Annotated in this window: 50 protein-coding genes and 3 pseudogenes (1 of these 53 cut by a window edge); 38 read left to right on the top strand and 15 right to left on the bottom strand. The window is 67.8% G+C overall.

Features of this window, described 5'->3' with window-relative positions; all coding sequences use genetic code 11:
• From MHA02_RS15425 to MHA02_RS15465, 9 genes and pseudogenes are all read left to right on the top strand, one after another.
• A pseudogene (locus MHA02_RS15425) lies at positions 1-636 on the top strand (DNA-3-methyladenine glycosylase 2); the annotation flags it as partial.
• A gap of 107 nt (positions 637-743) precedes the next feature.
• On the top strand, positions 744-1,826 hold the full coding sequence (ada, locus tag MHA02_RS15430) for a bifunctional DNA-binding transcriptional regulator/O6-methylguanine-DNA methyltransferase Ada (protein ID WP_147080203.1): 1,083 nt from the start codon (positions 744-746) through the stop codon (positions 1,824-1,826).
• Positions 1,827-1,989: 163 nt separating this feature from the next.
• Positions 1,990-2,946, top strand: coding sequence for an alpha/beta fold hydrolase (locus tag MHA02_RS15435; protein ID WP_147080205.1), 957 nt, complete (start codon positions 1,990-1,992; stop codon positions 2,944-2,946).
• A gap of 72 nt (positions 2,947-3,018) precedes the next feature.
• Positions 3,019-4,830 carry a thioredoxin domain-containing protein gene (locus MHA02_RS15440; RefSeq protein WP_147080207.1) on the top strand — a complete coding sequence of 604 codons (1,812 nt, stop codon included), beginning with the start codon at positions 3,019-3,021 and terminating at the stop codon, positions 4,828-4,830.
• 256 nt (positions 4,831-5,086) lie between these two features.
• Entirely contained in the window at positions 5,087-5,341 is a 255-nt protein-coding gene (gene bufA2 / locus MHA02_RS15445; protein WP_147080209.1) for a BufA2 family periplasmic bufferin-type metallophore, read from the top strand.
• 118 nt (positions 5,342-5,459) lie between these two features.
• Positions 5,460-6,401: an MNIO family bufferin maturase gene (gene bufB, locus MHA02_RS15450; RefSeq protein WP_238180122.1), complete on the top strand. Its 942-nt coding sequence runs from the start codon at positions 5,460-5,462 to the stop codon at positions 6,399-6,401.
• A complete protein-coding gene (locus MHA02_RS15455) occupies positions 6,398-7,183 on the top strand; it encodes an HvfC/BufC N-terminal domain-containing protein (protein ID WP_147080211.1) in 786 nt (261 codons plus the stop codon). Before bufB ends, MHA02_RS15455 begins: the two co-directional genes overlap by 4 nt.
• Positions 7,184-7,222: 39 nt before the next feature.
• The gene (locus MHA02_RS15460; RefSeq protein ID WP_238180123.1) at positions 7,223-8,203 is read left to right on the top strand and encodes a hypothetical protein; all 981 of its coding nucleotides are present in this window, start codon (positions 7,223-7,225) and stop codon (positions 8,201-8,203) included.
• Positions 8,204-8,494: 291 nt separating this feature from the next.
• The gene (locus MHA02_RS15465) at positions 8,495-8,902 is read left to right on the top strand and encodes a hypothetical protein (RefSeq protein WP_147080213.1); all 408 of its coding nucleotides are present in this window, start codon (positions 8,495-8,497) and stop codon (positions 8,900-8,902) included.
• A gap of 371 nt (positions 8,903-9,273) precedes the next feature.
• On the opposite strand, the gene MHA02_RS15470 is transcribed toward MHA02_RS15465, so the two are convergent.
• The gene (locus tag MHA02_RS15470) at positions 9,274-15,684 is read right to left on the bottom strand and encodes an apolipoprotein A-IV repeat region-like domain-containing protein (RefSeq protein WP_147080215.1); all 6,411 of its coding nucleotides are present in this window, start codon (positions 15,682-15,684) and stop codon (positions 9,274-9,276) included.
• Between the two features lie 289 nt (positions 15,685-15,973).
• Between MHA02_RS15470 and MHA02_RS15475 the strand changes: the two genes are divergently transcribed.
• Positions 15,974-16,306, top strand: coding sequence for an Hpt domain-containing protein (locus MHA02_RS15475; protein ID WP_238180124.1), 333 nt, complete (start codon positions 15,974-15,976; stop codon positions 16,304-16,306).
• Between the two features lie 162 nt (positions 16,307-16,468).
• Positions 16,469-16,789, top strand: coding sequence for a 2Fe-2S iron-sulfur cluster-binding protein (locus MHA02_RS15480; RefSeq protein ID WP_147080219.1), 321 nt, complete (start codon positions 16,469-16,471; stop codon positions 16,787-16,789).
• Here MHA02_RS15480 and MHA02_RS15485 read toward each other — a convergent pair.
• Together MHA02_RS15485 and MHA02_RS15490 are read right to left on the bottom strand one after the other, a co-directional pair.
• Positions 16,758-17,216 carry a bleomycin resistance protein gene (locus tag MHA02_RS15485; protein ID WP_147080221.1) on the bottom strand — a complete coding sequence of 153 codons (459 nt, stop codon included), beginning with the start codon at positions 17,214-17,216 and terminating at the stop codon, positions 16,758-16,760. The two genes, MHA02_RS15480 and MHA02_RS15485, sit on opposite strands and share 32 nt — an antisense overlap.
• Positions 17,213-18,388: a vWA domain-containing protein gene (locus MHA02_RS15490; protein WP_147080223.1), complete on the bottom strand. Its 1,176-nt coding sequence runs from the start codon at positions 18,386-18,388 to the stop codon at positions 17,213-17,215. The genes MHA02_RS15485 and MHA02_RS15490 overlap by 4 nt, the downstream gene beginning before the upstream one ends.
• A 269-nt stretch (positions 18,389-18,657) precedes the next feature.
• Between MHA02_RS15490 and MHA02_RS15495 the strand changes: the two genes are divergently transcribed.
• On the top strand, positions 18,658-19,065 hold the full coding sequence (locus tag MHA02_RS15495; protein WP_147080225.1) for a hypothetical protein: 408 nt from the start codon (positions 18,658-18,660) through the stop codon (positions 19,063-19,065).
• Positions 19,066-19,198: 133 nt separating this feature from the next.
• Here MHA02_RS15495 and MHA02_RS15500 read toward each other — a convergent pair whose 3' ends face one another.
• Positions 19,199-21,085: a cation:proton antiporter domain-containing protein gene (locus MHA02_RS15500; protein WP_147080227.1), complete on the bottom strand. Its 1,887-nt coding sequence runs from the start codon at positions 21,083-21,085 to the stop codon at positions 19,199-19,201.
• Between the two features lie 439 nt (positions 21,086-21,524).
• On the opposite strand from MHA02_RS15500, the gene MHA02_RS15505 reads away from it, so the two are divergent.
• From MHA02_RS15505 to MHA02_RS15515, 3 genes are all read left to right on the top strand, one after another.
• Complete coding sequence (locus tag MHA02_RS15505) at positions 21,525-22,757, top strand: ATPase (protein WP_147080229.1); 1,233 nt, start codon at positions 21,525-21,527, stop codon at positions 22,755-22,757.
• Positions 22,754-23,407 (top strand): hypothetical protein, encoded by a 654-nt coding sequence (locus MHA02_RS15510; protein WP_147080231.1) that lies wholly within the window; start codon positions 22,754-22,756, stop codon positions 23,405-23,407. Before MHA02_RS15505 ends, MHA02_RS15510 begins: the two co-directional genes overlap by 4 nt.
• Positions 23,408-23,477: 70 nt before the next feature.
• A complete protein-coding gene (locus tag MHA02_RS15515; protein ID WP_147080233.1) occupies positions 23,478-24,320 on the top strand; it encodes an AAA family ATPase in 843 nt (280 codons plus the stop codon).
• Between the two features lie 56 nt (positions 24,321-24,376).
• Here MHA02_RS15515 and MHA02_RS15520 read toward each other — a convergent pair whose 3' ends face one another.
• Together MHA02_RS15520 and MHA02_RS15525 are read right to left on the bottom strand one after the other, a co-directional pair.
• On the bottom strand, positions 24,377-24,718 hold the full coding sequence (locus tag MHA02_RS15520) for a hypothetical protein (protein ID WP_147080235.1): 342 nt from the start codon (positions 24,716-24,718) through the stop codon (positions 24,377-24,379).
• 43 nt (positions 24,719-24,761) lie between these two features.
• Positions 24,762-24,941, bottom strand: a complete 180-nt coding sequence (locus tag MHA02_RS15525) for a Ros/MucR family transcriptional regulator (protein WP_147080237.1) — start codon at positions 24,939-24,941, stop codon at positions 24,762-24,764.
• Between the two features lie 189 nt (positions 24,942-25,130).
• Here MHA02_RS15525 and MHA02_RS15530 point away from each other — a divergent pair, with 189 nt between their 5' ends.
• Positions 25,131-26,090, top strand: a complete 960-nt coding sequence (locus tag MHA02_RS15530; RefSeq protein WP_147080239.1) for a helix-turn-helix domain-containing protein — start codon at positions 25,131-25,133, stop codon at positions 26,088-26,090.
• Here MHA02_RS15530 and MHA02_RS15535 read toward each other — a convergent pair.
• Together MHA02_RS15535 and MHA02_RS15540 are read right to left on the bottom strand one after the other, a co-directional pair.
• Positions 26,036-26,482 (bottom strand): beta/alpha barrel domain-containing protein, encoded by a 447-nt coding sequence (locus MHA02_RS15535; protein ID WP_147080241.1) that lies wholly within the window; start codon positions 26,480-26,482, stop codon positions 26,036-26,038. The genes MHA02_RS15530 and MHA02_RS15535 overlap by 55 nt on opposite strands.
• The gene (locus MHA02_RS15540; protein WP_147080243.1) at positions 26,475-27,155 is read right to left on the bottom strand and encodes a CatB-related O-acetyltransferase; all 681 of its coding nucleotides are present in this window, start codon (positions 27,153-27,155) and stop codon (positions 26,475-26,477) included. Before MHA02_RS15540 ends, MHA02_RS15535 begins: the two co-directional genes overlap by 8 nt.
• Positions 27,156-27,262: 107 nt before the next feature.
• Here MHA02_RS15540 and MHA02_RS15545 point away from each other — a divergent pair, with 107 nt between their 5' ends.
• From MHA02_RS15545 to MHA02_RS15560, 4 genes are all read left to right on the top strand, one after another.
• A complete protein-coding gene (locus tag MHA02_RS15545; RefSeq protein ID WP_147080245.1) occupies positions 27,263-28,243 on the top strand; it encodes an aldo/keto reductase in 981 nt (326 codons plus the stop codon).
• Positions 28,240-28,773, top strand: coding sequence for a SixA phosphatase family protein (locus MHA02_RS15550; RefSeq protein WP_147080247.1), 534 nt, complete (start codon positions 28,240-28,242; stop codon positions 28,771-28,773). Before MHA02_RS15545 ends, MHA02_RS15550 begins: the two co-directional genes overlap by 4 nt.
• A gap of 393 nt (positions 28,774-29,166) precedes the next feature.
• The gene (locus tag MHA02_RS15555) at positions 29,167-31,332 is read left to right on the top strand and encodes a putative bifunctional diguanylate cyclase/phosphodiesterase (protein WP_147080249.1); all 2,166 of its coding nucleotides are present in this window, start codon (positions 29,167-29,169) and stop codon (positions 31,330-31,332) included.
• Between the two features lie 173 nt (positions 31,333-31,505).
• Positions 31,506-32,783: a serine/threonine-protein kinase gene (locus tag MHA02_RS15560; RefSeq protein WP_147080251.1), complete on the top strand. Its 1,278-nt coding sequence runs from the start codon at positions 31,506-31,508 to the stop codon at positions 32,781-32,783.
• A 170-nt stretch (positions 32,784-32,953) separates the two neighbouring features.
• On the opposite strand, the gene MHA02_RS15565 is transcribed toward MHA02_RS15560, so the two are convergent.
• Entirely contained in the window at positions 32,954-33,163 is a 210-nt protein-coding gene (locus tag MHA02_RS15565; protein ID WP_147080253.1) for a hypothetical protein, read from the bottom strand.
• 239 nt (positions 33,164-33,402) lie between these two features.
• Here MHA02_RS15565 and MHA02_RS15570 point away from each other — a divergent pair, with 239 nt between their 5' ends.
• The 3 genes from MHA02_RS15570 to aat are packed head-to-tail and all read left to right on the top strand — an operon-like array spanning position 33,403 to position 36,570.
• The gene (locus tag MHA02_RS15570; RefSeq protein ID WP_147080255.1) at positions 33,403-34,851 is read left to right on the top strand and encodes a YcjX family GTP-binding protein; all 1,449 of its coding nucleotides are present in this window, start codon (positions 33,403-33,405) and stop codon (positions 34,849-34,851) included.
• Positions 34,848-35,861, top strand: coding sequence for a YcjF family protein (locus tag MHA02_RS15575; protein ID WP_147080257.1), 1,014 nt, complete (start codon positions 34,848-34,850; stop codon positions 35,859-35,861). Before MHA02_RS15570 ends, MHA02_RS15575 begins: the two co-directional genes overlap by 4 nt.
• A 46-nt stretch (positions 35,862-35,907) precedes the next feature.
• Entirely contained in the window at positions 35,908-36,570 is a 663-nt protein-coding gene (gene aat / locus MHA02_RS15580) for a leucyl/phenylalanyl-tRNA--protein transferase (RefSeq protein WP_147080259.1), read from the top strand.
• 11 nt (positions 36,571-36,581) lie between these two features.
• Here the strand turns inward: aat and MHA02_RS15585 are convergent, their stop codons facing one another.
• Positions 36,582-37,181 carry a TetR/AcrR family transcriptional regulator gene (locus MHA02_RS15585; RefSeq protein WP_238180125.1) on the bottom strand — a complete coding sequence of 200 codons (600 nt, stop codon included), beginning with the start codon at positions 37,179-37,181 and terminating at the stop codon, positions 36,582-36,584.
• A 38-nt stretch (positions 37,182-37,219) separates the two neighbouring features.
• Between MHA02_RS15585 and MHA02_RS15590 the strand changes: the two genes are divergently transcribed.
• The gene (locus MHA02_RS15590; RefSeq protein WP_147080263.1) at positions 37,220-37,693 is read left to right on the top strand and encodes a DUF4188 domain-containing protein; all 474 of its coding nucleotides are present in this window, start codon (positions 37,220-37,222) and stop codon (positions 37,691-37,693) included.
• Between the two features lie 18 nt (positions 37,694-37,711).
• Here the strand turns inward: MHA02_RS15590 and MHA02_RS15595 are convergent, their stop codons facing one another.
• Both MHA02_RS15595 and MHA02_RS15600 read right to left on the bottom strand, forming a co-directional pair.
• A complete protein-coding gene (locus MHA02_RS15595; RefSeq protein WP_147080265.1) occupies positions 37,712-38,371 on the bottom strand; it encodes a DUF2155 domain-containing protein in 660 nt (219 codons plus the stop codon).
• 114 nt (positions 38,372-38,485) lie between these two features.
• Positions 38,486-38,902: an NADH:ubiquinone oxidoreductase subunit NDUFA12 gene (locus tag MHA02_RS15600; RefSeq protein ID WP_147080267.1), complete on the bottom strand. Its 417-nt coding sequence runs from the start codon at positions 38,900-38,902 to the stop codon at positions 38,486-38,488.
• 548 nt (positions 38,903-39,450) lie between these two features.
• Between MHA02_RS15600 and MHA02_RS15605 the strand changes: the two genes are divergently transcribed.
• From MHA02_RS15605 to MHA02_RS15625, 5 genes and pseudogenes are all read left to right on the top strand, one after another.
• Positions 39,451-43,206: a vitamin B12-dependent ribonucleotide reductase gene (locus tag MHA02_RS15605; RefSeq protein ID WP_147080269.1), complete on the top strand. Its 3,756-nt coding sequence runs from the start codon at positions 39,451-39,453 to the stop codon at positions 43,204-43,206.
• Positions 43,207-43,511: 305 nt separating this feature from the next.
• Positions 43,512-44,660: an anti-phage 6A-MBL system MBL-fold protein gene (gene mblB, locus MHA02_RS15610; protein WP_147080271.1), complete on the top strand. Its 1,149-nt coding sequence runs from the start codon at positions 43,512-43,514 to the stop codon at positions 44,658-44,660.
• Positions 44,661-44,663: 3 nt separating this feature from the next.
• Complete coding sequence (cap2-3, locus tag MHA02_RS15615) at positions 44,664-46,895, top strand: anti-phage 6A-MBL system cap2_3 protein (RefSeq protein WP_147080273.1); 2,232 nt, start codon at positions 44,664-44,666, stop codon at positions 46,893-46,895.
• Positions 46,896-46,957: 62 nt separating this feature from the next.
• Positions 46,958-47,593 (top strand): hypothetical protein, encoded by a 636-nt coding sequence (locus tag MHA02_RS15620; RefSeq protein WP_147080276.1) that lies wholly within the window; start codon positions 46,958-46,960, stop codon positions 47,591-47,593.
• A 259-nt stretch (positions 47,594-47,852) separates the two neighbouring features.
• Positions 47,853-48,122, top strand: a pseudogene (locus MHA02_RS15625) (SUV3 domain-containing protein); the annotation flags it as partial.
• A gap of 521 nt (positions 48,123-48,643) precedes the next feature.
• Here MHA02_RS15625 and MHA02_RS15630 read toward each other — a convergent pair.
• Entirely contained in the window at positions 48,644-49,207 is a 564-nt protein-coding gene (locus tag MHA02_RS15630; RefSeq protein ID WP_170249298.1) for a TetR/AcrR family transcriptional regulator, read from the bottom strand.
• Positions 49,208-49,313: 106 nt separating this feature from the next.
• Between MHA02_RS15630 and MHA02_RS15635 the strand changes: the two genes are divergently transcribed.
• From MHA02_RS15635 to MHA02_RS15660, 7 genes and pseudogenes are all read left to right on the top strand, one after another.
• Positions 49,314-49,928, top strand: a complete 615-nt coding sequence (locus MHA02_RS15635; RefSeq protein WP_147080291.1) for a cysteine hydrolase family protein — start codon at positions 49,314-49,316, stop codon at positions 49,926-49,928.
• 3 nt (positions 49,929-49,931) lie between these two features.
• Positions 49,932-50,549, top strand: coding sequence for a cysteine hydrolase family protein (locus MHA02_RS15640; RefSeq protein WP_147080292.1), 618 nt, complete (start codon positions 49,932-49,934; stop codon positions 50,547-50,549).
• Positions 50,550-50,560: 11 nt separating this feature from the next.
• A complete protein-coding gene (locus MHA02_RS15645) occupies positions 50,561-50,959 on the top strand; it encodes an alcohol dehydrogenase catalytic domain-containing protein (protein WP_210245077.1) in 399 nt (132 codons plus the stop codon).
• Positions 50,960-51,112: 153 nt separating this feature from the next.
• Positions 51,113-51,604, top strand: a pseudogene (locus MHA02_RS22455) (IS1 family transposase); the annotation flags it as partial.
• A gap of 5 nt (positions 51,605-51,609) precedes the next feature.
• The gene (locus MHA02_RS15650) at positions 51,610-51,906 is read left to right on the top strand and encodes a DUF6894 family protein (RefSeq protein ID WP_147080294.1); all 297 of its coding nucleotides are present in this window, start codon (positions 51,610-51,612) and stop codon (positions 51,904-51,906) included.
• Positions 51,907-52,367: 461 nt separating this feature from the next.
• A complete protein-coding gene (locus MHA02_RS15655; RefSeq protein WP_147080296.1) occupies positions 52,368-52,637 on the top strand; it encodes an MDR/zinc-dependent alcohol dehydrogenase-like family protein in 270 nt (89 codons plus the stop codon).
• 231 nt (positions 52,638-52,868) lie between these two features.
• Positions 52,869-53,075, top strand: a complete 207-nt coding sequence (locus MHA02_RS15660; protein WP_147080298.1) for a hypothetical protein — start codon at positions 52,869-52,871, stop codon at positions 53,073-53,075.
• Positions 53,076-53,674: 599 nt separating this feature from the next.
• Here the strand turns inward: MHA02_RS15660 and MHA02_RS15665 are convergent.
• Entirely contained in the window at positions 53,675-54,676 is a 1,002-nt protein-coding gene (locus MHA02_RS15665; RefSeq protein WP_147080300.1) for an NADP-dependent oxidoreductase, read from the bottom strand.
• Between the two features lie 55 nt (positions 54,677-54,731).
• Positions 54,732-55,559: an oxidoreductase gene (locus MHA02_RS15670; RefSeq protein ID WP_147080303.1), complete on the bottom strand. Its 828-nt coding sequence runs from the start codon at positions 55,557-55,559 to the stop codon at positions 54,732-54,734.
• Between the two features lie 169 nt (positions 55,560-55,728).
• On the opposite strand from MHA02_RS15670, the gene MHA02_RS15675 reads away from it, so the two are divergent.
• Positions 55,729-56,196: a MarR family winged helix-turn-helix transcriptional regulator gene (locus tag MHA02_RS15675; RefSeq protein ID WP_238180126.1), complete on the top strand. Its 468-nt coding sequence runs from the start codon at positions 55,729-55,731 to the stop codon at positions 56,194-56,196.
• A gap of 5 nt (positions 56,197-56,201) precedes the next feature.
• Positions 56,202-56,575: the beginning of an MFS transporter gene (locus MHA02_RS15680; RefSeq protein WP_147080307.1), read on the top strand. 925 nt of this gene lie beyond the right edge of the window; only the first 374 of its 1,299 coding nucleotides appear in the window; its start codon is at positions 56,202-56,204; its stop codon lies beyond the right edge, outside the window.

Genomic DNA, 56,575 nt, shown 5'->3' on the forward strand with positions numbered 1-56,575 from the left:
GGGCGACTCCGAGCCGACCCGGTCATCGCCCGCCTCGTCGCGGCGCGGCCGGGGCTGCGCGTGCCGGGCGCCTGGGATGGGTTCGAGCTCGCCGTACGCGGTATCCTCGGCCAGCAGGTCTCGGTGACAGCGGCAACCCGGCTCGCGGGCAAGTTGGTGGCGGCCTTCGGCGCGCCGCTGACGGGGCAAGGGGCGGGCCTCACCCACGTCTTTCCCTCGCCCGAGGCCCTGGTCGAGGCCGATATCTCGCTCGTCCTGAACATGCCGCGCGCCCGCGGCGCGGCGATCCGGGCTGTGGCCGCGGCCGTGATGGCCGAGCCCGATCTTTTCGGAGCGGGTCAGGGGCTGGAGGCGGCCGTCGCCCGTTTGAAGGCCTTGCCCGGCATCGGCGACTGGACGGCGCATTACATCGCGATGCGGGCGCTCCGAGAGCCGGACGCCCTGCCCGCCGGCGATATCGGCCTGATGCGCGCCCTCGATACCGGCTCGGGCCGCCCCACGCCGCGGGACTTGCACGCGCGCGCCGAGGCGTGGCGGCCGTTCCGGGCTTATGCTGCGATGCATCTCTGGGCGAGCGATGCCGAGACGGAAGCCGCGAAGATCGCAGCTAAGCTCGCGACGCGGTTCGATCGATGAGCGGCCATCGTCCGACAAAATTGCCGAGCAAGAGCCGGGATGCCGGGGAAGGGGACCTCGGTCAGGGTGTGGTCATCGTAGCCGACGCCGACAAGGAGACCCGAGCCATGCAGATCCGGGCCGTCGAACGCCCGCGAAACCGCGCTGCCGACACGAGCGACGAAGCGCGCTGGGCCGCCTTCAGCGCGGCCGACAAGACCGCCGACGGCAGCTTCGTCACGGCGGTGAAGACCACGGGCATCTATTGCCGCCCGAGTTGCCCGGCCAAGCGCGCCAAGCGCGAGAACGTCCGGTTCTACGCCACCTGTGCGGAAGCGGAATCCGCAGGATTCCGACCGTGCAAGCGCTGCCGGCCGGACGCAGCCTCGCGCGACGAGGTCCAGGCGGAGGCCGTGGCGCGTGCCTGCCGGCTGATCGAGGAGGCCGAGACGCCGCCCGCCCTCGATGCGCTCGCACAAGCGGCCGGCATGAGCCCCTACCACTTCCACCGCACCTTCCGGCGGATCACCGGCGTGACGCCGAAGGCCTATGCCGGGGCTCATCGCGCTGGCCGCGTCGCCACCGGCCTGCGCGCTGCGCGCACCGTCACGGAAGCCGTGTACGATGCCGGCTACAACGCCGCGAGCCGGTTCTATGCCGAGGCGGGCGAGCGGCTCGGGATGAGTCCGACGACCTATCGCCAGGGCGGGGAGGGCACCGCGATCCGCTTCGCCATCGGGGAATGCTCGCTGGGGTCGATCCTGGTCGCCGCAACGGCGAAAGGCGTCTGTTCCATCATGATGGACGACGACCCGGACGCGCTGGTGCGCGCGCTGCAGGACCGCTTCCCCAAGGCCGAGCTGACCGGCGGCGATGCCGGCTTCGAGACGCTCGTGGCGCAGGTGGTCGGGATGGCCGACGCGCCCGGCCGCAGCGTCGCGCTGCCCCTCGACATCCACGGCACGGCCTTCCAGCAGAAGGTCTGGGAGGCCCTGAAACGCATTCCGGCCGGCACGACCGCGACCTACACGGAAGTTGCCCGCGCCATCGGCGAGCCGAATGCGGTACGGGCCGTGGCGCGGGCCTGCGGGGCGAATCCGGTGGCGCTGGCGATTCCCTGCCATCGGGTGGTGCGCTCGGACGGCTCGCTCTCGGGCTATCGCTGGGGCGTCGCGCGCAAGCGCAGCCTGATCGAACGGGAGCGGGGCTGACGCCGGTATCCTGCCGGACATCGCGCAATCCTCGTCCAGACGAACGCCGCATCCGCAGCCGCGTGCGCGACCCGACGACGGTCATCCTTCACCATGCTGCGTGACGGGCTTGCGCCGGGGAGGGGCCGACGCGATCGTTCCGTCAAACGAAGAGGAGCCGATCATGCGAAGCCTTGCCGCACTCCGCCCCCTCGCCCTGGCCGCCGTCGTCGCATTCGCGCCCCCCGATGCCGGGCACGCCGCTCCCGCGCCGCAGCCGACCGCCTATCGCAGCGTGACGGTCGACGGCCTCTCGATCTTCTACCGCGAAGCGGGGCCAAGGGATGCGCCGACGCTCCTTCTCCTCCACGGCTTCCCCTCGTCCTCGCGGATGTGGGAGCCGCTGCTGTCGCGGCTGTCGGACCGTTATCACCTCGTCGCACCGGACTATCCGGGCTTCGGTCACAGCGATGCGCCGGAGTCCGAGCGCTTCGCCTACACCTTCGACCATCTCGCAGAGATCACGGACCGGCTCACCCAGGCGCTTGGCCTCGCGCGCTATGCACTGGTCGTGCAGGATTACGGCGGCCCGGTCGGCTTCCGCCTCGCGCTGGCGCATCCCGAGCGCGTCACGGCGCTGGTGGTGCAGAACGCTGTGGCGCACGAGGACGGCCTCGGCCCACTCTGGGAGCCGCGGCGCGCCTATTGGGCCGACCGGTCGGCCCATGAAGCGGCGTTGCGCGAAAACCTGCTCTCGCTCGCGGCGACGCGACAGCGCCATGTCGGCACCAGCCCGCACCCTGAGCGCTACGACCCCGATCTCTGGACCGACGAGTTCGCGCATCTGAGCCGGCCCGGGCAGATGCCGATCCAGAGCGACCTCTTCTACGATTACCGCACCAACGTGGCGTCGTACCCGCGCTGGCAGGCTTGGCTGCGCGAGTGGCAGCCGCCGACGCTCGTCGTCTGGGGCCGCTACGATCCCTCCTTCGCGGTGGCCGGCGCCGCGGCCTACGCCCGCGACGTGGCGGCGGCGGAGATCCACCTCGTCGAGGCCGGACATTTCGCCCTGGACGAGGCGCCGGATCAGGTCGCCACGCTGATGCGGGGCTTTCTGGACCGAACCCTCGGCGGGCGCTGAGGCGTCGGCTGTAACTTTTGTCGCACCCCGCCCGTACCGGCCTCAGGGCTCGAATGGACAGGGACGGACGTCATGAGACGGCTTCGGATCGCGGTGTTGCTCGCCGGCGCGCTCATCGGCAGCCCGGTTTTCGCGGAGCCGATCAGCTGGCAGGGCTGGCGGCAGGATCTGTTCGCCCGCGCCAAGGCTGAGAACAAACTCGTGATCCTCGATCTCGAAGCGGTCTGGTGCCACTGGTGCCACGTGATGGAGCAGAAGACCTACGGCGACGCCGCGGTCTCGGAGCTCATCGCCCAAAAATACATCGCGGTGCGGGCCGACCAGGATGCCAATCCCGATCTCTCGAGCCGCTATGGCGACTGGGGCTGGCCGGCGACCATCGTGTTCGCGCCCGACGGCACAGAGATCGCCAAGCTGCGCGGCTTCGTCGAGCCGGAACGGATGGCGGCTTTGCTGAACGCGGCGGTCGAGGACCCGACGCCGGGACCGTCCGTGGCCGAGGCGCTGAAAGTCGTCCCGGCCGAGACGCATACGCTCGGCAAGGAGCAGCTCGGCGCGCTGAACGAAAGCTACGCCGATGCCTGGGACGCGGAGAATGCCGGCTGGGGCCAGCCGCTGAAATACATCGACGCCGACAGCCTCGATCTTGCCGTGGCCCGCGCCGAGGCAGGGGACACGAAGGCCGAGCGGCAGGCCCGGCGTACCCTCGACAAGGCGCTGGTGCTGATCGATCCGGTCTGGGGCGGAGTCTACCAGTACTCGGACAAGCCCGACTGGTCCGCGCCGCACTACGAAAAAATCATGTCGTTCCAGGCGCAGTACCTGCGCCAGTACAGCCAGGCCTATGCCCGATGGCACGACCCGCGATACCGTTCCGCCGCGAATAGGATCGCAGGCTATCTCACGACGTTTCTGAAGAGCCCCGAGGGCGCCTTCTACGTCAGCCAGGACGCGGATCTCAGCCACGATGTCGACGGGCACGTCTATTACGCCCTCGACGATGCCGGCCGCCGGGCGAAGGGCCTGCCGAAGATCGACACGCACATATACGCCCGCGAGAACGGCTGGGCGATCAGCGGCCTGACAGCCTACGCGAATGCGGCGAGCGATCCGGAGGCGCTGAAGGCGGCCGAGACCGCCGCGCGCTGGGTGCAGGCGAACCGTGCAGTGCCCGGCGGCGGCTTTCGCCACGGCGCAGACGATCGCGGCGGGCCGTTCCTCGGCGACACCCTCGCCATGGCGCAGGCTTTTCTCGATCTCTACGCGGCGACGGGCGACCGGACCTGGCTGGCGTCCGCCGAGGGGGCAGGGGCTTTCATCGCCAAAACGTTCGAGGACGAGGACGGCGGCTTCACCAGCGCGGCACAAGCCGAGGGCGACAGCGGCGCGCTCGCCAAACCCGCGAAGTCCCTCGACGACCAGATCGCGGCGGCGCGCGTCCTCAACCTGCTGGCGCAGTACACCGGCAAGCCGGGCGACCGCGATCTCGCGCTCCACGCCATGCGCTACGTCGCCGGCGCCCTGCCCGAGATCGAGCGGCCGCTCGCCGGCGCGCTGCTGGCCGACCGGGAACTGAGCGCGGCTCCGACCCACATGACCGTGGTCGGCCCGAAATCCGATCCGGCCGCGCGCGAACTGTTCGCCGCCGCGCGCGCTCTGCCGGCGAGCTACAAGCGCCTCGACTGGTGGGACAGGAGCGAGGGCCGGCTGCCGAACCCCGATGTCGACTATCCCGAGATCGACCAGCCGGCGGCCTTCGCTTGCAGTGGCCATCTCTGCTCGCTGCCGACATTCACCGCAGCGGATCTGAAGGCGACGGTCGCTCAGATGGACGCGATGAGCCTCGCGGATTCGGCCAAGCGTCGGACGGACCCGGCGCGCTGATCCGACGCTGGGGCATGGCGTCGCGAATATTTTCGTCGCCCGCGTAACTTTTCGGAGGCGCGTCTCGTACAGCCTCGGGAACAGGTAGGAGAAACCCACCGGCGCCCCTCGGAGATCGCAGCCGCGATGTCCGGAGCGCCGGGTCTCCGGACCGGTTCGATCGATCGTGCTGCAGGGCCGGAAAGCGACGCCGCCAGAGGGGGCTGGGCTTTTCCGCGAAAGACGGCACGCCAACGAACGCGAGAGGATGCCTTCCATGAAGATGACCGCCAAGTCCGGTGTCGCCACCGCCGCCGCCACGATGTTCCTCGCCGGTGTCGCGATGACCCCCGTCGCCTATGCGAAATCCGCCAAGGGTCATTGCCAGGGCGCGAACGCCTGCAAGGGCCAGGGCGCCTGCAAGACCGCTCAGAATGCCTGCAAGGGCCAGAACGCCTGCAAGGGCCAGGGCTTCACGATGTCGTCCAAGTCCGCTTGCGGCAAGGCCGGCGGCGAGTTCTCGAAGGGCTGATCACCTCTCTTCGGAATGGGCCCGGCGGCGATCGCCGGGCCCTTTTCGTTTCAAGGACCGGGCTTGACGAAAGGGGCAGCGCCTCCGAGCCTCGCGTCCACACGACAGGGTCATCGCCATGATGCTGAACGAATGGACGACCGTCGTTGACGGCGAGGCGCGATCCGTTTCCGAGGACCGGCCCGGCCGGAGACCGGCCGCCAAGAAGCCCGATTTCCTCGGCTTCGGCCTGGGGCTGCGTGCCCAGCACTACACCGACATCCTCGACGGCGATCCGCCGATCGACTGGTTCGAGGTGATCAGCGAAAACTACATGATCCCGGGCGGGCGCCCGCTGCAGATCCTCGACCGGATCCGCGCGCGCTATCCCGTCGTGATGCACGGCGTCTCGCTCTCGATCGCCTCCACCGCGCCGCCGGACTACGACTACCTGAAGGAGCTCAAGGCGCTGGCGCAGCGCGTCGAGCCGAAATGGATCTCCGACCACCTCTGCTGGACCGGCGTCCACGGCAAGAACCTGCATGACCTGCTGCCGATCCCCTACACGCAGGAATCCCTCGACCACGTCGCGAGCCGGGTCCACCTCGTGCAGGACTACCTCTGCCGGGCGCTGACGCTCGAGAACGTCTCGACCTACGTGCAATTCTCGAATTCCGAGATGACCGAGTGGGAGTTCATCTCCGAGCTCTCCCGCCGCACCGGCTGCTGGCTGCTGTTCGACGTCAACAACGTCTACGTCTCGGCCTTCAACCACGGCTACGATCCCTACACCTTCCTGGAAGGCATCCCGCAGGATCGCGTCGTGCAGTTCCACATGGCCGGCCACAGCCACATGGGCACGCACATCATCGACACGCACGACCAGCCGGTCTGCGACGACGTCTGGGATCTCTACCGGGCGGCGCTGAAGCGCTTCGGCCCGGTCTCGACCATCATCGAGCGCGACGACAACATCCCGCCGCTCGCCGAACTCCTCGTCGAGATGGAGCAGACCCGCAGCGCCGCCCGCGAGATCCTGGGGGATGCCGCGATCCCGCGCACGCAGCGGGCCAACGGATGAGCGGCTTCGCGCAGCAGCAGGCCGACTTCCAGCGCGCGATCCTGGAGGGCGACGCGGGCGTGCTCGCCGAGATCCTGGACAGCACGAAGGAGCGGCGCGACGTACTGTTCTCGGTCTACCGACACGCCTACGGCGCGCGCCTCGTCGAGGTGATGCGCAACGAGAACCCGCTGCTCCACGCCTATCTCGGCGACGACGGCTTCGACGAGATGGCCCGCGCCTACATCGCCGCGCGGCCCTCCCGGCATCCGAACCTGCGCTGGTTCTGCCAGGGGCTGCCGGAGTTCCTGGCCGCCACCGAGCCCTATCGCGACTATCGGGCCGTAGGCGAGGTCTCGGGCATCGAGACCGCTTTGTCCGACGCCTTCGATGCCCCGGATGGGGCGGTGCTGACGCTGACCGATTTCGGCGAGGTCGCGCCGGATTCCTTCAAGGATCTCGTCTTTCAGCCCCATCCGAGCGCGCGCCGCCTCGACCTGAAGACCAACGCCTTCGCGATCTGGGACGCGCTCAAGGAGGAAACGACTCCGCCCGAGGTCGAGACCCCGGCTGAGCCGGAACGCTTGATCGTCTGGCGCGAGGACCTCACCGCGATGATCCGCCCGATGTCCGCGGAAGAGGCGATGATGTGGGACGAGGCCTGCTCTGCGGTGCCCTTCGGCGTGCTCTGCGAGATGGCGGCGACCTACGACGATCCCGACAACGCGGCCGGGCGGGCGGCGGGCTATCTGCAGGGATGGGTGAGTACGGGCATGTTGGGCGGCTTCACGATCGGCGGTTGAGTTCACGCGACGGTCGCCGGCACATCCGAAGGGCAGGCGATGGTCCAGCTCAAGCCGACCCGGAGTGCTTTCCTGCTCGGCGGGGCTGCCGCACTGGTCGCCGTCTCGTCGAAGGCCGGGCGCGGTGCCGGCTCCGAATTCCTCGCCGGCGAAGGCATGCCCTATGCCGCCTTCGACCGGTTGCCCAGGACCGATATCGTCGTCGAGGGTGGCACCATCCACGTCGGATTCGCGCCGGGTGCGCTCGCGCTGCCACGCGCCGAGATCTTCGACTGGGTCCGCCGCTCGGCCACGGCCGTGACCACTTACTACGGGCGCTTTCCGGTTCGGTCGCTGCGGCTGCTGATCGTGCCCGTCGGCGGTCCAGGCGTGCAGGGCGGCACGACCTGGGGCTATCGCGGCGCGGCGATCCGGATACTCGTCGGAGCCGAGGCGGATACGGCCGACCTGAGCCGCGACTGGATGATGGTGCACGAGATGGTGCACACCGCGCTGCCCGACATGGACCAGCGCTCGAACTGGTTGTCCGAAGGCCTCGCCGTCTACGTCGAGCCGGTCGCGCGGGTCCAGGCCGGCGACCTCTCGCCCCAGACGATCTGGGCCGACATGGTCCGCGACATGCCGCAGGGCCTTCCCGGCCGCGGCGATGCCGGGCTCAAGGGTACGCAGCGCTGGGGTCGCATCTACTGGGGCGGTGCCGTCTTCTGCCTGATAGCCGATGTCGGAATCCGCAAGGCCACGGGCAATCGCCTTGGCCTGCGGGACGCCATGCGCGGCGTTCTCACGGCGGGCGGCAGCCACGAGGTCGACTGGCCGATCCGCCGCATCCTGGCGACGGCCGACAGGTCCGTGGGCGTCGGCGTGCTCTCGGACCTCTATGCCGACATGGGGCTCCGCCCGACCGCTCCGGACCTGGCCGCGTTGTGGCGCGACCTCGGGATCGTCGCGACGCGCGGCGGCATCCGCTTCGACGACGCGGCTACCCTCGCCCCGATCCGATCCGCCATCACGGCGCCATAGCCCATTTGCGCGCCGAACCCAGGCCACACCGATTCGCGCCGGACGCCAATCGAGCCAGCGGCGTCCCCGGGAATGGTCGCTCGGTTCCAGCGAGACGTGGTCATTAAAGATCCGTATCCAAGATTGATTCAACCCTCAATCAAAGCTCTTTCTCAAATTTGAACGAAACTGAGGCTACTGTTTTCGGTTCACGGCCTCAAGCAATCAACTTTTGAAGAACTGACAATGAACTCTTGCGTGGATATCGACTTGATCCATATGAGACCTAAGACCGAGGCAGGAGACGGAGTCATGCCCCATCTCGACATCGATTCATCGCAGAGCTTGCCTGAGCCGGTCGTCGTCTGGCTCGATCCATCACGTCCGGAATTCGGCACGACGATCATCTCCACAGTTCCCGATGGGCTGGCGGCGCTGAACCGGCACGGCATCGACGACGCGCGGCACGGCCCCCATGCCCAGTTGTGGCAGGATGCGGCCGTCGCGCTGTCCTCGGCGAAGCTCGAACCGAGCCCCTGCAACCTGCGGCTCGCCTTCGACACCATGTTGCGGCTCGTGAAGCGTGTGGCCCCTGTCCCAACCCGTATCCGCGTGCTCTCGGCGCCCCGTGGCCTGCGTGAGCGCGTGCAGGGTCTGCTGGCACCATCCAGCCTGGGTTTCGCGGCTCAACGGCCCGAGGGCGCAAGCCGGGCCGATTGACGGTTGCCGGACCCAAGCGGTCGGGCACTTCTCGTGAAGTCAGCGTCGGCGGACCGGGACTTGCTGCTTCCGGTCCATGCGTTCGGGTGGCGCAGCCACGCCTTGGACGCCTGCAGCGCAGCGGAAGGTGATCCGGTCCCGGCCAGAAGCACCGCGTCCGCGTCGCGATCCGAGCACCGCAATCGTCGGAGCGCCTCGGGACGCCAGCCGGGGCTCGAGTCCGCCTCCGCTGGCGTCCCACCCGTCCGGAGGTCGGTGCGGAGAACACTGTAGGCATCACCGGGCGAGGCATGAAACCGGCGGCGCATCGAGCGCGCCGCCGGTTCGATGTGGGGGAACGGCGGACCGGCCTCCCCTCGGATGCCGTCCGCTCAGATCCCGTCGAACCGCCCGCTGGCATGGGCCAGCATCGTGTAGACCTTGCCCGTCTCGGAGGTCAGGTAGGCGTCGGCGCGCTTGCTGTCGCGGTCGTTCTTCGTGACCTCGCCGAGGAGCCGTTCGAACTCGCCGACGTAGCGGTCGACCGTGCGGCGGAACTCGCCGTCGCTGCCGTAGCGCTGCTTCAGGTCCTGGAAGGTCTCGCGGCCTTGAGCCGTGTAGAGCCGGCCGTCGAACAGGTTCGGGTCGCCCCGGCGGTAGCGGTTCCACAGGTCCACCGCCGCCTGATGGTCGACCATCTTGGCGATGTCGGTGGAAATGCCGTCGAGCGTCGTGCGGCTGGCCGTGGAGGCGGCCGGCGTCGCGGCAACGGTGCCGCTGGCGGGGGCAGGGGCGTCGCCCTCGTCGTCGTCGAGGGAAGCGCGGGTCAGCAGGTCGGAGAGCCAGCCGCGGTTGCCGCCGGCGCGGGGCGCGGTCTGGCTCGGCCGGGAAGCCGACTGGACGAGCTGCGCGGTCCCCGATGACGGCGCCGGGCGCGAGGCGGTCTGTGCCGGTGCCTGCGGTGCCCCCTTGAAGGCGCTCGGAGCCGGGGAGGGCGCGGACTGCGGTGCCGCTTGAGCGGGCGCCCTCGCCGGCTCGGCGACGGACCCGCCGCGGCCGGATTCGGCCACGCGGCGCTGTTCGATGGCCTGGGGCTGCACAACGTCGGCCCCGCGGTTGGAGCGCGAGACGAGGCTGGCGAGGGCGTTGAGCGCCTCGATCTGCTCGGAGACGACCCGGCGCATCTCGCTGGTCTGATCCTGCGTCTCGCGCGGGATCTCCAGCACGCCGCGCTGGATCTCGGCGCGGGTGGCATCGAGCTCGCGGCGGATCTCGGCGGCCATCGCGTTCATCGCGGTGACCGATTCTCCGAAGCCGGCGGAGGCGGCGGTGAGCGCTTCCGTCATTTGGCTCGAGGCCGAAGCGATCGTCGCCTTGACGGCGGCGACCGTGCGCTCGCTCTGCTCGTCGGCACCCGAGCGCAGGCGCTCGAAATCGCCTGTGACGCTGCTGCCGGCGGTGATGGCGGCCTGCGACAGGCCTTCGCCGATCTCCTTGGCCCGCGCCTCGGCGGCGCGCAACGTGTCCCCGACGCTGGCCGAGAACCGGGCCGACTGCGCCTCGAGCGCCTGCGAGCGCTCCTCGATCCGGGCGAGCACGCCCTCGACGTCGCCCTGGCGACCTTTCAGGGTTTCGGCGAGGCGACTCTCGATCGTCTCGATCGAACCGGCGGCACCGGTCAGGCTCGCGACATGGGTCTGGGTCTGCTCGCCGAGGCTGCGGCTGCGGGCATCGAGCGAGGCGGCGAGCGCCGCCGCCTCTGTAAGGACGCCCTGCGAGACCTCGCGCAAGGCCACCACCTGGGTCGAGACGCCCTCGGTGGCGCGGCTCGCCTCGCCGACGATCTGGCCGATCGCCGCCTGGATCTGCTCGACACGGCCGGCAAGGCCATGCTCGATCGCGTCAAGATTGCCCGTCGCGCCGGAGACCAGATCACGCATGGCGGTGTTGGCACCCTCGATGCGGCCGAGCACGCCGCCGAGGTTGCGACCGAGCAGCTCGTTGGCCTGGGCGAGGGAGGCGGTGGAGCGCGTCGTGCCCTCCTCGATTGCAGTCCGCAGCGCCTCGGCCGAGGCGCCGGTGCGGGCGACGAATTCGTCGGCGCGTTCGCGTAGCGCCTCGACCAGCGGGGTGCCGTGTTCTGCGAGAGCACGCTCGATCTGCGCGCCGCGCTCGGACAAGGCGGTGGCGACCGCGGCGGCCGGACCATCGACGGTCTGGCGCAGGCGATCGGTATGGCTGGCGATGCCCTCAATGACGGCGCGGCCGCGGCCGTCGATGGCCTCGACGACGGAGGCGGTCCCGTCCGCGAGGGTGCGAGCGACGGATTCGGCGCTGCCGTCGAGGCGTCGGGCGAGATCCTCGACCTGGGCCTCGATGAGTCCGGCGGCGGCCTCGGTGCGCTGGCGCATGGTGTCGGCGACGGCGGCGTTGCGGCTGTCGAGGAGCGCGGCGACGGCCTCGTTGCGCTGGTCGAGCACGCGGGCGAGCGCGCTGGCATGGGCCTCGGCCAGCGCCGCCTGCTTGTTCACGCGCTCGTCCATCGCCGCGATGGTACGGGCGGTGCGCTCGTCGACGAGGCCGGCGAAGGCGTCGTGGCGCTCGTCGAAGGCGTCGGCGAGGGCGTCGGCGCGCGAGGCGACCAGCGTGGCGAAAGTCTTCATCCGGCTGTCGATCCGGCTGGTGAAGTCCTGGCTGCGGTCGTCGAAAGCCTGGGTGATGCCGGCGCCTTGCGTCTCGACGAGACTGCCGAGCGCGCGCAGGCGCTCGTCGAACAATGCGGCGATGCCGTGCGAACGCTGGTCGACTTGCTGGGTCAGCGCGCTCACGCGGTTCTCGAAGACGCCGTCGAGTTGGCCGAGGCGGTCGTCGAACATCGCAGCCAGCGCGTTGGTGCGGGTCTCCATCGCGCCGGTGGTGTGGCCGAGACCGGCTTCGACGACCGACAGGAACTCGCGGGCCTTGTCGGCAAGGCCTTCGTGCAGCGGCCGGATCCGGCTGTCGAAGCCTTCGCCGAGGGCGCTCGCATGGGTGTCGAGCAGCCCGCGGACCTCGCCGGCATGGCTGTCGAGCACGGATTGGATGCCGCGGACGCGCTCGTCGACGCTGGCGCGGAAGCGGTCCGTGCCGGTGTCGAGCTGGCCGCGGATCGTTCCGGTGCCTTCCTCGACCACGCGGCGCAGATCCTGGGTGCGGGTGTCGAGGAGGTCGCGGATCTCGTGGGTGCGGGTCGCGACGGCCTCGCCGAGGCGTCCGGCGCCGTCGCCGACCAGCCGGTCCGCCTCCTCGACGATGGTGCGCAGGCTCGACAGGATGGTCTGGCTGCGTTGGTCGAGGGCCTGCGTGAGGGAGTCGCCGCCGCCGTCGAACAGGCGCGCGATCTCGGAGACGCGACCATCGAGCGAGCCGACGACGCGGTTGCCGCGCTCGTCGATGGTCGAGACCATCGCCGCGGTGCGCTCGTCGAAGAGCTGATTGAAGGCGTCGGTGCGCTCGTCGAAGGCACGGCGGATCGCGTCGGCATGGCTGGCGAGGGCCTGACTGGTGCCACCGCTGCGGGTCTCGACGAAGGCGACGATCTCGCGGGTGCGGCTCGACAGGTCGTCGGCGGCGGCGCGCAGGCGCGCCTCGATCAGGCGGACGGCGTCGACCGCCTGGGCGTCGAGGGTCTCGTCGAGGGCGCGGGCGCGCTCCTCCAGCGTGGTGCCGACGGCGTCGAGGCGGCTGAGCACGCCGGTGTCGAAGCGGTTGGCGCTCTCGTCGAGACGGGCGACGAGGTCGGTGGTCTGCTGGGTGAAGCGGGCACCGAGATCGCCCGCGCGGGCGCCCAGCGTTTCGTCGATGGCGCGGGCGCGCTCCTCGAGCGTGGCGCCGACGGCGGTGAGGCGGTTCAGCACGCCGCTGTCGATGCGGCCGGCGCTCTCGTCGAGGCGGGCGACGAGGTCGGAGGTCTGGCGCTCGATGCGCGCGCCGATCTCGCCGGCGCGGGCCGCGAGCGTCTCATCGAGGACCTGCGTGCGGGCGCCGAGCTGTGTGTCGATGCTCCCGACGAGGCCGGCGATGGTGGCGCGAATCTCCTCGGAACGCTGCGCCGAGCGCTCCTCGAGCTGGCCGAGATGGGCGTCTACGGCCTCGCGCGCCTCGCGGGTGCGCTCGGCGATGCGGTCGGCCATCGACTGGCCCTGCACGGTGATGATCCGGTCCATCTGTTCGAGATGACCACCCACGGTGCCGGTGAGCGCATGGGTATCGCGCGAAATCTTCTCCGCGAGGATGTCACCCCGGGCGATGGTCTCCTGCAGGGCGGCGAAGCGGTTGTTGAGGACGTCGTCGACGGCCCGGGCGCGGCTGTCGGCGGTCTCGGCGAAGGCGGTGCCGGTCCGGGTCAGCACGTCGTTGATGCGCGCCGCCTGGGTCGTCATCGCGAGCACGATCTCGTGTCCGGCCGAGGCGAGGCGGTTCTGTGCGTCGTCGGTATGGGTCGAGAGCAGCCCGGTGAGGCTGTCGCCGTGCTGGCCGAAGCGCGACTCCAGCTCGCCCATGCGGGCGCCCAGCGCCTCGCCGATCCCTGCCGAGGCGAAGGCGAGGGCACCGGTGGCCTCTTCGGCGCGGGCCTGGAGCCCGTCACCGAGGCGGGCGATGGCGGCTTCGACGGCCTGGAGAGAAGCGTCCGTGCGCGTGCCGATTTCGCCAGCGAAGCCCTCGGAGGAGGACCGGAAGCGCTCCAAGATCTGGGCGGTGCGGGCCTCGACATGGCCGGCCGAGTCGTCGGCCGCCTGGCGCAGGCCTTGGGATGCTTCCTCGAAGCGCAGGGTGGCCGAGGCCAGGCGCTGCACGACGGTGCCGCCCGCGCTGTCGGCCGTGTCGCGGAAGCGGGCGACGGCATCGCCGGCATGGCTCTCGAAGGTGGTACCGATCCGGGAGAGGGCCGTCTCGACCTCTGCGACGGCCTCGCGGCCGCGCTGCGCCATCAGGCCGGAGACGCGCTCGGCCGACGCGTCGAGCCCGGTTGCGAGGTCGTTGCCGTGAACGGTGACGGTCTCGTGCAGGCGGTGAGCGGCCGCCTCGATCCGGCCGGCGAGTTCCGCGCCGCGCTCGCCGACGCTGCCGGCGATGTGCTCGGCCGAGGCGGTGAGCTCGTCGCGCACGCTGCCGGCGCGGGCCGTGAAGGCCTCGACCACGCCGCTGGCGGTGAGGGCCAGCGCAGCCTGCGCGTCGCGGCCGCGGGCGTCTATGGTATCGGAGACGCCGGCGCCGGCCGCCTCGATCTCGTTGCGCAAAGCCGCGCTGCGGGCGGCGATGTCGTCGGTGAGCGAGACGCCGGCCGCGGTGAAGTCGCGGCGGAAGGCGTCGCCCGTGTCGGCGAAACGCGCGGTGATCTCGGAACCGGTCGCGGCGAAGCGCTCGGACAGTTCGCCGCCGCGGGCGAGGAAGGCCGCTTCCAGCTCCTGCGCCGAGCGCTCGAAGCTCTCGCGGACCTCGCCGCCCTGGCGGCCGAGCATGGTGACGACGCCCGAACCGGTCTCCTGGAGGGCGCGCGCGACCGTGCCGGCATGGTCGGACAGGCTCGCGGTCAGCGTGCCGCTCGCCGCCTCGAAGGCGCGGGCGACCTCGTTGGCGCGGGTCTCGAACGTGCGGGTCATGGTGTCGCCGGACTCGGCGATGCCGGCCCGCACGCTTTCGTTGGTGGCGAGCAGGCGCTGGATCAGCTCGTCGCCGCGGGTCGAGACCAGCCCGACCACGCGCTCGCCGGCCTCGCCCAGCGCGCCGGTGATGGCCTCGCCGCGGCTCTCCAGGGCACCGGTGACGCGGTCGCCCGCGCCGGTGACGGCGTTGACGATGCGCTCGGCGGCGCCCTCGAGCTCCTGGCTGAGGTTCTGGTGCGAACCGGTGATGGCGCCGCGCACGCGCTCCGCGTTGGCGACGATGGATTCACGCTGTGCGACGAGCTCGTCGACGAGGGTACGGATGCGGATCTCGTTGTCGGAATAAGCCCGTTCCAGGGTGGCGATCTCGCCGCGCACCAGGGTCTCCAACTCGCCGGCACGGGCCAGCGCCCGCTCGACGCCGTCGCCGACGGCGGCGACCTCACGGCGCACCGTCTGGGACATGGTCAGCACGGCATCCGTCGAGAACGACTCGGGCTCCGCCAGCCGGATCGCGACCTCGCCGACCGCGCGGGCGACGAGACGCATCTCCTGGGCGCGGACCGCGAGCATCGCAGTGATCAGGAAGAGCAGGATCGGGCCGGCGAGCGCCGTCGCGCCGACGGCGGCCTGCAGGGCGGTCAGTGCCGTGATGTAGCTCTTGAGGTCTCCGCCGGACTGGTTCCAGGCGAGTGCGATCAGGCCGTTCAGCCACAGGAACGAGAAGATGGCCGCGAAGACGTAGGGCTTGCGGGAAGGGCGGACGCGCAGCGTCTGCTGCAGCACACCGATGCTCTGGCGGTCGTCGTTCGCCACGAGCGAGCGGTCGGGCGGCAGCAACCCGCCCTCGCGCCGGGAACGGCCCCGCTCCGCCTGCGGCAGCCCGTTTCCGAAATCGAGGGGCGGGGGAGCCAGCCGCCCGCTCGGGTCGTTCAACGGATCGTTGTCGCCGACATCGGGCATGCGCGGCTCGACACGATCGTTGGCCGGACGCTCGGTGGCGTCCCCGAAGGACAGCCCCATCGGCGGCTCGGCGAAGGAGCCCTTCGCCCGGCCCTCGGATGACAGATCGAGATTCGACATGTCCAGGGCCAAGGCCTGCTCGATCGCGGAGAGGGCGGCCTCCGCCGGATCCTTGAGCTTCTTTTCCGTGGCCATGAAACGCCTCGTTACACGCGGCCTCCGCATCGGGACGAGCCCGGGCGGAGACGGATTTACCCGTTCGTCCTCGAAGTTTAGTCCCCGCTGCGGGTGCCGGATACCCGAGCATGGCGGGAGCGGACAAAAACCTTAACGGAATGGTTACCAAGCCGGCGGAACCACTCGGACAGGCAGCTTATGTCATGGCGCTCCAACGCTTAAACGGTGCGGCGCAGCCGAACCTCGGCTGTGGACAGATCGACCCGAAATCATAACGCGATCCGGAAAACGGAGTCGGGAGACGGACTTGGCCGACGAAACGCTTATCGATCGAGCCCATCTCGAGGCCCAGACAGGCGGCGACGACGATTTCGCAAATGAGCTTCTCGGCCTGTTCTCGGAGCAGTGCCGGCGCCTGATGCCGGGCCTCGAGAACGTGTCGCTGTCGGCAACCGAGCGTGCCGATCTCGCCCATACGCTGAAGGGTTCGGCGCTCGGCGTCGGTACGACGCGGATCGCGAGCCGCGCGTCGGAGGCGGAGGACGCGCTGCGGGCCGGGAGCCCGGCTGTGCCCGATCTCGTCCAAGCGCTGGCGCTCGCGGTCGACGAGACGCTCGCGGTCCTCGCCGGGCAGGGCTAACGCTCTGGCGGATCAGGCGGCCCTCTGCGCTGCGGCGTAGGCGCCCGAAGGCGGTCGGTACCCGCCGTCTGCGCTTGCATTCCGGCCCGCGCCCCGCCAACAAGCGGCGCGAAGGCTATTTGGAACGCGCCCCGGCGCATCGGCACCATCGCGGAGCAAGGCATGCCCAAGATCACCTACGTCGATCACGCAGGCACGGCCCGCACGATCGACGGTCAGGTCGGATCGACCGTGATGGAGACCGCGATCCGCAACAACGTGCCCGGCATCGACGCCGAGTGCGGCGGCGCCTGCGCCTGCGCGACCTGCCACGTCTATGTCGACGACGCCTGGATGGAGGCCGTCGGCCCGTCCGAGCCGATGGAGCAGGACATGCTCGACTTCGCCACGGACGTCCGCTCGACGTCCCGCCTGTCCTGCCAGATCCGGATCAAGCCCGAACTCGACGGCCTCACGGTGACGACGCCGGCGCGGCAGGGCTGAGGGGGCGCCGGCCGAGAGCCTCGGCGAAGCGCAGCAGGTAGCCGTCCTGGTCCTGCACGAGGCACTGCCTCAGGCCCGTCTCTTGATCGCCGACCCGGTACCAAGCCTCGTGGGCCGGGCGAAACAGCGGCCAGCCGGCTGCACCGAGCCGCGCCAGGATCGGATCGAGCGCCGCCACCGCGATCTGCAGATTGATGCCACGGCCGAAGGGACGCTCCAGCGGCGCGGTCTCCCAATTGCCGTTGACGAGGTTGAGCATCACCTGCGCGCCCTCCCGTTCGAGATAGGCGAAGCCCGCCTCAGGCCGGGCATAAGCGACGCGGAAGCCGATCCGGTCGCGCCAGAAGGACAAGCTCGCGTCGAGATCGGTGACGTCGAGTTCCGGCACCAGCGCGCTGAAGCCGCCCTCTGGCAGACGATCGCTCATTTCAGCAGCGACCGCGTCGCCGCGTCGATCCCACCAAGCGTCAGCGGAAACATCCGCTCCGAAAAAATACGCCGCATCATGCCGATCGACTGCGTGTAGGCCCAGTGCGCCTCGGGAACCGGGTTGAGCCAGGCGGCCTTCGGGAAGTGATCGAGCACGCGGTTCATCCAGACCTGTCCCGGCTCCTCGTTCCAATGCTCCACCGAGCCGCCGGCCATGGCGATCTCGTAGGGGCTCATGGAGGCGTCGCCGACGAAGACCACGCGGTAATCCGAGCCATAGGTGCGGATCACGTCGATCAGGGGCGTGCGCTCCTCGTGGCGGCGGCGGTTCTCGGTCCAGACCGACTCGTAGGGGCAGTTGTGAAAGTAGAAGTGAGCGAAGTGCTTGAATTCGCTGCGGCAGGCCGAAAACAGCTCCTCGGCGAGCTCCACGTGCCAATCCATGGAGCCGCCGACGTCGAGAAACAGCAGCACCTTCACGGCGTTGCGCCGCTCAGGGCGCAGCCGCACGTCGATATAGCCCTGCCGCGCGCTCTCGCGGATGGTGGAGTCGAGATCGAGTTCTTCCACCGCGCCCGTGCGGGCAAAACGGCGTAGCCGGCGCAGCGCGATCCGCATGGTGCGCGTGCCGAGCTCGACGCCGTCGTCGAGATCCCGAAACTCGCGCTTGTCCCAGACCTTCACCGCGCGAAAATTGCGGTTGCCGTCCTGGCCGATGCGGATGCCCTCGGGGTTGTAGCCGTAGGCGCCGAAGGGGGAGGTGCCCCCCGTGCCGATCCATTTCGAGCCGCCCTGGTGGCGCTCCTTCTGTTCGGCGAGGCGCTGCTTCAGGGTCTCGAACAGCTTGTCCCAGCCGAGCGCCTTCAGCTCGGCCTTCTCGTCGTCGGTGAGATACTTCTCGGCGAGTTTGCGCAGCCATTCCTCGGGGATGGCTGCGGGCTCCATCGCCTCGCCCACCGTCTCGACGCCCTTGAAGACCTCGCCGAAGACCCGGTCGAAGCGGTCGAGGTTGCGCTCGTCCTTCACCAGGGCGGTTCGCGCCAGCAGATAGAACTCTTCCACCTGCTTCTCCGCGAGGTCGCGGTCGAGCGCGTCGATGAGTGTCAGGTGCTCGCGCAGCGTGACCGGGACCTTGGCCGCGCGCAGGGCGGTGAAGAGATTGAGCAGCATTGCGGACGACACCACCCGAGGCTGCCGCCGGGGTCAAGCCCGGGCCGTCCGGTCACGCCGGCGTTAGGGAAGCGCCAGCAATTCTCGTGACTTGGCTAAGAATCTCGCAAGCGTGGCAGCGCTCCACCCACTCACCTGTGGAAAGAATCTGATTCCGGTGGATATGTCGAGGCTGCGGCTTTGGAGAGTCATCGACTCCGTCACGAAGCTGACAATCAAGTCAATGCACTAAGTCCAGCGTACCCGGACTTGTCGGCCGGATGGTTGTGATGACTGTCGTCTTGCGTTCCTTGAGCGACTTCAAACGGTTTCTACGGAAGCCGGGCGCCACGATTCAGATCGTGCACAACACCCTCATCGAGCGGCAACCGCCGCAATTCCGCGAAGCCTATCGGCGCAAGGGGCTCTACGAGCCGCGCACCGTGCGGGCCATGTCGAAGAAGGCGGCGGTGTTTGACGTGAAGGGCCACGAGGAGACGGTCTGGCTCTACTGGGACAAGGGCACCCGCAAGTGGCGCTTCCACGGTGACACCGTCGCCGTGCCGATCAACGCTGCGATGGGCGCGCCGGACGAGGTGGTCTACCGCTGCAGCCTGGCGGATGAGCCGCCCAGCTCCCGCCCGCCGCCTCCGTTGATGAACGACGACGACGAGCGCGACGCGGACCGGGACGATTGAAGCGGTTCGAGCGTTACGGATCTGCCATCACCCACGCCCGTCATGCCGAGGTGCTCGCGTGAGCGAGCCTCGAAGCATGAGGATCGTGGTGATTGCCACGTGACGTTGCGACTTGGACCGGTGATCGTCCCGATCAGGCCGATTTGCCGAGCGCCGCCTTGGTCTTCTCGTCCTTCGCGGCGTCCGCCGCTTTCACGTCCACGGTCTTGCCGATCGTGCGGCGGGCACGGAAGACCGGACGGGTCTCCGCCTCTTTGCGCTTGAGCATGGTGCGGAATTCATCGCGGCGCTCGTGGATCGAGGCGATGACGAGGCCCATCGGCACGCCGACATCCACGAGCACCGCCTCCGACAGCTGCAGCGAGGCCTCTATCGTCTCCGGCACGGCGTCGTCGACGCCCATCTCGTAGAGTTCGGTCGCGTGGCGGGCGTCGCGGGCGCGGGCGACGATGGTGAGATCGGCCCGCTCGGCACGGGCTGCCTGCACCACGGCCTCCACGCGGCTCGGCGTGTCGAGCGTTACGACGAGGGCGCGCGCCGTGGCGATGTCGCAGCGGCGCAGCAGCTCGGTGTTCGAGGAGTCTCCGAAATAGACCGGGTTGCCGAGGCGGCGTTGTTCGCCGACCCGGACAGGATCGGAATCGAGGGCGATGAACGGGATCTTGTGGCGCTTCAGCATCTCGCCGACGAGGCGGCCGACGCGGCCGTAGCCCGCGATGATGACGCGATCCTGCTGCGCGTCCGGCGGCGGCTCGGCCCGAGCCCGACCGAGATTGGTCCCGGTCGTGCGCCGGCCGATCCGCCGGGCCAGGAGCGCCAAAGGCGGGATCGCTACCATGGTCACGGTGGTGACGACGAGGGCGGTCTGGCCGAGGCCATCCGGCACGAGGCCGCCGGCAATGGCGCCGCCGAGCAGCACGAAGGCGAACTCGCCGCCGGGGCCGAGCAGCAAGGCCGCCTCGAAGGCTACCGCCTTCGGCAGCCGCATGATGCGAGCGGCGATCAGGATCACCGCGCCCTTCACCACGAGCAGCGCGATGGCGAGGCCGAGAATCAGCACCGGCGCCGCGACGAGCTGAGCCGGATCGAGGCTCATGCCCACCGAGACGAAGAACACACCGAGAAGCAGGCCCTTGAACGGATCGATCGTCGCCTCGATCGCGCGGCGATACTCGGTCTCGGCGAGCAGCAGGCCGGCGACGAATGCGCCGAGCGTCATCGACAGGCCACTCGCCGCCGCCGTCAGCGATGTCGCGGCGATGACGAGGAGGCAGGCCGCCATGAACAGCTCGGGGGACTTGGTCCGCGCTACGAGCTGGAACAGCGGGCGCAACGCCAGCCGGCCGGCGATGACGATGACGACGATCGCCACCGCCGCCTGACCCAACGCCAGGGCGAGCGCGCTGCCGACATTGCCGCCGTCGTTGCGGCCGAGCACCGCGATGGCGAACAGGACCGGGGCGACGGCCAGATCCTGAAACAGCAGCACCGCGAAGCTGGTGCGGCCGGACGGCGTGTTGAGGCGCTTCTGCTCGGCGAGCACCGGAAGCACCACGGCGGTGGACGAGAGCGCAAGCCCGATCCCGACGACGATGGAGGCAGCCGCCGGCTGGCCCGTGACGGCGAGGAGGCCGCCGATCGCGGTGGCCGAGGCGATCACCTGGATCGAACCGAGACCGAAGACGAGCCGGCGCAGGACGCGCAGGCGCTCCCAAGACAGCTCGACGCCGATCATGAACATCAAGAAGATCACGCCGAACTCGGCGAGATGCGAGATCTCGGCGCGGTTGCCGATGGTGACCGGCCCGAGCCAGGGATACGCTTCGGCGAGCCGCCCCAGGCCGAAGGGGCCGAGCAGCGCACCCGCGCCGATGAAGCCGAGCACCGGGCTGATCCGCAGGCGATGAAACAGCGGCACCACCACACCCGCCGTCACCAGGAAGATGATCGCTTCCTTGTAGGCGCCGAGATGCTCGGCCGTTGCGGCGACCTGTGCACCGCCTGCGATCGGATCGGTCATCGGCGCGCTTGCCCAGCCTTCTCTGCGAGGGTCGACCGTCCGCAAGCAGGACGGCCACCCCAGCATCATGGAGGTGCAAGCCTCGACGGGGCAACCGGAATTCGGCCGCGGACGGATTTTTCGCCGATATGGCCGGGACCAAGCTCGGCCGGTGTGCCGCAGCACACATCGAGCCTGCCTCGCCTGTCGAACGGCGGCACACGCGCCGGTAGCGGCCTGATGCATGAAAGCCACCATCCACCGGTTCGTTCGCGCATGGCGCACACGGCACAACTTCGGCACAATGCCCGCATAACCAGCGTGTTAACGAACCCTTAAGGTCGCGCTTGGTGCACCTCACAAAACTCCCGATCGCCGGGAGTTCTCCTTCTGGCCGTGACGGCCCAGCGGGAGTTTCGTGAGAAACACCCAGGCGCCCTTTCGAGCCCGAGTTGACCGCATGCTCACCCTCCGCAAGCAGCCTCCGAACCGGGACGTCCTACGCGAACGGCGCGAATGGGCCCTGGATTCGCAGCGCTGGAAGCAGGCGCGCGACGTGGAGCGCGGCTACAAGATCAAGTGGGGCTATGTCGGGATCGCGTATCTCGTCGAGTTCATGGTCATCGGCGCCTCGCTCGCCGGCGCGTGGCTGTTCGCGGATTATTACAGCGATGGTGACAACCGCGCCTTCCACTTCATGCTGCTGGCCCCGCTGGTCTACGCCGCGGTAGAGCTCTGCCGTGTGCCGCTGGGCATCCTGGCCCGCACGCAGCGCTCCTGGTTCATCAAGGGGCTCGCGATCCTCGGCATCGTCTTCGCCGCCGGCGTGACCACCAAGTCCGTGTCGCAGCTCGGCGAGATGATGTTCCACCCCCGCCTGATGGATGCGGCCAAGGCGAAGACCGCCATGAAGGACGCACAGAACGACCGCGCCTCCATCGACACCCGCATCGCCGCCGCCGATGCCCGCGTGGCGCAGTACACGAACGAACTGGAGCAGATCGAGCGGCGTGGAGCCGAGAACTCCTCACAGCTCGCCGGCCTGCCGGCCCAGCGCTGCGAACGCATCTCCGGCACCAACAGCAGGGGCAAGGCCTATTCGAACCTGAAGTGCGTCGCCGATCCCCGCGTCGCCACGCTGAACGCCGCCGTCTCCAAGGCCGGCGCCGACCGCGGCGCCGTGATCAAGGATCTGGAAGCGGCCCGTCAGGCGCGCGCCGGAATCGACCGGGCCGCCGCCGACCGCAAGGTCGCCGACACCGAGCAGGCCTATCGCAACGCGGTCAACCGCTCGCAGCTGCACAGCTTCACCGCGATGGTCTACGGCGTCGACCCGATCGAGGTGACCGACGCGCAGGTGCACGCCTTCCTGCGCATCTTCGTATTCGTGCCGGCGCTCTGTGCCGCCTTCGCCTCGACCATCCTGGCGCTCTCGGCGGTCTCGGTGCGCCGGACCTTCATGGACGAAGACGATCTCGGCGCCGACGTCTCGGCGGAGGCGACGCCCTACCTGCTGGCCTCGATCACCGAAGCCCTGCGGGAGGAGCAGCAGCTCAGCAATCCGCGGCCGATGGTGCCGCCGACGGTCGCGGCGTCGGGCTCCATCATCCCGATCGACCGGCAGGCCGCGAGCCGCCAGCCGCCCCTCGTCCAGTCGAACCTGCCGGCCTCCAGCACGGGAGCCACCGCATGAGCATCCATACGTCGGGTACCCAGGAAAACCTCGTCCTCGCCCAGAACGTCAACGGCCGGCTGCGGGCGGAATCCCGAATCATCTTCGCCCGCGCCTTCATGCAGCGGGCGATCGGGGCGGGGATCTTCGTGGCGCTGGCCGGCGTGGGCATCGGCGCGGCGTCGTACGGCTGGGCCTACATGAACCAGTTCGACTCGGCGGCGGAGCGGATCGCAGCGGCGATGCAGACGGCGCTCTCCGACGTGACGCTCAAGACCAAGGGCGAGGTCACGCTCACCGACAACACCCTGAAGCTCGAAGGCCTCCCCGCGCAGCGCGAGCCCGCGGTGCCGACGCCGACCAAGGCCCAGCTCGGCGCGGATTCGTCTCCAAGCTCGAAGGCGCCGGTGAACACCACCTTCACGGTGTTCAAGCAGGTGCCCTACATGGACGGCCAGATCGTGACCGGCTGGAACTTCAAGCCGGCCGAGGAGAAGCCCTACCAGCAGTATTGCTACTTCTCGCGCCGCACGAACGAGGCGAAGGGGCAGGTCGAGATCAAGATCGACGTCGCCATGGACGGCAAGATCCTGCCGCAGCCGCAGAAATCGGACGTGAACCTCGCGATCCTGGGCACGAACTGCGTGTGGCACGACGGGAAGTCGCTTTAGCGTCTGATCCTTGCGGGGGAGGGGCCGGCCGCGTAGTCCCCCGGCAAGCCCCTGCAACGCGAAGGCCCCGATGCGCTTTACCGGAACCGACTCCTACGTCGCGACCTCGGACCTCACCACCGCCGTCAACGCCGCGATCGTGCTGGAGCGACCGCTGCTGGTGAAGGGCGAGCCCGGCACCGGCAAGACGGTGCTGGCCGAGGAGATCGCCCGGGGCCTCGGCGCGCCGCTGCTGACCTGGAACATCAAGTCGACCACCAAGGCGCAGCAGGGCCTGTACGAATATGATGCCGTCTCGCGGCTTCGGGACTCGCAGCTCGGCGATCCGCGCGTCTCGGACATCGCCAACTACATTCGCCGCGGCAAGCTCTGGCAGGCATTCACCGCGCCCGAGCGGCCGGTTCTGCTGATCGACGAGGTCGACAAGGCCGACATCGAGTTTCCGAACGACCTCCTGACCGAACTCGATCGCATGGAGTTCCATGTCTACGAGACCGGCGAGACGGTGAAGGCGGCGCAACGCCCGATCGTGATCATCACCTCGAACAACGAGAAGGAGCTGCCGGACGCCTTCCTGCGCCGCTGCTTCTTCCACTACATCCGCTTCCCCGACGCCGAGACCCTGAAGGCCATCGTCGACGTCCACTATCCCGGCATCAAGCACCGCCTCGTCGAGGAGGCCCTGCGGGTGTTCCTCGAGACCCGCGAGGTGCCGGGCCTCAAGAAGAAGCCCTCGACCTCCGAGTTGCTCGATTGGCTCAAGCTGCTGGTCTCGGAAGACGTGGCACCGGAGACGCTTCGTGAGCAGGATGGACGCAAGCTGATCCCACCACTGCATGGCGCGCTCCTGAAGAACGAGCAGGACGTGAGCCTGTTCGAGAAGCTCGCCTTCTTGACGCGGCGGAAGGGATGAGGCCGGAAGCCGCACGAACTCAGCGGGACCCCCGGCGGACGGCGCGCTTTGCTGTTTCAGCCGACGCCACGGGCACGCACGAAGGATAGGCAGGCTTCACGCTCGGCCAGTTCGAAGACACGGTCGAACAGCGCCTGCATCTCGGCCGCCTGCCATTCGCGGTCCGGGTTCTTCGTGGCCGGGGCGGGAAGCGTGCGGGAACGGTACTCCTCCGCAGCTCCAGGCTCTCGTTCTGCCATGTCGTCGCCGACGCGGGCTGTCGGCTCCGACCACGAACCAGGCGCCGCATTGGCCAGAAACGCTTCGGCGGGGATGCCGAGTGCGTCGGCGATGCGCTGTACGATCCGGAGGGCCCTGTCGTTCTCCGATCGGCCGGGCCGGTGATCCTCCGAGGTCAAGCGTCCCACCCGCAGCGTGCAATCGAGGAGCGGTGCATGACGCTCACCAGGAGATCCGGCGCGATCGAGCCGGCGATCCGCGCAGGCGGGCATCCGTGTATTCTGCCGTATCGGCCACCATCGGATGAGCACCTGCCAGTGCGGAATGTACGTGCAAGATAAGGGCGGACAGCTCGCGCGCCGTTATCGCGTTGTGCAAGACATAGGCGCGGGTGATCGCCACGGTGAGCGCGATCCGATTTTGTGGGCGGCGGCTTGGTCTCGGCATGGTAAGGCTGCACATGTTGCTGCCGCAGCGGCGCGGCATCCGACGTCGCCTAAAGTATAGCTCCGAGCCCGCTTCCTGCTTGACTGGACACGCGCGATCGCTTGACTGCGAGCGCGAAGTCAAGAATCGGATCTGTGAAGAGCGATGAGAACACTGTTCTCAACCGAGAATATTCACGCGAAAAACAAGTTTCGCCGCTGGAGCGAGGTGGTCTTCGACCGGATCGTACCCGTCGAGCAATCGGCGTTGGGGGAAATTCCCTTCGACGGGAAGATCGAAACCGCCGATGTCGGCTCCCTGCTGATCTCGCGCGTATCGCAGAGCGCGCTGCGGACCGAGGCGACACCGGCGACCATCCGCCGGCACCACAAGCACGACACACTGACCGTGACGATCAAGCTCGCCGGTGTCTCGACCACGGCGCAGGACGGCCGGGACTCCGTGCAGCGCCGGGGCGATATCGTCGTGATCGATCGCCGGCCGACCGTGCTCTCGTCCAGCGCCGGCAGCCGGTCCTACCTCCTGGAGGTGCCGCGCGCCCGCCTCGAAAGCGCGCTGGGCTGCGCGCGCTCCTATGCGGCGCTGACGATCGGATCGGAGCTCGCCAGCGCGTCTCTGGTCAGGACCTTCTTCGAGGAACTGGTCCGCGTCCAGGACCGCCTCGCTCCCGACAGCGCCGATCGCATGGCTTCGGTCGGCATCGACCTCCTGGTGGCCAGCATCGCGGACCGCCTGGCCCGCGACGTGCCGAAACCCCTGTACGGCACCGTCGTCGTGCAGCGGGCCAAGGCTCACATCCAGGCGCATCTCGGCGATCCGATGCTCGATCCCGGTGCGCTGGCCGCTGCCCTCGGCGTGTCGCTGCGTCGTCTGCAGGCGCTGTTCCAGGAGCGCGGCCAGTGCGTGTCCGACTGGATCTGGCGGTGCCGGCTCGAACGTGCCGCCCTGTGGCTCGCGGAACCCGGCCGCAGCCACATGTCGATCGGCGAACTCGCCTATGGCTGCGGCTTCGTCAGCCAGGCGCATTTCGCGCGCCGGTTCAGGGATCGCTATGGGATGACGCCGAGCGACCACAGGCGCCGCGCCTTCGGCAGCCCGCCATAGCCTCCGCGCGCTAACCCCGTCCTGCCGGCACAGATCTCCGCCACCTGCCCCAGCAGATCGAGCGCTTCCGCCTTCGAGCGCCGGAAAGCGTTGTGCCCGATCGTCGATCCGGACCCACCGCCGGTCTGGATCGCACGGCTGTCGTCGAGGAAGGGCGCATCCTCGGCCGCCCCGCCACCGGAAACGATCGAGATGCGGCGCCCGTCGAAGGCGCATTGCAGCACGTGCTTCGGCCGCGCGCTGCCGCTCGGCACGCCGGCCTTCTCGTAGACCTTTCGCGCAGCGCCCCGCTCGATGTGATCGGTGGGCAGCTTCATCTCGATGGTGCGCGCACCGAACTCGGCCGCGAGGGGCGAACCCGCGCGCGGGAACCAAGCTCCGGCGTCACCCATGCGAGGCAACCCAGTTCGAACCGGTGCGCGCCACGGCCTCCAGCGCATCCACGTCGCCACCGCTGATCGCGGGCAGCGCATGGGTGATGCGTTCGGGCTCCCAGTCCCACCAAGCGATCGCCTGCATCCGCGCGGCCTCAGTCTCGCTCAAACGCCGACGGACGATCCGGGCCGGGTTGCCGGCGACGATCGCATAGGGCGGCACGTCCTGGGCCACGACGGCGAGCGTACCGATCACGGCGCCGTCGCCGATGGTCACGCCCGGCATCACCGTGGCGCCCATGCCGAACCAGACGTCGTTGCCGACGACCGTGTCGCCGCGATTCGGAAAATCCAGCTCGCCGGGAAAGCATCCGGTCCAGCCGCCGCCGAAGATCGGGAACGGATAGGTCGAGGGGCCGCTCATGCGGTGGTTGCCGCCGTTCATCAGGAAGCGTGTACCGGCGGCGATGGCGCAGAAGCGCCCGATCACCAGCCGGTCGCCGAGAAATGGGAAGTGGTAGAGGATGTTGTCGAGGAAGGCGTTCGGCCCGGCCGGGTCGTCGTAATAGGTGTAGGCGCCGACCGAGACGGTATCGGGCAGGGCGAGATTCTTGACGAAGGTCACCCGGCGATGACCGGAGAGCGGATGCAGAAGATCCGGATCGGGGCCGAAGCGCGGATCGTGCGGCATGGCGTCCTCATTCGCAGAGGTCAGGGGCGCCCCGATGTGGGAGGGCTTTCCGGCCGCTCTATGTCGTGACGCGAAACGGCACCCCGGAAACCCGGAGCACGCGCACCATGAAAACCAGAAAGCTCGGCCGCACGGGCCTCGACGTCTCGGCGCTCTGCCTCGGGTGCATGACCTATGGCATCCCCGAGCGCGGCCCCCATTCCTGGACGTTGCGCGAGGCGGACAGCCGGCCGCTCCTGAAGAGGGCGCTCGATCTCGGCTTCAACTTCTTCGACACGGCCAACTATTATTCCGACGGCACCAGCGAAGAGATCGTCGGCCGGGCGCTCAAGGACCTTGCGGTGCGCGACGAGATCGTGATCGCCACCAAGGTGTTCTATCCGCTGAAGGACCGGCCCAATGCCGGCGGCCTCTCGCGCAAGGCGATCTTTTCCGCGATCGACGCCTCGCTGAAGCGCCTCGGCACCGATTGCGTCGATCTCTACCAGATCCACCGCTGGGACCCCGCCACGCCAATCGAAGTGACGCTGGAGGCGCTGCACGACGTCGTGAAGGCGGGCAAGGCCCGGTATATCGGCGCCTCCTCGATGTTCGCCTGGCAGTTTTCGAAGGCGCTCTACACCGCCGATCTCAACGGCTGGACGCGCTTTTCGACCATGCAGGACCACTACAACCTGCTCCACCGCGAGGAGGAGCGCGAGATGCTGCCGCTCTGCGCCGACCAGGGCATCGCCGTGCTGCCCTGGAGCCCGCTCGCCCGCGGGCGGCTGACGCGGGACTGGGACGCAGGCTCCCCCCGGCAGGAGACGGACGCCGTCGGCAAGGGCCTCTACGACGCCACCGCGGAGGCCGACCGCCGCGTGGTCGAGGCCGTGGCGAAGGTGGCGGCGGAGCGCGGCGTCCCGCGCGCGCAGGTGGCGCTCGCCTGGGTCTTGTCGAAGCCGGTCGTCACCGCGCCGATCGTCGGCGCCTCGAAGCCGCAGCATCTCGACGACGCGGTGGCGGCCCTCGACCTGCGCCTCACGGACGACGAGATCGCCGCGCTCGAAGCGCCTTACGTCCCGCACGCCCCCGTCGGTTTCTCGTGACTCCCTCCCGCCGCCTCATCCTGCTGCGCCACGCCAAATCCGCTTGGCCCGCGGGCGTTGCCGACATCGACCGCCCGCTCAATGCCCGCGGCCGCGCCGCCGCGCCGCGCATGGGGGCCTATCTCGCGGCGGAGGGGCTTCTGCCCGACCACGTGATGGTCTCGCCGGCCCGGCGCACGGCGGAAACCTGGGACTTGGTGCGCGGCGCGCTTCCGGCGATCGAGGCCGAGACCGTGCCGATGATCTACGAAGCCTCCCCCAGCCGTATCCTCGACGCCGTACGCTCCGCGCCCGATGCCGCCCGCAACCTCCTGGTGATCGGACACAATCCGGGCTTCCAGGACCTCGCGCTGCTTCTCGCCCGCAGCGGCGACGCGACCGCGCGCCAAAGCCTCCGGGAGAAATTTCCGACGGCCGGGCTCGCGGTGATCGATCTCCCGGTCGCGGGCTGGAGCGGTGTCGGCCGGGGAGGGGGGCGGCTGGAGCGCTACGTGACGCCGCGGATGTTGGCGGAGGCCGGCGAGCGCTGACAGTCCGGCGTCCGCCGCTGGGGTGAAGGAGCCATGGCGCGCTCTCCAGCGACAGCGCGCATCGGTCGAGTACACGACAAACATCGATGTGCGACCGAGGCGCAACTCACAAACTTTACTCGCGCCGGGCATGGAGAGCGAGCCCGATCAATCATTACGAGTATAGTTGGCCAAAGATCGTTCATTGTGTCGATCTAACATTTGGTGATATGCATATCGTGCCTAGAAACAGTCAATCGATCCGGCTCGCATGCGCAACCTAAGGTGATTTTTGCTTGCTCCATAGTAACCGATGACTTTCTGTCGCACGACGAACGCTGTGACTTTGAGGATGTCGTTAGGAATGACTGCTATCGGTGCTTCGTAGAGTCCGCCGCAAACAGGGCCGAGAATATGCCTCCTTCCACCGGCGAGACACGAAGGCTGGCCGCGCTGGTCAGAACCGGCCTGCTCGCCGCAGCCGCGGACGAGACCTTCCTGAGCCTGGTCAGCGCCGCATCCGGCGCCTTCGGGATGCCGATCGCGACGATCTCGCTGGTCGGCCGGGACGACCAGACCTACTTCGCGAAGGTCGGAATCGGTGCCGAGGCGACGGAGCGGAGCATCTCGTTCTGCTCGCAAACCATCGCATGCGACGCGCCCCTGGTGGTTCTCGACGCGGGTCGCGATCCACGCTGGCGCGACAATCCTCTCGTGCGGGGCGAGCCGCATATCCGCTTCTATGCCGGCGTGCCCCTGTACATCGAAGGCCAGGCGATCGGTACCTTCTGCGTCATCGACACCGTCCCACACGCCGGCTTCACCGAGCTCCAGCGCCAGATGCTGCAGCGTTACGCGACGATCGCCGGCGAAATGCTGGAGCTGCGCAGCCTGAAGGCGGGCGCCGACAGGGAGCGCGCCCGCTTCAAGCGCCTGAGCGAGGCTTGCCCGGACGGGATGACGATCGCCGACGGGGATGGGCACGTGCTGCATTGGAACGGCGCGGCCGAGCGGCTGCTCGGCTACACGGCCGAGGAAGCCCGGCATCTGCGGATCACAGACCTGCTTCCCGAGGGCGATCGGGCAGCCGCGGGATTCCGGGCATGGATCGACGTGGTTCTGGGGGAGGTTCGGGAAATCGACCTCGTGAACCGGAGCGGGGTCGTGCGACACATGGAAATCTCCGTGTCCCGCTGGCGCGAAGATGAGGAGACGTTTCACGGTATGGTCCTGCGCGACACCTCGGGGCGCCGGGAGAAGGAGCAGGCGCTTCACCGGCTCGCCCATTGCGACGGGCTGACCGGGCTGCCGAACCGGGCCGCGATGCGCGCGCAGCTAGGGGCGGCGATGCGGGGCGGCGCCGTAGGGGTGCTGCTCGTCGACCTCGACGGCTTCAAAGACGTGAACGACACGATCGGCCACGCGGCCGGCGACGAGGTGCTGCGGGAAGCCGCCGCCCGCCTCGTCGAGAGCATCCGGGCCACCGATATCGTCACGCGCATCGGTGGCGACGAGTTCGTGGTCATCCTGCCGGGTTGCGGCGATGCGTCGAAGGCCGGGGACGTGGCCGATCGCATCGTGGCGGCGATGGAGGAGCCGCTGCTGATCAATGACCGGACGGTACGGATCGGCGCCAGCGTCGGCATCGCCCTTGCCCCTGCCCAAGCCGAGACCATCGACGATCTGCTCCTCTGTGCCGATCTCGCGGTCTACAAGGCGAAGGCGGAAGGCCGGCACCGGCAGCGTCTCTACACGCCGTCGCTCCGGGCGGTGGTGTCCGAGCGCCAGCGCTTCGTCCACGAGTTCCATCGCGCCATCGAGCGAGACGAGTTCGTCCTCCACTATCAACCGCAGGTCCGGCTGAAGGATGGGGCCCTCGTCGGAGCCGAAGCCCTGATCCGTTGGCAGCACCCGGAGCACGGGCTTCTGCAGCCGGGCGCCTTCCTGCCGGCCCTGCTGTCGAGCCGGCATGCGGTCACCGTCAACGACTGGGTCCTGCGCACCGCCTGCACGCAGGCCGCCGCCTGGCTGCCGTTCACCGACCGACAGTTCCGGATGGGCGTCAACGCCTGTGCGGTGCGCCTGCATTCCGGCGAGATCTCCGCTTTCACCATGGACACGCTCGCGGCCACCGGCCTCCCGGCCGAGAACCTGGAGCTCGAGATCACCGAGACCGTGGTGCTCGCCCACGAGGGCGCCTGCACCGCGGCCCTGCGCGAACTGCGCGCACAGGGCATCGGCATCGCCTTCGACGACTTCGGGACGGGCTATGCCTCGCTGAGCATGCTGGAGGATTTCCCGCTCAACCGGCTGAAGATCGACCGGTCCTTCGTGCGCAAGATGAACGATGCCCCGGACGTGCCCGTCATCCGCGCGATCCTGCAACTCGCCAAGAGCTTCGGGCTCGACGTGATCGCAGAGGGCATCGAGACAGAGGACCAACTCCGCCGGCTGCGGAAGAAGGGCTGTGCGGAGGGCCAGGGCTATCTGTTCAGCCGGCCGATCCCCGCCGATGAATTCCAATCGACCTTCATCCACGCCGCGCCGACGGCCGCCATCGGACTCAGGCGGGTGGCTTGACCTGGAGCCGCGCCCGATCGCGGCAACGTGATCCGGCTCGCGGCAGCCGTCGAGTCGATCGCCCGCCCGTTCTCGGCCTGTCCTGTGCCGGAGTGCGGATCAAGCGGTGGACCGCGCATGCGCGCGGCCGTTGTGCTACGAACGTCAAGTTCGAACCCACCGAGATCCCATCCGTGCTTCTCGAAGCGCTCCTCGCCCTGACGACGGTCCTGCCGCGCCTCGATGCGGGTGTTGAGGCCGCGCGGGCGCGGCTCGCTCCCTTCGAGCGGCCGCCGCTGCGGTCGACGCTCGACGCGAACCCGCCGGCGCCGGCGCCGGCGCTGCCGTATTTCAGCGCAACGGCGCGGGCGGTGTCGAACTGGCGCGACGAGGCTGGGGCGTCGCTGATGCCGGCCTCCCTCGCGCTCGTCGTGAAATACGCGAGCGCGGAGCCGGGCTTCGTCGCGCGCTGCGTCAAGCTCAACAACTACTGGTGCATCAAGCAGGCCCGCTGGCGCGGGGAACTCGGCGGCGACGGCGAGGGCCATACCGGCTTCGCCACCGCGGCCGATGGGGCCGACGCCGCTGCGAGCCTGCTGCGCCGCTACTATCGCGAGTTCGGCCGCCGCACGGCGCTGGCCGTCGTGCGGCGCTGGGCTCCGGCGGAATGCGGCGGCGGCCCCGCGGCCGTATCGCCGCCGGCCGGCGCCACGCGGCTTGCGTCCGGCCCGCGGGTCTCGACGGCCCTGGCGCCGCGCGGCCTCGGACGGACCCTGCGTGCCCGCTTCCTCGCCGGGCATGCGCGCGGCGGCGCACCGCGCCGTGCCGCCGCGCGTGCGGGTGGCGATTTGCGGGTGCAGCCCTGGTCGGCCCGGGCGCGCCTCGCCGGACATCCGGGACGGGTCGCCCGCATCGCCGCGCCGAAGCCCGTCGCCGACATCGCGGCCGGGATCGGACCGTCACCGTCCGTGAAGACGAGGCCCGAGGCGGCTCAGCCGATCCGGGGACTTGCGGCGGCGAGCGGACTCGCGCTGCCGCCCCGGTTCCCCCTCGATACGCCGCCTGCGGCCGTGCGCCCGGTCCCCGCGCCCGTGCGCGGCGCGGACAACCCGTCCGCATTGCTCGCCTCGGATCGGCTGGTGGCCGAGTCGGCGAACCTGCCCTCGATCGTGGCGGGCTTGCCTGCCGGCAGCCTGCTCGACCTGCGCGTGCCGGCACCGTTCTGCAGCACCGACGAGACTCGCATCCGCGCCTATGCCGACCGGATCGCCACCAGCGTCGGGCTCAAGCCGGAGGACGACCTCGGCCTGTTCACCGCCGACGGCACGCCGACCGCTCGCCTCGCCCCGGTAATGCTGGCGATGTCCGCGGTGGAACTCGGCTCGCTGCGGGCGACCCCGGCGCTGATCGCGGCGGCGATCGGACGGCTGGAGCGGGGCTTTACGGGGGCGGCGGCTTCGGCGGCGAACTGAGATCGGGGCCTACGACCCGGACCATTCCCTTCGGCCCATGTCGAACGAGCATTCAAACGACGCCATCGTCAAATCTGCTGCGTTCCAGCGGTGCGAACGCTGATGCGGTGATAAAAATCGTTCGGCCGATCGTCGAGCACAGGTCGATCCGACGGCTGCGCGCCATCGCTTCATTCGCTCAAGTCTTCGGGCGAGCGACCCGCCAGCAAGCCCTCGATCCGCTGCAGCCGCATCAAGATGCGCGCGATCCCCATCAGCAGAAATCCTCCGATCCAGCAGGTGGCGACGATCTCGACGCGGATGTCGCTCTGGATCACGAAGGAGGCCACGAGGCCTCCGATGAGCGAGATGATCGCGACGATGGTCAGCAGAATGTTCAATCGATTGCCCTGGGTGTGTGCCCTGTGCCGCGACTTGTGCGGTACGCGGGCGCGGCGTCAATCGTCGGAGCAACCGACGTGCGGGAAGGTTCGCAAAAGTCCCTGCCCGCACCCTGATCTCAACCTCACGGGTGCCGCAGGAAACCAGCGCAGTTCCGGGCGACAGCCTTGCACCACACCCGCCCGCGCGCCACCTCAACCGTCGCCATCCTCCCGTTCCAGCGCGCCCGAGCCCGTCCTTGCCGCCTCTGTCCGACTTCGCCGCGCAAGCCGGCTCCGCGATCAAGGCGTTTGCCGAAGCCTCCAGCGATCTCCTGATCCAGCCGACGTTGCGCCTCGGCGTCACCGGGCTGGCGCGCTCGGGCAAGACGGTGTTCACCACCGCGCTGATCCACCACCTCGTCGAGGGCCACCAGCTGCCGGCCTTCACGCCCGCGCAGGAGGGGCGCCTGCGCCGCGCCCGGCTCGTGCCGCAGCCGGACGACGACGTGCCGCGCTTCCCCTTCGAGGAGCATTTTTCGGCGCTGACCGGGGAGCGGCGCTGGCCGCGCTCCACGGACCGGATCAGCCAGTTTCGGCTGGCCATCGAGTATGAGCGCACCGGCGGCTGGCGCACCGGCCCCGGCACCTTGAACCTCGACGTGGTGGACTATCCCGGCGAGTGGCTGCTCGATCTGGCGTTGATCGAACAGAGCTATGTCGGCTGGTCGCGCGCCACCATCCTCGGCACCCGCCGGGCGGGGCGGGCGGCGATGGCCGCGCCCTGGCTCGACACGCTGAAGGGGCTCGACCCCGACGGGCCGCTCGACGAGTTGGTTGCCGAGCGCGCGGCGGATGCCTTCAAGGCCTATCTCGCGGCGCTCCGCGCCGGGCCCGAAGCCGTCGCGACGACGCCCCCCGGGCGCTTCCTGATGCCCGGTGACCTCGCCGGTTCGCCGATGCTCACCTTCGCACCGCTCGATCGACTCGGCGAAAGCATCAGGCCCGACAGCCTCGCCGCGCTGATGGAGCGCCGCTTCGAGGCCTACAAGGCCAAGGTCGTGGTGCCGTTTTTTCGCGATCACTTTCAACGTGTGGATCGGCAGATCGTCCTCGTCGACGTGCTCTCCGCCGTCGATGCCGGGCCGGCGGCTCTGGCCGAACTGGAGGAGGCGATCGACGCTGTACTGCTGTCATTCCGCATCGGCCGCAACACGCTGTTTTCGTACTTTTTCGCGCCGCGAGCGGACAAGATCCTGTTTGCCGCCACCAAGGCCGACCACCTCCATCAGACCAGCCACGACCGCCTAGACGCACTGCTGCGCCTCCTCGTGGCCCGTGCGATGCGCCGGACGGAGGCCGCCGGCGCCCGGGTCGGCACTGTAGCCCTGGCCTCGGTGCGGGCCACGCGCGAGACCACGGTGCATGACGGCGACCTCGTGCTGCGTGCCGTCTCCGGCACGCCGGAGACCGGCGAGCAGGTCGGCGACGATATTTTTGATGGTTCGACCGAAGCCGCGGTGTTTCCCGGTGAGCTGCCGGCGAGCGCTGAAGCCGTGCTCGAGGGCGCGGTGCCGCCGGGATCGCTGCGCTTTCCGCGCTTCCGGCCGCCGGTGCTCAAGCCGGATGCGCTCGGCCGGCCGGGCGATCTGCCGATGATCCGGCTCGATCGGGCAATGCAGTTTCTGATCGGGGATCGCCTGTCATGAGCCAACGCCCCCGTGCCTTCCGGATCCCCAGCGTCGACGCTGTCGAGACTGCCGACGCCCCGACGGCGACGGCCGAAAAAATCCGGCTGGTCGAAGAGCCCTTCGAGATCGTCGAGGCCGCCGACGGCGTCGTGGTGCCGGTGGCGCCCAAGCGCCGGGCACCTTGGGCTAGCCTGCTCTTCGCGGCGCTCGGCGGCCTCGTCTCGATCGCGGTCGGCCTGTCGATCGAACGTTTGATTGTCGATCTCTTTGCCGCCGCACCCTGGCTCGGCTGGGTCGCGCTGGCGCTGCTGGCCCTGGCGCTGATCGCGCTGACCGCCATCGTCGCCCGCGAAATCGCCGGGGTTTGGCGCGAGCGCAAGATCGAGGTGTTGCGCGCCACCGCCATGGAGGCGCTGGCGACGCGGGATCACACGGCAGCACAGGGGGTCGTGAAGGATCTGCGCGCCTTCTACAGTGACCGCCCGGCGCTGGCCGAAGGCCGCGCCCGCCTCGACGCGCTCGGCGATGCCATCCTCGATGTCGACGACCGCATCGGCATCGCCGAGCGCGAGTTGCTCGCCCCCCTCGACGCGCGGGCGAAGAATGCCATCGCCCAATCCGCCAAGCAGGTTTCGGCGGTGACGGCGCTCTCGCCGCGCGCCATCGTCGATGTCGCCTTCGTGGTGTTCGCGGCCGTGCGCCTGCTGCGCCGGATCGCGGCGATCTACGGCGGGCGACCCGGCTTCCTCGGCTTCCTGCGGCTGGCGCGGGCTGCCTTCGCCCATCTCACCGTCACCGGCGGCATGGCGGTGGGGGAGGGGGTGATCCAGCAGGTGCTCGGTCTCGGCCTCGCCGCCCGCGTCTCGGCGAAGCTCGGGGAGGGCATCCTGAACGGCCTGATGACCGCCCGCTTCGGCCTCGCGGCGATGGCCGTCTGCCGGCCGCTGCCCTTCACCCGCGAGAGCCCGCCGACGGTCAACGACGTTGCCGGGGAGCTGCTGCGGGCGCGGCAGGACGACACGGCGTGACGCGCTTCCCCCTGGCACTCGGACGCCACTCGCGCGACAACGGGCCATGCACGATCGGACACCTGTCGACATCACGCCCGAGATCCTGCTGAAGGCCTATGCCGCCGGCATCTTTCCGATGGCCGAGGATGCCGACGATCCGACGATCTACTGGGTCGAGCCCCGTGCCCGCGGCGTACTTCCGCTCGACCGCTTCCACGTGCCCAGGCGGCTCGCCCGCACCGTGCGCTCGGAGGTGTTCGAGGTCGTCTCGAACCGCGATTTCGATGCGGTGATCTCGGGATGCGCCGCGCCCCGGCGCGACACCGCACGGACCTGGATCAATGCCCGCATCCGCGGCCTGTACGGCGCGCTGTTCGATGCCGGAAACTGCCACACGGTCGAGGTCTACAGCGAGGGCCGGCTGGTCGGCGGCCTCTACGGCGTCTCGCTGGGGGCGGCCTTCTTCGGCGAGAGCATGTTCCACGAGGTCCGCGACGCCTCGAAGGTCGCCCTCGTCCACCTCGTCGCCCGCCTGCGCGCCGGCGGCTATCAGCTGGCCGACACCCAGTTCCTGACCGACCACCTCGGACAGTTCGGCGTCGAGGAGGTGCCGCGCCACGTCTACAAGCGCCGCCTGAATGCGGCGGTGGCGGGCGAAGCCGACTGGGCGGTCTGGCCCTGCGACCGGGGTGTCAGCGGGGCGGAGGCCCTGGCGGCGCTGGATTGAGTACGGGCCGATCAGCACTCGGAGGGCAGCGCCGACAGGCTCAGCACCCGGCGGGCCATCGCCTCGGGGTTCTCGCCCGATCCGCCGAACTGCCCATCGATCGAGAGGGCAGCGAGCCCGTGCACCGTCGCCCAGCAATGCAGCGCCCAATCGGCCGCCTCGGCCGGCGGCACCAGGGCGGCGACGCGCTCTGTCAGGACGGCGAAGGAGGACCGGGACGCTGCGTCGAGGTCCCCGTCCCGGGGGCAGGGGGCCGAGCCGAACATCAGCCGGAACAGCGCCGGGTTGGCACAGGCGAAGGCGACGTAGGCGACGCCCTGGCCGACCAGCGCCTCACGGCCGCTGCCGCGTCCGTCCGCCGCTAGAAGCGCCTCGCGCAGCCGCCCGAACCCCACCGCGGCGACGGCGGCCAGCAGCGCCTCCTTGTCCGCGAAGTGGCGGTAGGGCGCCATGGCCGAGACCCCAGCCCGCCGCGCCGCTTCCCGCAGCGACAGGGCCTTGGGATCGCCGCCCTCCTCCAGGATCGCGAGGCCCGCCGCGACGAGGGCCTCGCGCAGGTCGCCGTGGTGGTAGCCCGACGGCTTCGCGAGAGATGTTGACACTGTAATCATCCGGCCTATGTTGACAGTGTCAGCAGGAGGCTCCGTCCATGCAAGCGGAAACGACTTCGACGACGCGGGGCGGTGGACGAGTCTCCGTCGATCTCAGCGGCTATCCCGACCTCGTGGTGGTCTATCTCGGCTTCCGGGTGACGACCTGGCGCGGCCTCAAGGCGCTGCTCGGGATCGGCCGCAAGCTCGGCGACCTGACCCGCGAAAAACCCGACGGGCTGCTGGCGCATGAGAGCGTGCTCTATGCCCTCAACCATGTCGGCATGCGGCAGTACTGGCGGGATTTCGAGAGCCTGGAGGCGTTCACGCGCTCCGAACCGCACAAGGGATGGTGGAGCAGCTTTGCGAAGGACCCTGCCGGCTCCGGCTTCTGGCACGAGACCTATCGCCGGTCCGGCGGCATGGAGGCGATCTATCTCGGGATGCCGAAGCCGATCGGACTCGGTTCGTTCGCCGCCGCGCGCGCGCCGGTCGGCCCGTTCATGAGTGCGCGGGGCCGGATCGCCGTGTGAGCGGCACTGTGGGCCGGGTCAGCGAAAGATCCGGTCGAAGATCGTCTCTTCGCGCTGCGGGGGCGGGGCCGGACCCGGGCCCTCGTTCGTCGGGAAGAATTTGCGCGAGGGCTTCTGCTTCGGCTGCACCGGTACGCCGCGTGGGCCCTCGACGTCGACCTGGCCCTGCTGGTTGACCTGGGCCGTGGCCTTGGTCGCATCGCCCGCCTTGTCGCGCTTCTTCTTGTCGGTGCGCGAGGCGAGCGCCGGGGTGTCCTCCTGCTCCTTGAGCTCGGCGATCACGTCGGTGCCGCCCTTACAATCGACGAGCCAGACGTCGTAGATCGGATGCTCGATGGCGTGGAGGCCGGGGCTCGAGGCGAACATCCAGCCCGTGAAGATGCGCCGGTACTTGTTGTCGAGGGTGACCTCGTCGACTTCGAGGAAGGCCGTGGTCTTCGGCGTCTCGGTGGGCGGGCGCGAGTAGCAGACCCGCGGCGTCAGCTGCAGCGCGCCGAACTGAACGGTCTCGTCGACGGCGACCTCGAAGGACACGATCCGGCCGGTAATCTTGTCGAGGCCTGAGAACACAGCTGTCGGGTTCTTGATCTTGTCAGCCTGCGCGGGACTCGCAGCGAGGCCGAGCGCCAGCGCCGTCAGGGCGGCCGGGCGAAGGAAGCGTGCGGATCTGCGGCTCAAGGCGCGCCCCTCTCGAGACTGTGCTGGGCGTGAGGCCGGAGCTGCGCCGGCATGGGCGCTTTGGACACGGGAAGGGTGGTGGAAAAAGGGCGGCTCAGCCGGGGGCGGCGGTGGCTACTCCCCTGGCGACCACGGAACGTAGTCGCCGGTCGCGGCCGCCCGCGATCCCCGATTGAGCTGCGAGCCCTTGGGCCGGTAGGCCTCGGCGGTGCCGGTCATGTTCTCGACATGGGGCTTCTGCCACTCGCGGGGGTGATAGTCCTCCTCGCTCGGGGGGACGTCGCCGTTGTGGCAGAGCCAGCCGCGCCAGCCGGGGGGCACCTTCGAGGCGTCGGCATAGCCGTTATAGACCACCCAGCGCCGCTCGGGGCCGACCGAGCGGTCGATCAACGGGCCGAGCGCCTTGTAGTACTTGTTGCCGAAATCGTCCGCGCCGACGAACTGGCCGCTGCGCGCGGTCATGAGCGCTAGCGAGACGGTCTGCCCGTTCCACCAGGTGAAGATCCGAAGCAGCGTGTCCTTGAGGGCCATGGTTCCTCGGTCGCGGTCACGGGGCGGCCATCCGCGGCGCTCTTATGAGCGGGCCACCTGTCCAAGTCCAGCGGGCGGACGGCCCAGGGACACGGCGACGGCACCCGATCCTCGCCCCGGCAACCGTCGCATGTGCGACACGTCCGCCACATCCAGGCGGTCCGATCGCGCCATCCGACGGGTCGTCGCAGGGGGGCGCCTGTGGAGCAAAAATTTAGTGCCGGACAATCGGCGAGGCCGGATCGGCACTTAGCGCGACGCCGGGGTTTTCCACAGATTTTGATGCGCAAAACACTACATCTTGGGGCAACCAGCCGGCGAAACACCAGTTGTTGACGAGCCGCGTGCCCCAGCAGTAGGGTTCGGTCAGCGCTTCGGACGGCGCGGAGTGGGGTACGCACCCCCCGCCCGCATGTCGCGACGCGGTTCGGCAAAGCCCTGCATTTGCTGCCGAATCCGTCGTCCGGTCGGGCGATTGTCTCTTGTTCAAGCCATGCCGACGGGGTCGTCGGCGGGGCGCGCCCCGCGCGCCCAGGGAGAAGCGATTCATGCGGTTCGAGCGGCGCTACACCACGGCAGGCCAGTCGCCCTACGCGACGATTCCGTTCCGCGAGGCGGTGAGCGAGATCCGCAATCCCGACGGCTCCGTCGTGTTCCGGCTCGACGGCATCTCGGTGCCTGAGAGCTGGAGCCAAGTCGCCGCCGACGTGCTGGCGCAGAAGTATTTTCGCAAGGCCGGCGTCCCCGCGCGCCTGAGGAAGGTCGAGGAGAATTCCGTTCCCTCCTTCCTCTGGCGCTCCGTCGCCGACGAGGCGGCCCTGGCCGCGTTGCCCGAGGCCGAGCGCGTCGGCTCCGAGATCTCGTCCACGCAGGTGTTCGACCGGCTGGCCGGCTGCTGGACCTACTGGGGCTGGAAGGGCGGCTACTTCACCTCCGAGGAGGATGCCGCCGCGTTCATGGACGAGCTGCGCTTCATGCTCGCACGCCAGATGGTCGCGCCGAACTCGCCGCAATGGTTCAACACCGGCCTGCACTGGGCCTATGGCATCGATGGCCCGAGCCAGGGCCATTATTACTGCGACTACCGCACCGGCGAACTGACGAAGTCGGCCTCGTCCTACGAGCACCCGCAGCCGCATGCCTGCTTCATCCAGGGCGTCCAGGACGACCTCGTGAACGAGGGCGGCATCATGGACCTGTGGGTGCGTGAGGCGCGCCTGTTCAAGTACGGCTCCGGCACCGGCTCGAACTTCTCAATGCTGCGCGGTGAGAACGAAAAGCTCGGCGGCGGCGGCAAGTCGTCCGGCCTGATGAGCTTCCTCAAGATCGGCGATCGGGCGGCCGGCGCGATCAAGTCCGGCGGTACGACCCGGCGCGCGGCCAAGATGGTGATCGTCGACATCGACCATCCGGACATCGAGGCCTTCATCGACTGGAAGGTGAAGGAGGAGCAGAAGGTCGCCGCCCTCGTCACCGGCTCCAAGGTCGTGTCGAAGCACCTCACCGCGGTGATGAAGGCCTGCACCCAGTGCGAGGCCTCCGACGATGCCTGCTTCGATCCCGAGCGCAACCCGGCCCTCAAGCGCGAGATCAAGGCCGCCCGCAAGGCGATGGTGCCCGACGCCTACACCAAGCGCGTCGTGCAGTTCGCGAAGCAGGGCTTCACCAAGATCGACTTCCCCGTCTACGACACCGACTGGGATTCGGAAGCCTACCTCACGGTCGCCGGCCAGAACTCCAACAACTCCGTCTCGCTGACGGACGACTTTTTGCGTGCGGTCGATGCGGATGGTGAGTGGCTGCTCAAGGAGCGCAACTCCACCAAGACCAAGCCGGTGCGCGCCCGCCACCTCTGGGAGAAGATCGGCGAGGCGGCCTGGCAGTCGGCCGATCCGGGGCTGCACTTCAACACCACGATGAACGACTGGCACACCTGCCCGTCGGGCGGCCGGATCCGGGCCTCGAACCCGTGCTCCGAGTACATGTTCCTCGACGACACCGCCTGCAACCTGGCCTCGGCCAACCTGCTGACGATGTACGACCGCGCCTCGAAGCGCTTCGACGTGGAGGCGTTCGAGCACCTCAACCGCCTCTGGACGGTGGTGCTCGAAATCTCGGTGATGATGGCGCAGTTTCCGTCGAAAGAGATCGCAGAGCTGTCCTACCGGTACCGGACGCTCGGCCTCGGCTACGCCAATATCGGCGGCCTGCTGATGACCATGGGGCTGGGCTACGACTCGGATAAGGGCCGGGCGCTGGCCGGCGCGCTCACCGCGATCATGACCGGCATCAGTTACGCCACCTCCGCCGAGATCGCGGCCGAGCTCGGGCCGTTCGCGGCCTACGAGGACAATGCCGACGCGATGCTCAAGGTCATCCGCAACCATCGCCGCGCGGCGCATGGCGAGGCAGCCGGCTACGAGTTCCTCTCGATCGCGCCCGTCCCGCTCGACCACGCCAACATCCCGCAGGCCGACCTCGGCGACCATGCCCGTGCGGCCTGGGACCGCGCGCTGTCGCTCGGCGAGGCCCACGGCTACCGCAACGCCCAGGCAACCGTCATCGCGCCCACCGGCACGATCGGCCTCGTCATGGATTGCGACACGACGGGCATCGAGCCCGACTTCGCCCTGGTGAAGTTCAAGAAGCTGGCCGGCGGCGGCTACTTCAAGATCATCAACCGGGCTGCCCCCGATGCGCTCCGCTCCCTCGGCTATCGCGAGAGCGAGATCGCCGAGATCGAGGCCTATGCCGTCGGCCACGGCTCCATGGGCCAGGCGCCAGCGATCAACCCCGGCTCGCTGCGCGCCAGAGGCTTCACCGACGACAAGATCAAGGCGATTGAGGACGGCCTGAAATCGGCCTTCGACATTAAGTTCGTTTTCAACCGCTGGAACCTCGGCGACGACTTTTTGCGGGACACCCTCAAGGTGCCGGCCGAGAAGCTGACGGATCCGACCTTCGAGCTGCTGCCGTTCCTCGGCTACTCCAAGAAGGACATCGAGGCGGCCAACATCCACATCTGCGGTGCGATGACGCTGGAGGGTGCGCCGTTCCTCAAGCTCGAGCACTATTCGGTGTTCGACTGCGCCAACCCGTGCGGCCGCACCGGCAAGCGCTACCTGTCGGTCGACAGCCACATCCGCATGATGGCGGCGGCGCAGCCCTTCATCTCGGGGGCGATCTCCAAGACCATCAACATGCCGAACGACGCCACCGTCGAGGATTGCAAGGCGGCCTACCGCCTGTCCTGGACCCTGGCCCTCAAGGCCAACGCCCTCTACCGCGACGGCTCCAAGCTCTCGCAGCCGCTGAACTCGGCGCTCATCGCCGACGAGGACGACGAGGAGGATGCCGTCGAGGCCCTGATCCAGGCTCCGGCGGCGGCCAAGGCCACGATCGCCGCGGAGCGGATCGTCGAGCGTGTCATCGAACGCATCGAGCACATCCGCTCGCGCGAGAAGATGCCCGACCGGCGCAAGGGCTATACCCAGAAGGCGGTGGTCGGCGGCCATAAGGTCTATCTGCGCACCGGCGAGTACGACGACGGGCGGCTCGGCGAGATCTTCATCGACATGCACAAGGAGGGCGCCGCCTTCCGAAGCCTGATGAACAACTTCGCCATCGCGATCTCGCTCGGCCTCCAGTACGGCGTGCCGCTCGAGGAATACGTCGAGGCCTTCACCTTCACCCGCTTCGACCCCTCGGGCTTCGTGCAGGGCAACGACGCGATCAAGAACGCGACCTCGCTGCTCGACTACGTGTTCCGCGAACTCGCGATCTCGTATCTCGGCCGCTCCGACCTCGCCCACGTCAACCCGTCCGAGATCGGCTCAACCGTGCTCGGCGGCGGCGAGAGCGACACCACCCGCGAGGCGGGCAAGCCCGGCCCCGCCGCCTCCAGCGTGGTCTCCCGCGGCCTGCTGCGCGGCTCGGCCGATCGGCTCACCCTGATCCATGGCGGCCCGGCGGGCGCCGTCACCGGCGTCGCTTCGGCCTCCGCGGGCCAGAGCGCCCCTGCCGGCGGCACGGTCCATGCCATGCGGGGCGCGACGGCGCTGAAGCTCGATCCTGTCCTCGCCGGCAAGACGGAAGCCCTCGTCGACGCACTTCCCTTCGCTAGCCCTGCCTTGGCCAGCCCTGCCCTGGCCAAGGCCGAGCGCACCGCCGCCGACCGCCGCGCCGAGGCCAAGATGAAGGGCTATGTCGGCGAGGCCTGCCCCGAATGTGCGAACTTCACCCTCGTGCGGAACGGGACCTGCCTGAAGTGCGATACCTGCGGCAGCACGACCGGGTGCTCGTGATCGGGTGTCCATAGTCGTGTAAGATGAGGCATAAAATGGTCTGAAATACTTCAGAGCGGCCTCTATTTGAGAGGTATAATTTGCTGAAGATGATCTGAGGTTGGGTCGTCCGCACAAATGGTAACTCAAATCAGGGCATCTTCCCTGACAAGATGTCACCAGGAATCGCAGCCGAGTTGGACGCAGGAGGACGCCGGATCGGCGTCCTCCAATGCCACCCAGAACAAAACAAGTACGGCTAAGCTTGCCTCGAGTTTGGCGCCGTCGGCAGTCGCTGCCGGAGTTGGTTTCCTCGGAGATGCCCCATGAAGGTCACGACGACGCATTTTCAGGTCGGCAACGGCGATATGACCCTCGTCACATTGGAGAGCGGTCGCCGGATCCTCATCGACTGCAAAATCACGCAATGCGCGGACGATCCGGACGATGATGCCCCCGATGTCGGAACGCAGCTGCGGGACATGCTGGAGCGCGACGGAAGCGACCGCCTCTACGTCGATGCTTTCCTGTTGACTCATCCTGATCAGGATCATTGCGCGGGTCTGCGCCGGCACTTCCACCTCGGGCCGCTGAGTCAGTGGAGTTCGGACGACGACAAGATCGTTATCCGGGAGATGTGGTCCTCGCCAATCGTGTTCCGGCGCGCCGAGCGCAAGGAGCCTAGAACCCCGCTTTGCGAGGACGCCCTCGCTTGGCGGACGGAGGCGAGGCGACGCGCCAATCTCTTCAAAGCGCAGGGCTACGCCGTCGACGGCGACCGCATCCTGATCCTTGGCGAAGACATCGGGGGGAAAACCGACCACCTCACCCAGATCCTCGTAGCCGCTGGATCGACGTTCTCGCGGATCTGCGGTGTCACAGACAGCTCGTTCAAGAACCTGCTGCTCGCGCCGTTGCTCGCGTCCTCGGACGACGAGGCGGACGTTCTCTCGAAAAACAACTCCAGCGTGATCATGCGGATGTCGCTCTCCGCTGGCGGCAATGCCGAAGCCGCCCGCTACCTTCTAGGCGGCGACGCCGAGGTCGCGATCTGGGAGAAGATCTGGGATCGATACGAGCCCGAGCAGCTGGCGTACGAGGTGCTTCTCGCTCCCCACCATTGCAGCTGGCATAGCCTCTCGTGGGACAGCTGGTCGGAGAAACGGGAAAGGGCGCGGGTTTCCCAGAAGGCCCGCGACGCACTTGGCCAAGCCGCGCCTGGAGCGCACATCCTCTCGAGCAGCTGCGAGATCAAGGACAACGAGAACGATCCTCCCTGCATTCGGGCGAAGCGGGAGTATCTTGCGATCCTCAAGCCCGGGTGCGGAGCGTTACGGTGCGTCGCGGACGAACCGGACGACAAGCCGCTCGAGATGCAGGTGACCTACTACGGACCGAAGCCCAGCCGCTGGGCGACAGTAGCCGGTGGTGCTCTCGGAACAGGCGTCGGCACCGAGGCGCTCGGGCACGGTTGAGCCATGATGCCCATCGCCACGCTGCGGGCAGTCAGAATCGCCCGCGCCCATCCTTCCGTCCGAGATGTCAGGATCGTCGCTCTCGACGAAGCCGGCTCGATGGAAGCCGAACTCGACATCGTCACTGAACTGCCGGCTGCGTGGCGCACGAACGGGATCAGTCCCAGCGGCGTGCGCGCTCTGGAAACAGTAACCGTCCTCTTCCCGGTAAATTTCCCCACTGTTTCGCCAAGAGCCTTGCTCCGCCCGGATTTCGACCGGAGCCATCCTCACCTTCTCCCGACGCCCGCGGATCTCCCGCCAATGCCCTGCATCGTCCAGGGCCTTCCGTCCGAGCTGATCCAGAGCAGGGGTTTCGAGGGATACGTCGACCAACTGGTGGACTGGCTCGACAAGGCCGCGGTGCTGGAGCTCAACAGCGTCGAGCATGGTTGGGAACCGGTCCGCCGCAACAACATCGACGACGAGATGATCGCCGACGGAGCGGCCTTGCGAGGGTTAGCCTGCTCGGCGGGAGGCGGCTTTGTTCTGCGCACGCGCTTCCTGCAGCTCAAGAGGCCAGAGGGTGCCCAGTACGTCCGACTCGCGGTCGTGGCCGGAGAGCAGGTGGCCGTCGAGAAGGCGGCCTGCACGAAACAGTACGTGAGGGATGATCTCTGGCAGGGCCAGGGCATGATGCTCGTCGTGGCGGCCGCCGACGTCGATGATGCCCCTAGAGTCATCGACCAGCCGGTTCCCGAGACGGTATCGACCGTCGCCGACCTGCGGGATCGGGCCGAACTCTATGGGTGCCGGCAGGAGCTTGAGGGGAAGCTCGACCACATCGGCCTTTGCCTAGCGCAGAGGACGTTGACGCCGGCGCCGCTGGCGATCGTCTTCCTTGTGAGGAGGCCTTTCTCCGTCGTCGGGGTCGGATCGGATATCGAACTCTGCTCATACGTGATCGATCTGGAGCCTAACGAGGATCTGCTGAACGGCCGCGGTCGCGTTCGTCTCTGCGCAATCCGGGAGACGATATCGATCGCCCTGCTGCGGCGCGCTTCGGGTGACAAGGTGGACTTCGAACGGCCGGACTGGGCACTCCTAGGCTGCGGGAGCGTTGGATCCAAGATCGCGTTGCATGCCGCGCGGCGGGGCCTCGGTCCCCGGATCGTGGCGGATCGCAGTCTCCTCTCTCCCCACAATTTCGCGCGGCACGCTTTGCTGCCCGACGAAGTCGACACCGGTCGGGTCCTAGAGTCCAAGGCCGAGGCGCTCGCGGTGGCGTTGGGCCGACTGACCCAGCCCGCGACGGCCGAAACGGAAGACCTGATTTCCCTGACCGAGACGCCAGAGGGCCGCTCCAGGATCGCGGGCGGGCGGTTGCTCCTCAACACCACCGCCTCGACGTTGCTGCGGGAGCATCTCTCGTTCTTGGATTGGGAAATGCGTCCGCGCATCGCTGAGGCGCATCTGCTCGGCGCGGGTGTGGCCGCCTACGCCTCGATTGAAGGTGCCGATGGAAATCCCAACGCAAGCGATCTCGCAGCCGAGGCGTATCGCATGATCGCAGAGGACGCCGAACTCAGTGGGCCCGTCTTCAGCGCCAAGGCCGAAGCCGTCGAGATAGGCCAGGGATGCAGCTCCGTGACCTTCGCAATGCCGGACGATCGGTTGAGCACCCTTTCGGCGGGGCTCGGCAGCGTGGTCGCGGAATGGTTGAAGACGGAGCAGGAGGAAAGTGGCCAGGTCGTTGTCGGGAAGCTGGCCCGGGATGGCTTATCGCAGAGCTGGCGACGCGAGGAGATCGAACGCCGGATGGTTGTCGACGGATCGTGCGGACATCAGGTCCGGATCAGTCCCCGGGTCGATCGGTTGATACGCGCCGAGATCGCGTCGAAGCCCGGAGTCGAGACAGGCGGCGTCATCGTCGGGCGCTATTCGCAGATCGGCAACACGTTTCAGGTCGTCGACATCATGCCGGCTCCGCCGGACAGCGTCTTCTCGGCGGAGAAGTTCACATTGGGAACGATCGGATTGAAAGCGTCGATCCGGAAACTGCTGAAGGATTCCGGTCGATCGCTATACGTGTTGGGTACTTGGCACAATCATCTCGTAGAGAGCGGGCCATCAATGCTCGATGCCGATACAGCTATTCGTTTGTCTATGCGCCAGTATTTCCCAGTTTTGCTGTTAATCGCACTTCCTGAAGGTTACACTTGTTTGACTGCCGAAACCTTCGAAGACCGAATCTGAGTTGGCTTTTCCATCAAGCCCGACCGAACCGTGTCGATCCGGCGGGCGATCCGAGGCGCTAGATGGCAAAATCGCTGAAAGATCAAAACAACTGGCGTTTGTGGCTCATCGTGGTCGCGAACGCGATCTTCTTCTACGTTGTCCAGCAGGCCAACGAGATGCGTCTCGACGGGCTGCCGGCGTTGTTCAAACAGATCCCCAACCTTCTGCCGATTGGACTAGCAGGCGTGGTGGCTACGGTCCTCAACACTCTTCCGACTGCAGAGTTGAAGGCGACGATCGTCTACTGGAGATGGAACGACGCTCTGCCCGGGCATCGTGCTTTCAGTAAATACGTCGGCCGCGATAGTCGTATCGATCAAGGGCGGCTTCTTAAGGCGCATAGAGGAAAATTTCCAATTGCACCTACAGATCAGAATGCAGCTTGGTACAAAATCTACAAAGTCGTCCGTAGCGACGTAATGATTCTTGATTCAAACAGAATATTTCTTCTGTTGCGTGACTACGCGAGTCTGAGCTTTTTATTTGTTTTTATTTTCGGATCTGCTGCTTTTTATTTGATAGAGAGTAAAATTGTGGTGGCGCAGTACCTGGGTGTGCTGATCCTTCAATATCTGATCGCGCGTATTGCCGCAGCAAACGCCGGTGTGCGTCTGGTGACGAACGTCTTGGCGCTCAAGACAGCAACGGGACGATGAAACCTGAAACGAGCGTGGTTATTCCGAACATCATCGGCCGAGTGAGCCTTGCCGTAGTCGAGAATCGTCGCCCGGGGGTCGGCGAGCTCCGGTACGGGAGTCCTGGTTCCTTCGCTGCGAGCCTTCGCCATTCCGATGGAAAGCTGCGTTCGGAGCTCGACGGGCCCGACGTCACCCTCGCTCCGATGAGGGCCGGCCGGGAGGTGACCGAGGACTATCGCACGACGTCGCTGTCGCTACGGGTGCGGCTTCGAAGGCGGTACTCGAGCGCTGGATACAGGCCCGAGCCGCGGGGACTGCCGTCCCCTCTTTGCGGGCCAGCGTCGACGGCGAACTCGACTACCTCGAGCGCACCGTCAAACTCGCCGCCGCCTATCTCTGGCTGGGCCGGCGCTTCCCCGACACCTTCGACGAGGTCGAGGCAACGAAGCTGCTTCGCAACCGTGCGAACGCGGCGATCGAGGCGCAACTTCGAGAAACGGCGTCGCACGAGGTCGCCGCGCGGGTCGGACCTCTCACAACGATCTGATTCGGTGAACGCGCCCGGCACCTCCCATCGGAAGCGAGGAGCCCCGCTCGGCATGATGCGGACCATCGGATCTGGCCGGGGTGACCGGCCGATTTCGGGAAAGGGAGGGAAGCAGACCATCGCCCTACGACCGTGTTCGACCCAATGTAGCCGAACACAGGTGAATGCATACGCACTGGAAGCGGACGTACTGCCGCCGCTCCCTCATGGCGAAGCGAAATATCGCCGTCCAGCAAGCGTTTGCGTCCCCCAAAACGATGGGATGGGCAAGACCCAAGCGAAAGATGTACCTGTTCAACGGGTCGACCCTCGGGCGTCGCTGTTCGGGCAGGCGCTCATCCGCTACCGCCGGGTCCCTGCCAAGCCTTCGCCGCCGGCCGGTCACCCGTGAATGAAAGCCCCAGGGCGCCTCTCCACAGAGGCGGCCACGCTCTCCTTCCGGTCCTGCAGGTCGCCCACGATCCGTTTGTCACCGGCGAGGCATCCAACCCTGCGGTGGTGCGAGAATTCAGGTGATCGGATTACTTGGCGGCATCCCTGACCGCCTGCTTGAGGTCCTGGGTCCAATCTTCCTCGCCGGATGCCCGTCCGAGCATGTTCGCCCCGACCATTGCCGCGAACAGCAGCTTCGCTCGGTCCTCACCCATGGTCTTACCGGCCTTTGCCATGAAGGCCTGGTAGAGCGAACCGGCGCCGTCTGCATAGATCGCACGCAACGGTCCCCCTTCATGGCTCCGGGCCGCGTCCTCACCATGGCCCTGCATCGGACAACGATGTTCCGGCGGCTGAACCCCCAGGTAGTATTCGACTATTGCCGAGATTGACGGCCCGTCGTCTTCCGCTCCTTCGCCGCCCGGTCCCGCCCACGCAGCCTCAACGGCCGCGAAACCGGCACTCCAAGCCTCGCAGGCCAACGCCTCCTTGGTGGCGAAGTGCTTGTAGAACCCCCCCTGGGTCATCCCCGCGGCCTTCATCACGTCGGCGATGCCCACGGCATCATAGCCGCAGGTGCGGAACAGCTCGCTCGCCGCCGCGACGATCCGCTGCCGGTTCGAAGCCACCTGTTCCTTGCTCGAACGCGCCACTGGCAATCCCTCGATTAGCGGTTGACCGAACTCTAATTGAAGCTTAGAGGTCGATCAACCGCTATCGGCCGCACGGCGCCGATCACGGTGACATCGAGACCGACGCATGGCCCATGATCCAACGACGACCGCCATCCTGCTGGTGGACCCCTATAACGATTTCCTGGCCCGTCGGGGGCAGGCCTGGATGATGACCAGGGACGTGGCCCTGGCGAACGGGATGATCGGCAAGGCACGGTCCATCCTTGAGGCGGCGCGACGCCTCCGGATGACCGTCGCGTACGCGCCGCACCACCGCTGGCGACCGAACGGCCTCAAGGGACGCAAGTACCTCCATCCGACCCAGTTCATGCAGGAGAAGTCCCACATCTTCGCGGCGGGTAAGTTCGGTGGCGAGTTCCTCCCAGAGCTCGCTCCGGCGGACGGCGACATCATATCGAGCGAGCATTGCTGTTCGAGCGGTTTCGCGGGTACCGACCTGCACGCCCAGCTGCAGGGCCGCGGGATCACCCACCTCGTCATCATCGGCATGATCACGAACTCATGCATCGAGGCGACCGCGCGCAGCGCCGTGGACCTCGGGTATCACGTCACCCTAGTTACCGATGCCGTCGCCGCGTTCTCACCCGTCGAACACGACCTCGCGATCCGCGAGAACTATCCCCGCATCGGGCACGCCGTGACCGATGCGTCGAGCCTGCTCGAAACCCTAAGGTCCTGACGGATGCTCAACAGCTTATTGAACGCCGCCACCGGCTGGTACGTCCGCAGGGGCCTGCGTGCCTATCACCACTACCCGGCCGACAAGACGGCCGTCGTCCTCATCGACGTGCAACGCGCGTTCGTCGGCTCGGGGCAGCCTCTCTCCGGGTCCCTGGCCGAACTCGCGCGGTTGGCGCGGTCGAGGGGGTTCCTGGTGATCCATGCGCCGATTGCGGCGGATGCCGGCGCGCCTCTCCAAACCCCCGCGCATCGCCAGATCGAACGCGCCCTTTCGAGGCAAGCCGATGCGTCGGACATCGCGCCCGCCGTCGGACCGTCGCCGAGCGATGTCGTGTTTCCGGCCCGCAAGACCCTAAGCGTATTCGGCCTGCCGGAGACCGACGCTTTGATCGAGGCACGTGGCCTGGAACACCTGATCCTCGCCGGTCCCCTGGCGGACCTGACGGTCGATTCCTCCCTACGCGACGCCGCACAGCGCGACCTTCACATCACGGTGGTGAGCGACTGCCTCGCGGCATCGACGCCCGCGGCCCTAGAACTGGAAGTCCGCCATACGATGCCGCGCTACGCACACCTGGTCACCGATCTCGGAGACCTGAAGCGACGGACCGGCGGATGACCAGTTTGAGGATGGCTTGCTTCGAGGGCGACGCCTTCGGCTCATCCGAGGACTTCAAGCTGGCCGAACGGCCTGTTCCGGTGCCCGCGCCTCATCGGGTCCGCATCCGCATCGAGGCGACCGCGCTTGGCTTCGTGGACGGCCTGATGTTCCAGGGCCGCTATCAAATCAAACTCCCACTTCCCTACATCCCTAGCGGCGAGATCGCCGGGGTGGTGGAGGTCGTCGGCACCGGAGTCCGTCACCTCGGCGTCGGTGACCGCGTCGAGACTTGGCAACTCGGCGGCGGCCTTTCGGAGTTCACCGTCGTGGCCGCCGACGAGGTCGAGGCGGGCCCGGCAGACCTCCCCCTCGCGAGGACAGCCGCGATGCTGGTCGACTACCAGACGGCGCACCACGCCCTTTTCTAGCACGGCCGGATCGAGGCCGGGGAGACGGTCTTGGTCGCGGGTGCCGCGGGCGGGGTAGGCTCCGCGGCGTTACAACTCGCCGCACAGGCGGGAGCCCGCGTGATGGTCCTCGCCTCGACGCCGGTGAAGCGCGAGCTTGCCCTCGCCCTGGCGCAGCTCACGACGGACGGGCATCGCGCCTACCCCGAAGCCGTCGAGAGCGCGTTCGGTGCCGATGTGGACTATACGCAACTCGTGAAAATCTTCGGCGCCGTTCCCGAGGGCACCAAGCGCTGCTACAGCCCGGCCGAGTGCACCGGTATCCGCAAGAACACGATCGAAGGCGCGCCGGACGACAAGCACGTCTCCATGTCCTACATCGAGCGTCAGAACCTCACGATGCGGATGCAGAAGAAGCGCTTCACGCGCCTCTCAAAAAGGTTCGAGAACCACGCGCACATGGTCGCGCTCTACACGGTCTGGTACAACTTCGTGAAACTGCACAACAAGCATCGGATGAGCCCGGCAATGGCAGCGGGCGTATCGGATCAGCTGTGGAGCATGGAGGACGTTGCGGCTCTCGTTGAAGCCGCCGCGCCAAAGCCGGGCAAGCGCAGGCCGTATCTCCAAAGCTTCGTCGATGAATTGCCCGCAATAGAACCTTGAGTAAAATGAACGTCGCTGATTCTCGTGAGCCGCCTTTGCTTGCAGCCAAAGTTGGAGGTTTTTCCCGGATGTCTCGATATCTCTCCGACAGAAACGACGGCGTCGAACTGCGCGACGACATTGGACACCACGTGGACGAGATAGCGCTTCGTGGGCAGGCTCTTCAGGTCGTGAGCGCACTGATGAACGCCGAAGCCGAAGAGGCCAGGGACAAAACCTTTATCCTCAGTGTTCGCGATGAAAGCGATGCTATTGTGTTGAAGGTTCGCTTGGCCTGCCAGATCGAGGAGGCTTGGAGCTAGTCAGTTCAAGCTCGATAAGCGCCATTTCCAGGAGCGTGCGAAGACGGAAATTTCCGTGCGGGCTCAGCTCATCCAAGGCCCGCTGGCAGAGATCGCGCACAGCTTCGGCGTCGTATAAATGATTGTCGTGAGGGACATTGGACGACATCTTGTGCTCCATTCCGTCCCAAGGCGGGAGCACACGCTACTCTCAGCCGCTGGCGCCAAAAGTCGTCGACCAGCGATTAGACTTAATAGCACAAGCGTCGTGGATCCGGCAAATCTTGCGGCAATAGTCAAGTCTATTCGACAGCAACAGCGCGCAGATCGGGCGCAACGGAATCGGGCATGAGACCTCACGGCAAAAACCTCAATGCGGACCGGCGAAGCGATAGGCGGCACCACGAATTCAGGCCATCGCTAAATTCAGGCTGAGACACCACCGCCTGTTCCGGTCCCTCGCCAAGGAGGGTCGTCACCTCGTGATCGGTTTTGCCGGCGGTGCCATCTCCGCCCTACCGGTGAACCGCCCCCTGTTGAAGAGCGCGGCGCTCGTGGGCGTCGATATCAGGCACTTCTTGGCATCCAAGCCGCGGGAGGCCCAGATCGTCCGGACGGCCCTGTTCGCCGACGTCGCCTCCGGTTCTCTGGCCGCGCCGCAGGTCGTCCCGTTTCGCCTCGCCCGGGCGAAGGACGCCCTGGATGCGCTTGCGGGGCGCGACAGGATCGGCAAGGTCGTGGTCACGTCCTGACGGCGAAGAACGCCCGGCCTTCCGAAAAAGGGGTGTGACGGCGTCTGGACTCAGGTCGGCGACTTGCCCGTGGTCGACAGGCAGAGAGGACATGAACCCGCCGCTACCCTCGCGGGATCGGGCCGGGGTCTCGACACCATCACGGCTGGAGACCCTGGCCGGGGCCTGGTCGAAGACCTGCTCCGTTTTGACGGGTCCGGTGGCGCGTACGCGAAGCCCTTCCGAGCCGCCATGACATCCGGTATCCGCTTGAACATCGGGAGCGTCGAGGCCGCCCTTCCCGCCTCGGTCACGAAGAACCGGCGACGCGAGGCCATCGGCACCTATGCGGCCATGCTCGCCGCGCTGATCCTCGTGCGTGCGGTCGACGACCCAGCGCTGTCGGACGAGATCCTCTCCGAGACGCGTGCATGCATGAAGTCAGACTTGTGCTGCTGACGTGTCGCGGTGTGGGTGGTACGAGCACACCACCGATGTCTGCTACGGCGCATGGAAAGCCAAAGAGCAGTCGGTCAGTTTTCCACCCCGAGCAGCCCTTCGGCTCGCGGCCCGACTTGGTCGTTCAAGCGAATTCTCGACATGCTTTGAAGCGGACGTTCGAGAGGATGTATGAGTAATCCATGCGATCACCTGTCGACACTTCGCCGATGCAGGCGTAACCGTTCAATCTCTTACTATGCAGATGCCCTGCGCCCCATGCGGTTTCCTGAGCATTTTTACGGCCTGTCACTACCTTTCTCTCTAGTTTTACACTGAGTCAGCTCCTTTCGCAGCTCCGACAGCAGCATGTCGAAAATAATATGGACGCGATAATTACATTGCGCCCCAAGACAGGTGCGCGCTCGTTCACAATCCTGAATAACGGCCTCTAGTACAAGCTTATGATTTTCCAATTTCCAACCTCCAGAAGAATTTTGAATTAGTCTGCATTTGATATAATACGAAATTCGAACAGTTTTTGTTGTTTTGAAGCGTAAAAAATAGTAAATACATCGAATACGTCTTAATAAATATTTTCAAATAGCCGTAATCTTAGATCATTTCAGAGCGACGACGACCTTGCCCTTGGCGCGGCCGGTTGCGACGTAGTCCAGCGCCTCGCGGGTGGCGGCGAAGGGAAACACACGATCGATCACGGGCCGGATCGCGCCCGCATCGACGAGCGCCGCGATCTTTCGGAGCTGGTCGCCGTCGGCCCGCATGAACAGGAACGCATAGCGGACACCGGCCCGCTCGGCCCTCTTGCGGATGCCGCGGCTGAGAAGGCCGAAAACGAGTTTCAGGGGCCAAGACAGGCCGGCCTGTTCCGCGAAAGGCGGGTCGGGCGGCCCGGCGATCCCGATGACTTGGCCGCCGGGCTTGAGCACCGTCAGCGACTTCTTAAGCGTCTTCCCGCCCTGCGTATCGAGCACGAGGTCGTACCCGGCGAGGACCTTGGAAAAATCCTGCCGCCTGTAATCCACGACGACATCGGCTCCCAGGGACTTCACCAGATCGACGTTCGCCGGGCCGGTCGTCGTCGCGACGGTGGCGCCGAGATGCTTGGCGAGCTGGATCGCGATCGTTCCGACACCGCCGGAGCCGGCCTGGACGAACACCTTCTGACCGGGCCGGACCTTCGCCCGCTCGACGAGGATCTGCCAAGCGGTCAGGGCGACGAGGGGGATGGCCGCCGCCTCCGTCATCGTCAGGGCGCTCGGCTTGAGGGCGAGATCGTCCTCGCTGACCGCGATGAACTCGGCGAAGGTCCCGATCCGGCCATCCGCGGCCCGGCCGAACACCGCGTCACCAGCCTTGAACCGGCGAACGCCGGATCCGACGCGGACGACGACGCCCGACAGGTCGTGTCCGAGCACGAGCGGCATCCGGTAGGGCAGAAACGCCTTGAACGCGCCCTCGGCGAGTTTCGTGTCCAGCGGGTTCACGCTCGCGGCATGGATCTCGACGAGGACGTCACGGTCCCCGACCTCCGGGACGGGCAGATCGCGTGCGACCAGCCCGTCCTTGCTCTTGTAGCGATCAATGGTGAACGCCCTCATGGTCGATTCTCGCGTCTCGGGCTGTATGGAATATCGAGGGAAGGAGGACGCCCCGTCAGGGCAGCCGCATCTCCTTGCGAATGGCCTTGTCGAAAGCGGAGGCCGGTGCGTATCGGCGCAGCAGCGCCAGGCGCCCCGCCGCCCGGCCCGAAGTGTAGCGGGCGCGCGGCTGGGCCAGCCCGGCGATCCGCACCACCGTCGCGCCGACCGAGGCGGCGGTGTCCGCCACCTTCATGCCCTCCGAGAGCCACCGGGTCGCGCTGGCGCGACCGGCCTCGTAGGCCGGCAGGGACCGGTCGGCCGGGGTCATGCCCAGTTCGAACCCGGACTTCGTCAGGGCCGGCTCGATGACGACGACGCGGATGCCGAGGGGCCGCACCTCGTGGTCGAGGGACTCGGAATAACCTTCCAGCGCGTGCTTCGTCGCGGCGTAGTGTGCGCCGAACGGGCTCGGGATCACGCCGAGGATCGAGCCGATATTGACGATGCGGCCGGAGCCCTGCCGCCGCATGACCGGCAGCACCGCATTGGTCATCCGCACCACGCCATAGACGTTGGTGTCGTAGAGCGCGTGAACCGCGGCCATCGAGCATTCCTCGGCCGCGCCGTGGATGCCCATGCCGGCATTGTTCACGAGCAGGTCGATGCGGCCGAACCGCCCCAGGACATGGTCGACCGCGCCGGCGACGGATTCCTCCGAGGTGACGTCGCACCGCACCATCTCGATCCCGTCGACGACCTCGCCGGGCTGCGCCTTCCGGCTGGTGCCGAGCACCCGGTAACCCGCACTGAGCAACGCCAATGCCGTCGCCTGGCCGATGCCGGAAGAGGCTCCGGTGACCAGGGCGACCTTGTCGTGGATGCGGCCTGTCGTGGTGGCCATGGCGAACGTATCCCTTCGCAACACTCAGATAGTTGAGCGCTCAACCATCTAAGACCGGGCTTTCCACGTTGCAATGGTTTTGTGCTCAACTATCTTGGAGGGAATGATCGTATCCGAGCCCGATTCCGACGCGTCCGTCAGCGAAGACACCCCGTGCACGAACAACGCGATGCGGCGTGCCACGCGCCAGCTCGGCGCCCTCTACGACGAGGCGTTCGCGCCGACCGGGCTGAAGGGCACGCAACTCCTGCTGATGTGGCGCATCGCCGAACTCGGCACCGAGGACGATCCGACGCTCCTGGCGTTGGCGGATCGCCTCGCCGTCGGTGTCTCCGCCTTGACCCATGCGCTGCGGCCGCTGGTGCGTGATGGCCTGGTCGTGTTGCGGACGGACGCACAGGACCGCCGGTCCAAGCGCGCCAGCCTGACCGCGCTCGGCCGGACGCGCGTCGCCGAGGGCGCCCTGCTCTGGTCGACGGCGAACCGGCGCGTGGAAACCCTTCTCGGGCCCGCCGCGGCGCAGATGCTCCGCGACACCGCCGACCGGGTCGCGTCCGAGGAGTTCGCAGCCGCCTTCCGGCAGGGGCTGGAGAGGCGGCCGCCTTCCGAGCCGCCCGCCGCCGCGCCAGACGAGTGAGCGATATGCGTCTCCCCGCGACCGCTGACGGACGAGACCGGATGCATTATGGCTGGATCGTCGCCGCGGTGACCTTCCTGACGATGCTGGTGACCGCGGGTGCCGTGGGCGCGCCGGGGGTCCTGATCGCACCGCTCGAACGCGAGTTCGGCTGGGCCAACGCCGACATCTCTTCGGCCCTGGCATTACGGCTCGTGCTCTTCGGACTCATGGGGCCGTTCGCGGCGGCTTTCATGAACCGCTTCGGTGTCCGTCGGGTCGCCGGCGTCGCGCTCGTCCTGATCGCCTGCGGCGTTGCCGGTTCCTTCGCCATGACGCAGATATGGCACCTGATGCTTTTCTGGGGCCTCGTCGTCGGTCTCGGCACGGGCCTGACGGC

Source organism: Methylobacterium haplocladii (assembly GCF_007992175.1).
In the GTDB taxonomy this organism is placed as follows: Bacteria; Pseudomonadota; Alphaproteobacteria; order Rhizobiales; family Beijerinckiaceae; genus Methylobacterium; species Methylobacterium haplocladii.

Bases quoted from the DNA above. Each gene is read 5' to 3' on its own strand.
- mblB (WP_147080271.1), top strand. From the start codon at position 43,512: ATGAAGGTCACGACGACGCATTTTCAGGTCGGCAACGGCGATATGACC.
- MHA02_RS15620 (WP_147080276.1), top strand. From the start codon at position 46,958: ATGGCAAAATCGCTGAAAGATCAAAACAACTGGCGTTTGTGGCTCATC.
- aat (WP_147080259.1), top strand. From the start codon at position 35,908: ATGCACGATCGGACACCTGTCGACATCACGCCCGAGATCCTGCTGAAG.
- MHA02_RS15490 (WP_147080223.1), bottom strand. From the start codon at position 18,388: ATGCTGCTCAATCTCTTCACCGCCCTGCGCGCGGCCAAGGTCCCGGTC.
- ada (WP_147080203.1), top strand. From the start codon at position 744: ATGCAGATCCGGGCCGTCGAACGCCCGCGAAACCGCGCTGCCGACACG.
- MHA02_RS15480 (WP_147080219.1), top strand. From the start codon at position 16,469: ATGCCCAAGATCACCTACGTCGATCACGCAGGCACGGCCCGCACGATC.
- MHA02_RS15485 (WP_147080221.1), bottom strand. From the start codon at position 17,216: ATGAGCGATCGTCTGCCAGAGGGCGGCTTCAGCGCGCTGGTGCCGGAA.
- MHA02_RS15470 (WP_147080215.1), bottom strand. From the start codon at position 15,684: ATGGCCACGGAAAAGAAGCTCAAGGATCCGGCGGAGGCCGCCCTCTCC.
- bufB (WP_238180122.1), top strand. From the start codon at position 5,460: ATGATGCTGAACGAATGGACGACCGTCGTTGACGGCGAGGCGCGATCC.
- MHA02_RS15545 (WP_147080245.1), top strand. From the start codon at position 27,263: ATGAAAACCAGAAAGCTCGGCCGCACGGGCCTCGACGTCTCGGCGCTC.
- MHA02_RS15605 (WP_147080269.1), top strand. From the start codon at position 39,451: ATGCGGTTCGAGCGGCGCTACACCACGGCAGGCCAGTCGCCCTACGCG.
- MHA02_RS15515 (WP_147080233.1), top strand. From the start codon at position 23,478: ATGCGCTTTACCGGAACCGACTCCTACGTCGCGACCTCGGACCTCACC.
- MHA02_RS15465 (WP_147080213.1), top strand. From the start codon at position 8,495: ATGCCCCATCTCGACATCGATTCATCGCAGAGCTTGCCTGAGCCGGTC.
- MHA02_RS15645 (WP_210245077.1), top strand. From the start codon at position 50,561: ATGGCTTGCTTCGAGGGCGACGCCTTCGGCTCATCCGAGGACTTCAAG.
- MHA02_RS15575 (WP_147080257.1), top strand. From the start codon at position 34,848: ATGAGCCAACGCCCCCGTGCCTTCCGGATCCCCAGCGTCGACGCTGTC.
- MHA02_RS15670 (WP_147080303.1), bottom strand. From the start codon at position 55,559: ATGGCCACCACGACAGGCCGCATCCACGACAAGGTCGCCCTGGTCACC.
- MHA02_RS15435 (WP_147080205.1), top strand. From the start codon at position 1,990: ATGCGAAGCCTTGCCGCACTCCGCCCCCTCGCCCTGGCCGCCGTCGTC.
- MHA02_RS15585 (WP_238180125.1), bottom strand. From the start codon at position 37,181: ATGATTACAGTGTCAACATCTCTCGCGAAGCCGTCGGGCTACCACCAC.
- MHA02_RS15500 (WP_147080227.1), bottom strand. From the start codon at position 21,085: ATGACCGATCCGATCGCAGGCGGTGCACAGGTCGCCGCAACGGCCGAG.
- MHA02_RS15590 (WP_147080263.1), top strand. From the start codon at position 37,220: ATGCAAGCGGAAACGACTTCGACGACGCGGGGCGGTGGACGAGTCTCC.
- MHA02_RS15510 (WP_147080231.1), top strand. From the start codon at position 22,754: ATGAGCATCCATACGTCGGGTACCCAGGAAAACCTCGTCCTCGCCCAG.
- MHA02_RS15660 (WP_147080298.1), top strand. From the start codon at position 52,869: ATGACATCCGGTATCCGCTTGAACATCGGGAGCGTCGAGGCCGCCCTT.
- MHA02_RS15495 (WP_147080225.1), top strand. From the start codon at position 18,658: ATGACTGTCGTCTTGCGTTCCTTGAGCGACTTCAAACGGTTTCTACGG.
- cap2-3 (WP_147080273.1), top strand. From the start codon at position 44,664: ATGATGCCCATCGCCACGCTGCGGGCAGTCAGAATCGCCCGCGCCCAT.
- MHA02_RS15650 (WP_147080294.1), top strand. From the start codon at position 51,610: ATGAACGTCGCTGATTCTCGTGAGCCGCCTTTGCTTGCAGCCAAAGTT.
- MHA02_RS15635 (WP_147080291.1), top strand. From the start codon at position 49,314: ATGGCCCATGATCCAACGACGACCGCCATCCTGCTGGTGGACCCCTAT.
- MHA02_RS15675 (WP_238180126.1), top strand. From the start codon at position 55,729: ATGCGGCGTGCCACGCGCCAGCTCGGCGCCCTCTACGACGAGGCGTTC.
- MHA02_RS15640 (WP_147080292.1), top strand. From the start codon at position 49,932: ATGCTCAACAGCTTATTGAACGCCGCCACCGGCTGGTACGTCCGCAGG.
- MHA02_RS15505 (WP_147080229.1), top strand. From the start codon at position 21,525: ATGCTCACCCTCCGCAAGCAGCCTCCGAACCGGGACGTCCTACGCGAA.
- MHA02_RS15555 (WP_147080249.1), top strand. From the start codon at position 29,167: ATGCCTCCTTCCACCGGCGAGACACGAAGGCTGGCCGCGCTGGTCAGA.
- bufA2 (WP_147080209.1), top strand. From the start codon at position 5,087: ATGAAGATGACCGCCAAGTCCGGTGTCGCCACCGCCGCCGCCACGATG.
- MHA02_RS15600 (WP_147080267.1), bottom strand. From the start codon at position 38,902: ATGGCCCTCAAGGACACGCTGCTTCGGATCTTCACCTGGTGGAACGGG.
- MHA02_RS15665 (WP_147080300.1), bottom strand. From the start codon at position 54,676: ATGAGGGCGTTCACCATTGATCGCTACAAGAGCAAGGACGGGCTGGTC.
- MHA02_RS15530 (WP_147080239.1), top strand. From the start codon at position 25,131: ATGAGAACACTGTTCTCAACCGAGAATATTCACGCGAAAAACAAGTTT.
- MHA02_RS15455 (WP_147080211.1), top strand. From the start codon at position 6,398: ATGAGCGGCTTCGCGCAGCAGCAGGCCGACTTCCAGCGCGCGATCCTG.
- MHA02_RS15440 (WP_147080207.1), top strand. From the start codon at position 3,019: ATGAGACGGCTTCGGATCGCGGTGTTGCTCGCCGGCGCGCTCATCGGC.
- MHA02_RS15460 (WP_238180123.1), top strand. From the start codon at position 7,223: ATGGTCCAGCTCAAGCCGACCCGGAGTGCTTTCCTGCTCGGCGGGGCT.
- MHA02_RS15540 (WP_147080243.1), bottom strand. From the start codon at position 27,155: ATGCCGCACGATCCGCGCTTCGGCCCCGATCCGGATCTTCTGCATCCG.
- MHA02_RS15535 (WP_147080241.1), bottom strand. From the start codon at position 26,482: ATGGGTGACGCCGGAGCTTGGTTCCCGCGCGCGGGTTCGCCCCTCGCG.